At 43.9% G+C, this 56,799-nt stretch carries 57 protein-coding genes (2 of these 57 running past the window's edge); 27 read left to right on the forward strand and 30 right to left on the reverse strand.

What is annotated here, in order from left to right; translation table 11 throughout:
- Positions 1-11, reverse strand: the start of a protein-coding gene (locus M5J74_RS29665) for a lipase family protein (protein WP_250017509.1). 874 nt of this gene lie to the left of the window's left edge; 11 of the gene's 885 nt are visible here — the first part of the coding sequence; its start codon is at positions 9-11; its stop codon lies off the left edge, out of view.
- 330 nt (positions 12-341) lie between these two features.
- Between M5J74_RS29665 and M5J74_RS29670 the strand changes: the two genes are divergently transcribed.
- Together M5J74_RS29670 and M5J74_RS29675 are read left to right on the forward strand one after the other, a co-directional pair.
- The gene (locus M5J74_RS29670) at positions 342-593 is read left to right on the forward strand and encodes a hypothetical protein (protein WP_250017510.1); all 252 of its coding nucleotides are present in this window, start codon (positions 342-344) and stop codon (positions 591-593) included.
- A 166-nt stretch (positions 594-759) separates the two neighbouring features.
- Positions 760-1,263: an ATP-binding protein gene (locus tag M5J74_RS29675; protein ID WP_256498805.1), complete on the forward strand. Its 504-nt coding sequence runs from the start codon at positions 760-762 to the stop codon at positions 1,261-1,263.
- An 81-nt stretch (positions 1,264-1,344) separates the two neighbouring features.
- Here the strand turns inward: M5J74_RS29675 and M5J74_RS29680 are convergent, their stop codons facing one another.
- A complete protein-coding gene (locus M5J74_RS29680; RefSeq protein WP_250017512.1) occupies positions 1,345-1,566 on the reverse strand; it encodes a ribbon-helix-helix protein, CopG family in 222 nt (73 codons plus the stop codon).
- A 14-nt stretch (positions 1,567-1,580) separates the two neighbouring features.
- Positions 1,581-2,003, reverse strand: coding sequence for a putative toxin-antitoxin system toxin component, PIN family (locus tag M5J74_RS29685; RefSeq protein ID WP_250017513.1), 423 nt, complete (start codon positions 2,001-2,003; stop codon positions 1,581-1,583).
- Between the two features lie 141 nt (positions 2,004-2,144).
- Between M5J74_RS29685 and M5J74_RS29690 the strand changes: the two genes are divergently transcribed.
- Positions 2,145-4,379 carry an ATP-dependent RecD-like DNA helicase gene (locus tag M5J74_RS29690; RefSeq protein WP_250017663.1) on the forward strand — a complete coding sequence of 745 codons (2,235 nt, stop codon included), beginning with the start codon at positions 2,145-2,147 and terminating at the stop codon, positions 4,377-4,379.
- 162 nt (positions 4,380-4,541) lie between these two features.
- Here M5J74_RS29690 and M5J74_RS29695 read toward each other — a convergent pair whose 3' ends face one another.
- Positions 4,542-5,159: a class I SAM-dependent methyltransferase gene (locus M5J74_RS29695; protein ID WP_250017514.1), complete on the reverse strand. Its 618-nt coding sequence runs from the start codon at positions 5,157-5,159 to the stop codon at positions 4,542-4,544.
- 150 nt (positions 5,160-5,309) lie between these two features.
- Positions 5,310-5,951: a class I SAM-dependent methyltransferase gene (locus M5J74_RS29700; RefSeq protein WP_250017515.1), complete on the reverse strand. Its 642-nt coding sequence runs from the start codon at positions 5,949-5,951 to the stop codon at positions 5,310-5,312.
- 314 nt (positions 5,952-6,265) lie between these two features.
- On the opposite strand from M5J74_RS29700, the gene M5J74_RS29705 reads away from it, so the two are divergent.
- The 3 genes from M5J74_RS29705 to M5J74_RS29715 all read left to right on the forward strand — a co-directional run bounded on the left by M5J74_RS29705 (position 6,266) and on the right by M5J74_RS29715 (position 8,071).
- The gene (locus tag M5J74_RS29705; RefSeq protein WP_250017516.1) at positions 6,266-6,511 is read left to right on the forward strand and encodes a hypothetical protein; all 246 of its coding nucleotides are present in this window, start codon (positions 6,266-6,268) and stop codon (positions 6,509-6,511) included.
- 1 nt (position 6,512) lies between these two features.
- Positions 6,513-6,734 (forward strand): PIN domain-containing protein, encoded by a 222-nt coding sequence (locus M5J74_RS29710; protein WP_250017517.1) that lies wholly within the window; start codon positions 6,513-6,515, stop codon positions 6,732-6,734.
- 125 nt (positions 6,735-6,859) lie between these two features.
- Complete coding sequence (locus tag M5J74_RS29715; RefSeq protein WP_250017518.1) at positions 6,860-8,071, forward strand: GIY-YIG nuclease family protein; 1,212 nt, start codon at positions 6,860-6,862, stop codon at positions 8,069-8,071.
- Positions 8,072-8,177: 106 nt separating this feature from the next.
- Here M5J74_RS29715 and M5J74_RS29720 read toward each other — a convergent pair whose 3' ends face one another.
- Positions 8,178-8,663, reverse strand: a complete 486-nt coding sequence (locus M5J74_RS29720) for a hypothetical protein (RefSeq protein ID WP_250017520.1) — start codon at positions 8,661-8,663, stop codon at positions 8,178-8,180.
- A complete protein-coding gene (locus M5J74_RS29725) occupies positions 8,615-9,682 on the reverse strand; it encodes a hypothetical protein (RefSeq protein WP_250017521.1) in 1,068 nt (355 codons plus the stop codon). Before M5J74_RS29725 ends, M5J74_RS29720 begins: the two co-directional genes overlap by 49 nt.
- On the opposite strand from M5J74_RS29725, the gene M5J74_RS33740 reads away from it, so the two are divergent.
- Positions 9,670-10,056: a hypothetical protein gene (locus M5J74_RS33740; protein ID WP_371934119.1), complete on the forward strand. Its 387-nt coding sequence runs from the start codon at positions 9,670-9,672 to the stop codon at positions 10,054-10,056. The genes M5J74_RS29725 and M5J74_RS33740 overlap by 13 nt on opposite strands.
- A gap of 111 nt (positions 10,057-10,167) precedes the next feature.
- Here the strand turns inward: M5J74_RS33740 and M5J74_RS29735 are convergent, their stop codons facing one another.
- The 3 genes from M5J74_RS29735 to M5J74_RS29745 form a co-directional block, all read right to left on the reverse strand.
- On the reverse strand, positions 10,168-10,800 hold the full coding sequence (locus M5J74_RS29735; RefSeq protein WP_250017523.1) for an NAD(P)-dependent oxidoreductase: 633 nt from the start codon (positions 10,798-10,800) through the stop codon (positions 10,168-10,170).
- Positions 10,801-10,940: 140 nt separating this feature from the next.
- Entirely contained in the window at positions 10,941-11,264 is a 324-nt protein-coding gene (locus M5J74_RS29740) for a hypothetical protein (RefSeq protein WP_250017524.1), read from the reverse strand.
- A 126-nt stretch (positions 11,265-11,390) separates the two neighbouring features.
- The gene (locus tag M5J74_RS29745; protein ID WP_250017526.1) at positions 11,391-11,738 is read right to left on the reverse strand and encodes a hypothetical protein; all 348 of its coding nucleotides are present in this window, start codon (positions 11,736-11,738) and stop codon (positions 11,391-11,393) included.
- 198 nt (positions 11,739-11,936) lie between these two features.
- Here M5J74_RS29745 and M5J74_RS29750 point away from each other — a divergent pair, with 198 nt between their 5' ends.
- Positions 11,937-12,569: a glutathione S-transferase family protein gene (locus tag M5J74_RS29750; protein WP_250017528.1), complete on the forward strand. Its 633-nt coding sequence runs from the start codon at positions 11,937-11,939 to the stop codon at positions 12,567-12,569.
- A 47-nt stretch (positions 12,570-12,616) separates the two neighbouring features.
- On the opposite strand, the gene M5J74_RS29755 is transcribed toward M5J74_RS29750, so the two are convergent.
- Positions 12,617-13,414, reverse strand: a complete 798-nt coding sequence (locus tag M5J74_RS29755; protein ID WP_250017530.1) for a PD-(D/E)XK nuclease family protein — start codon at positions 13,412-13,414, stop codon at positions 12,617-12,619.
- A 402-nt stretch (positions 13,415-13,816) separates the two neighbouring features.
- On the opposite strand from M5J74_RS29755, the gene M5J74_RS29760 reads away from it, so the two are divergent.
- Both M5J74_RS29760 and M5J74_RS29765 read left to right on the forward strand, forming a co-directional pair.
- The gene (locus M5J74_RS29760) at positions 13,817-14,140 is read left to right on the forward strand and encodes a nuclear transport factor 2 family protein (RefSeq protein WP_250017532.1); all 324 of its coding nucleotides are present in this window, start codon (positions 13,817-13,819) and stop codon (positions 14,138-14,140) included.
- A gap of 188 nt (positions 14,141-14,328) precedes the next feature.
- Positions 14,329-14,763, forward strand: coding sequence for a GFA family protein (locus M5J74_RS29765; protein ID WP_250017534.1), 435 nt, complete (start codon positions 14,329-14,331; stop codon positions 14,761-14,763).
- 110 nt (positions 14,764-14,873) lie between these two features.
- Here M5J74_RS29765 and M5J74_RS29770 read toward each other — a convergent pair whose 3' ends face one another.
- A complete protein-coding gene (locus tag M5J74_RS29770) occupies positions 14,874-16,130 on the reverse strand; it encodes an RNA polymerase sigma factor (RefSeq protein WP_250017536.1) in 1,257 nt (418 codons plus the stop codon).
- 183 nt (positions 16,131-16,313) lie between these two features.
- Here M5J74_RS29770 and M5J74_RS29775 point away from each other — a divergent pair, with 183 nt between their 5' ends.
- From M5J74_RS29775 to M5J74_RS29795, 5 genes are all read left to right on the forward strand, one after another.
- Positions 16,314-16,670, forward strand: a complete 357-nt coding sequence (locus M5J74_RS29775; RefSeq protein ID WP_250017537.1) for a YciI family protein — start codon at positions 16,314-16,316, stop codon at positions 16,668-16,670.
- 94 nt (positions 16,671-16,764) lie between these two features.
- Positions 16,765-17,619, forward strand: a complete 855-nt coding sequence (locus M5J74_RS29780) for a nuclear transport factor 2 family protein (protein WP_250017539.1) — start codon at positions 16,765-16,767, stop codon at positions 17,617-17,619.
- A gap of 125 nt (positions 17,620-17,744) precedes the next feature.
- Positions 17,745-18,155, forward strand: coding sequence for a VOC family protein (locus M5J74_RS29785; RefSeq protein WP_250017541.1), 411 nt, complete (start codon positions 17,745-17,747; stop codon positions 18,153-18,155).
- 193 nt (positions 18,156-18,348) lie between these two features.
- Positions 18,349-18,864, forward strand: coding sequence for a DUF1579 domain-containing protein (locus tag M5J74_RS29790; RefSeq protein WP_250017665.1), 516 nt, complete (start codon positions 18,349-18,351; stop codon positions 18,862-18,864).
- A gap of 97 nt (positions 18,865-18,961) precedes the next feature.
- Positions 18,962-19,093, forward strand: a complete 132-nt coding sequence (locus tag M5J74_RS29795) for a hypothetical protein (RefSeq protein ID WP_250017543.1) — start codon at positions 18,962-18,964, stop codon at positions 19,091-19,093.
- A gap of 147 nt (positions 19,094-19,240) precedes the next feature.
- On the opposite strand, the gene M5J74_RS29800 is transcribed toward M5J74_RS29795, so the two are convergent.
- From M5J74_RS29800 to M5J74_RS29830, 7 genes are all read right to left on the reverse strand, one after another.
- Positions 19,241-19,792, reverse strand: a complete 552-nt coding sequence (locus M5J74_RS29800) for a DUF192 domain-containing protein (RefSeq protein WP_250017545.1) — start codon at positions 19,790-19,792, stop codon at positions 19,241-19,243.
- Positions 19,793-19,885: 93 nt separating this feature from the next.
- Positions 19,886-21,556 carry an ATP-binding protein gene (locus M5J74_RS29805; RefSeq protein WP_250017546.1) on the reverse strand — a complete coding sequence of 557 codons (1,671 nt, stop codon included), beginning with the start codon at positions 21,554-21,556 and terminating at the stop codon, positions 19,886-19,888.
- A gap of 283 nt (positions 21,557-21,839) precedes the next feature.
- Entirely contained in the window at positions 21,840-22,316 is a 477-nt protein-coding gene (locus M5J74_RS29810; protein ID WP_250017548.1) for a hypothetical protein, read from the reverse strand.
- A 456-nt stretch (positions 22,317-22,772) separates the two neighbouring features.
- Positions 22,773-23,402: a siphovirus Gp157 family protein gene (locus tag M5J74_RS29815; RefSeq protein ID WP_250017549.1), complete on the reverse strand. Its 630-nt coding sequence runs from the start codon at positions 23,400-23,402 to the stop codon at positions 22,773-22,775.
- A gap of 90 nt (positions 23,403-23,492) precedes the next feature.
- Positions 23,493-23,669, reverse strand: coding sequence for a hypothetical protein (locus M5J74_RS29820; protein ID WP_250017550.1), 177 nt, complete (start codon positions 23,667-23,669; stop codon positions 23,493-23,495).
- Between the two features lie 656 nt (positions 23,670-24,325).
- Positions 24,326-25,177, reverse strand: coding sequence for a hypothetical protein (locus M5J74_RS29825; RefSeq protein ID WP_250017551.1), 852 nt, complete (start codon positions 25,175-25,177; stop codon positions 24,326-24,328).
- Between the two features lie 84 nt (positions 25,178-25,261).
- Positions 25,262-28,819 carry a DUF3987 domain-containing protein gene (locus M5J74_RS29830; RefSeq protein WP_250017552.1) on the reverse strand — a complete coding sequence of 1,186 codons (3,558 nt, stop codon included), beginning with the start codon at positions 28,817-28,819 and terminating at the stop codon, positions 25,262-25,264.
- Positions 28,820-29,725: 906 nt separating this feature from the next.
- On the opposite strand from M5J74_RS29830, the gene M5J74_RS33745 reads away from it, so the two are divergent.
- The 4 genes from M5J74_RS33745 (at position 29,726) to M5J74_RS29845 (ending at position 33,223) form a co-directional block, all read left to right on the forward strand.
- Entirely contained in the window at positions 29,726-29,992 is a 267-nt protein-coding gene (locus M5J74_RS33745) for a helix-turn-helix domain-containing protein (RefSeq protein WP_371934114.1), read from the forward strand.
- Between the two features lie 1,058 nt (positions 29,993-31,050).
- The gene (locus M5J74_RS29835) at positions 31,051-31,866 is read left to right on the forward strand and encodes a chromosome partitioning protein ParA (RefSeq protein WP_250017553.1); all 816 of its coding nucleotides are present in this window, start codon (positions 31,051-31,053) and stop codon (positions 31,864-31,866) included.
- Positions 31,867-32,619, forward strand: coding sequence for a hypothetical protein (locus M5J74_RS29840; RefSeq protein ID WP_250017554.1), 753 nt, complete (start codon positions 31,867-31,869; stop codon positions 32,617-32,619).
- Positions 32,620-32,632: 13 nt separating this feature from the next.
- Positions 32,633-33,223 (forward strand): DUF6753 family protein, encoded by a 591-nt coding sequence (locus M5J74_RS29845; protein WP_250017555.1) that lies wholly within the window; start codon positions 32,633-32,635, stop codon positions 33,221-33,223.
- 262 nt (positions 33,224-33,485) lie between these two features.
- Here M5J74_RS29845 and M5J74_RS29850 read toward each other — a convergent pair whose 3' ends face one another.
- Together M5J74_RS29850 and M5J74_RS29855 are read right to left on the reverse strand one after the other, a co-directional pair.
- Complete coding sequence (locus M5J74_RS29850; protein WP_250017556.1) at positions 33,486-34,220, reverse strand: response regulator; 735 nt, start codon at positions 34,218-34,220, stop codon at positions 33,486-33,488.
- Between the two features lie 99 nt (positions 34,221-34,319).
- Positions 34,320-34,472, reverse strand: coding sequence for a hypothetical protein (locus M5J74_RS29855; protein ID WP_250017558.1), 153 nt, complete (start codon positions 34,470-34,472; stop codon positions 34,320-34,322).
- A gap of 624 nt (positions 34,473-35,096) precedes the next feature.
- Here M5J74_RS29855 and M5J74_RS29860 point away from each other — a divergent pair.
- Entirely contained in the window at positions 35,097-36,311 is a 1,215-nt protein-coding gene (locus tag M5J74_RS29860; protein WP_250017560.1) for a sensor histidine kinase KdpD, read from the forward strand.
- Between the two features lie 63 nt (positions 36,312-36,374).
- Positions 36,375-36,623 carry a hypothetical protein gene (locus tag M5J74_RS29865; RefSeq protein ID WP_250017562.1) on the forward strand — a complete coding sequence of 83 codons (249 nt, stop codon included), beginning with the start codon at positions 36,375-36,377 and terminating at the stop codon, positions 36,621-36,623.
- A 71-nt stretch (positions 36,624-36,694) separates the two neighbouring features.
- On the opposite strand, the gene M5J74_RS29870 is transcribed toward M5J74_RS29865, so the two are convergent.
- Together M5J74_RS29870 and M5J74_RS29875 are read right to left on the reverse strand one after the other, a co-directional pair.
- On the reverse strand, positions 36,695-37,348 hold the full coding sequence (locus M5J74_RS29870) for a hypothetical protein (protein ID WP_250017564.1): 654 nt from the start codon (positions 37,346-37,348) through the stop codon (positions 36,695-36,697).
- 7 nt (positions 37,349-37,355) lie between these two features.
- Positions 37,356-43,889 carry a hypothetical protein gene (locus M5J74_RS29875; protein WP_250017566.1) on the reverse strand — a complete coding sequence of 2,178 codons (6,534 nt, stop codon included), beginning with the start codon at positions 43,887-43,889 and terminating at the stop codon, positions 37,356-37,358.
- A gap of 30 nt (positions 43,890-43,919) precedes the next feature.
- Here M5J74_RS29875 and M5J74_RS29880 point away from each other — a divergent pair, with 30 nt between their 5' ends.
- Complete coding sequence (locus M5J74_RS29880; protein ID WP_250017568.1) at positions 43,920-44,495, forward strand: hypothetical protein; 576 nt, start codon at positions 43,920-43,922, stop codon at positions 44,493-44,495.
- A gap of 230 nt (positions 44,496-44,725) precedes the next feature.
- Here the strand turns inward: M5J74_RS29880 and M5J74_RS29885 are convergent, their stop codons facing one another.
- The 3 genes from M5J74_RS29885 to M5J74_RS29895 form a co-directional block, all read right to left on the reverse strand.
- Positions 44,726-46,267, reverse strand: a complete 1,542-nt coding sequence (locus tag M5J74_RS29885) for a relaxase/mobilization nuclease domain-containing protein (protein WP_250017570.1) — start codon at positions 46,265-46,267, stop codon at positions 44,726-44,728.
- Positions 46,268-46,655: 388 nt separating this feature from the next.
- Positions 46,656-46,889: an MmgE/PrpD family protein gene (locus M5J74_RS29890; protein ID WP_250017572.1), complete on the reverse strand. Its 234-nt coding sequence runs from the start codon at positions 46,887-46,889 to the stop codon at positions 46,656-46,658.
- 220 nt (positions 46,890-47,109) lie between these two features.
- The gene (locus M5J74_RS29895; protein WP_250017574.1) at positions 47,110-47,508 is read right to left on the reverse strand and encodes a hypothetical protein; all 399 of its coding nucleotides are present in this window, start codon (positions 47,506-47,508) and stop codon (positions 47,110-47,112) included.
- Between the two features lie 1,209 nt (positions 47,509-48,717).
- On the opposite strand from M5J74_RS29895, the gene M5J74_RS29900 reads away from it, so the two are divergent.
- Together M5J74_RS29900 and M5J74_RS29905 are read left to right on the forward strand one after the other, a co-directional pair.
- On the forward strand, positions 48,718-49,269 hold the full coding sequence (locus tag M5J74_RS29900; RefSeq protein ID WP_250017575.1) for a hypothetical protein: 552 nt from the start codon (positions 48,718-48,720) through the stop codon (positions 49,267-49,269).
- A gap of 66 nt (positions 49,270-49,335) precedes the next feature.
- Positions 49,336-50,631 (forward strand): hypothetical protein, encoded by a 1,296-nt coding sequence (locus tag M5J74_RS29905; RefSeq protein ID WP_250017577.1) that lies wholly within the window; start codon positions 49,336-49,338, stop codon positions 50,629-50,631.
- 123 nt (positions 50,632-50,754) lie between these two features.
- Here M5J74_RS29905 and M5J74_RS29910 read toward each other — a convergent pair whose 3' ends face one another.
- The gene (locus M5J74_RS29910; RefSeq protein ID WP_250017579.1) at positions 50,755-51,177 is read right to left on the reverse strand and encodes a hypothetical protein; all 423 of its coding nucleotides are present in this window, start codon (positions 51,175-51,177) and stop codon (positions 50,755-50,757) included.
- A gap of 259 nt (positions 51,178-51,436) precedes the next feature.
- Between M5J74_RS29910 and M5J74_RS29915 the strand changes: the two genes are divergently transcribed.
- Complete coding sequence (locus M5J74_RS29915; RefSeq protein ID WP_250017581.1) at positions 51,437-52,063, forward strand: type IV toxin-antitoxin system AbiEi family antitoxin domain-containing protein; 627 nt, start codon at positions 51,437-51,439, stop codon at positions 52,061-52,063.
- Between the two features lie 257 nt (positions 52,064-52,320).
- On the opposite strand, the gene M5J74_RS29920 is transcribed toward M5J74_RS29915, so the two are convergent.
- The 3 genes from M5J74_RS29920 to M5J74_RS29930 form a co-directional block, all read right to left on the reverse strand.
- Positions 52,321-52,923, reverse strand: a complete 603-nt coding sequence (locus M5J74_RS29920) for an RES family NAD+ phosphorylase (RefSeq protein WP_250017583.1) — start codon at positions 52,921-52,923, stop codon at positions 52,321-52,323.
- 3 nt (positions 52,924-52,926) lie between these two features.
- A complete protein-coding gene (locus tag M5J74_RS29925) occupies positions 52,927-53,634 on the reverse strand; it encodes a hypothetical protein (protein ID WP_250017584.1) in 708 nt (235 codons plus the stop codon).
- Between the two features lie 358 nt (positions 53,635-53,992).
- Positions 53,993-54,346, reverse strand: coding sequence for a hypothetical protein (locus M5J74_RS29930; protein WP_250017586.1), 354 nt, complete (start codon positions 54,344-54,346; stop codon positions 53,993-53,995).
- 565 nt (positions 54,347-54,911) lie between these two features.
- On the opposite strand from M5J74_RS29930, the gene M5J74_RS29935 reads away from it, so the two are divergent.
- Together M5J74_RS29935 and M5J74_RS29940 are read left to right on the forward strand one after the other, a co-directional pair.
- Positions 54,912-55,997: an IS630 family transposase gene (locus M5J74_RS29935; protein ID WP_250017588.1), complete on the forward strand. Its 1,086-nt coding sequence runs from the start codon at positions 54,912-54,914 to the stop codon at positions 55,995-55,997.
- An 18-nt stretch (positions 55,998-56,015) separates the two neighbouring features.
- On the forward strand, positions 56,016-56,799 hold the 5' portion of the coding sequence (locus M5J74_RS29940) for a transposase (RefSeq protein WP_250017590.1). The gene runs 125 nt beyond the window's last position; 784 of the gene's 909 nt are visible here — the first part of the coding sequence; its start codon is at positions 56,016-56,018; the stop codon falls past the right edge of the window.

The following is a 56,799-nucleotide window of genomic DNA, read 5'->3' on the forward strand; positions in this document are numbered from 1 at the left end:
TGCTTTGCCATAATATCTCTTTAAATCTGCAATTTTTAATTAATTTTAATGAACTTCAGCGCTTTAGCACTCCATTGAAAATGTTATGGCTGCACTTTGGCAGTCTAACTCCAAAAATTTAGGAATTATACCGAATTGGTATGGTCTACACGCTTATTGTTGATGCATCCCGCAGATAGCGATCGCGCCTCCCCAGAGCCGACGGGCGAGCGCTCACCCGTTGTCTCAAATTATTGTTGATTCTAATAGTTCTAGTTCCCCCATCTTGCCTTGAGGAGCGGAACGAAGATACTTTTTAGCTAACATATGAGTAACAACGCAGCAGCTACGATTTAAGTTCAATGCCATCGAAAAGAGTTTTTGTCAGAAAGTATACGGTACGCGCTCACGAACGCACGATCCACACACGCTTCTATAAATTCATCTGTCAGCAATGCGACCAGCCCACAGAACGGGAAACTTATGGTCCCAGACCAATGTATTGTGATAGTTGTCGCCCCTCAGCTTCTCGGAGCGTAGAAGACCCAAAACACAGGAAAAAGAAACCCAGACCCGTGCTAGTCAAGAGAGCCAAAGCAGCAGCTTCAAGTTGACTCAACAGTTAACAATCAGGTGAGAGAGAAACTTTGCGCTCCGAGCGCCGCAGCTCTCATTCTGAAGAATAAGATTTAGTTATTAATTTTCCCCCCAAAAGCTACAAATCCGAGGTTTTACATAAACAAAAGCCATTAACCAACCGACAAAGGGCATTGAGATTAGATGGATGAAATGCAAGGAACACTAATATTCTTTTGTGGAAAGATGGGGTCTGGTAAATCGACTAAAGCAATGGAACTTGCCCATGAATCTGATGTAATACTATTGTCTGAAGATGAATGGTTGTCAGCTCTTTATCCTGAAGAAATTCAAGTGTTTGATGATTATCTAAAATATTCAGCGCGTCTCAAGCCCTTATTAAAGAAGCACGTCCAAAATCTCTTAAATTCTGGGATTACGGTAGTCATGGATTTTCCAGGTAATACGCCAACTCAACGAGCTTGGTTCAAAGAGATATTTTCCGACTCGGACATCCCGCACAAATTATATTACCTTGAAGCCAGTGATGAACTTTGTTTAAAGCAGCTCGAACGGCGGAGAAAGATCGATCCAAGTCGCGCCGATTTTGATACTGAAATGGTGTTTCACGAAGTCAATAGTTATTTTCAACCTCCTACCGAATCAGAGGGTTTCGAGCTACAAATAGTAAGAAGAGAAAACACATAATGCAACGTTAACAATTTCTGATAAAAACCAACGAGATCGCTGACAAACACTAACAAATTAATGTCGCCCCATCTATCGAGGTCACTCGGATAGCTCAGAATCCAGCCGCTCGAGCAAAGCAAGACCAGCCTTTATATTTCCCTTAGCCGCCATAGCGCGAAATCGAGTTTCTGCATCAAATTCGGCTAAAGCAATAGTTGACAGTTCCTCAATTAGCTTGTTAACGCTGATATTTCTTCTTTTTGCCAATTCTTTTAATCTTTCATGCTTATCATCAGGTAAGCGAATTGTTAAAGTAGCCATGATGTTTCTCCTAATTAAAGATTTATAATCTCACTTGGTTTTTTGATTAAAACTTCAGGAAAAATAAGTTCTGTTTGCCTAAAGTCTTTAGTATTGTTAGTAGCAACAAACTGAGCATTTCCAGCTACAGCTAGTTCGATTAAATGGTTATCTGCTTCGTCTTTCAAATTGGGTCGCCATAAATAGTAAATGCGCGTCCACTCGCAAACACTCATAAATGCAGATGTGAGGACTTGTATTTCTTCTGCTGTTAAAGGACATAAATGCAAGATTTCCTCTCTACCGATGACTTGTTCGTACTCGCAAAATAAAGCATTGCCCATTAATGGCTGATACTTGCCCTGCAAACATTGTCTGAGTAATTCTCTGCTTGCCCCATTCGAGCTAATCAACGCACTAATAAATACGCTCGTATCAACTACAATTCTGACTGTCATCCTGATATGATAGCACATATGCTATCATTTACGGTTGAGGTGAAGTGCTTCTCCAACGAAATATAGTAAATTTGTACCATATAAAAGAGTTCGAGATCGACTACATTAACTGTGCAACGCATCAAAAATCTGGTGCTACCAATGCCTACTTCGCCTGAAACATCTTCAGTTGCTACCTCACCACTCCAACATGAATTCCTCACAGGTGTTGTGGAGCGGTTGACATATCACTCAGAGGAATCGGGCTACACGGTGGCGCGGCTCAAGACATCGCAATCCCGCGACCTGGTGACGATTGTGGGCAGCTTTGCTAACATTCAGGCAGGACAAACATTACAGTTAACTGGATTATGGCGGGAGCATCCCCAGTACGGCGCACAGTTTCAAGTTACGTATTATAAGGAAACGAAACCTGCAACCATAACAGGAATTGAGAAATATCTAGGCAGCGGGTTAATTAAGGGTGTGGGACCAGTTACAGCAAAGCGCATTGTCGCCCACTTCGGTCTGGAGACGCTGGATATAATTGAGAATCACATCGAGCGACTGAGTGAAGTCCCAGGCATCGCCAAAAAGCGCATCAAGATGATTCAGTCTGCCTGGGAAACCCAGAAAGCTATTAAGGAAGTGATGCTTTTCCTTCAGTCGCACGGTGTCTCTACCACTTTTGCTGTCAAGATTTACAAACAGTACAATGATGCAGCGATCGCGAAAGTCACCAGCAACCCCTACCAACTGGCAACAGATATATATGGTATCGGCTTTGTTACAGCTGATGCGATCGCCCGTAACCTGGGCATTGCTCCCGACTCCGAGTATAGATATCGGGCGGGGATCGTTCACGTATTGGGAGAAGCGGCAGAAGATGGACATTGTTTTTTGCCCCAGGCTGAGCTAGTAGAGCAGACAGTGAAGCGGTTGAGTATTAAAGATCATCAGCCTAATCAAGGAGCGATCGCTCAACTGTTAATGCAAATGGGCGTGGAAGATGTGCTGATAATGCAGGGGCATCGAGAGCATGAGTTTGTCTACTACCAGCCATCCTTTTATTACAGCGAGCAGAATTTAGCATCCCAACTCCAACAGCTTTTAGCCCGTCCTGTCACAGTTGACTTGCCTCGCGTGAGGAATTGGATCGAGCGATTTACACAAGCCAAGAGAATTCAACTTTCACCGCAACAGCAACAAGCGGTAGAGATGGCGGCGAGTCAAAGAGTATTAATACTTACTGGTGGTCCTGGCACGGGGAAGACTTTTTGCACCCGCACTATTGTTGCGCTGTGGAAAGCAATGGGTAAGTCTATAGTCCTAGCATCCCCCACTGGGAGAGCTGCCCAGCGATTGAGTGAGATGACTGGGCAAGAAGCAAAAACTATCCATCGGCTGCTAGAATTCGATCCCCGAACTATGAAGTTCAAGCGGGATGCGGACAATCCTATAGAAGCACGGGCGATTGTAGTAGATGAAGCCTCGATGCTGGACTTATTTCTAGCTCATTCCCTGCTCAAAGCCATTCCACCGGATGCTCAACTGCTCCTGGTGGGTGACATTGACCAGCTGCCATCAGTCGGACCAGGGAACGTGTTGCGGGATTTGATCGCATCATTGCAAATCCCAGTCGTGCGGCTGACGCAAGTATTTCGACAAGCGGCACAAAGCTATATTGTCAGCAATGCCCACCGGATTAATTCTGGTCAGTACCCATTACTAGAGTCAGTTTCTTTGACTCCCAACTCCGATTGTTTGTGGTTGGGAGCGCCAGAACCACAATATGGAGTGCAGGGGATTCAAGAGTTAGTCAACGATATAATTCCAACGCTAGGGTTCGACAGGGCAAGGGATGTACAAGTGTTGTGTCCCATGACCAGGGGAGAAGTGGGGACGCGCCACCTTAATAACGTTTTGCAAGCTCTGATTAACCCGCCGTCCGCTAGCAAGGCTGAGATTAAGTCAGGCTCTATTGTATTGCGAGTAGGCGATCGCGTGATTCAGCAAGTCAACGATTACGACCGCGAAGTGTTTAATGGCGACTTGGGAACCATTGCGGCGATTGACCTGGAAGAACAGGAAGTAACGGTGCAATATCAGGAGCGGCTAGTCACATACGACTATGCAGACTTGAATGAAATTACACTGGCGTTTGCCACAACCATACATAAAAGCCAGGGCAGCGAGTACCCAGTGGTGATTCTGCCCCTGTATATGCAGCATTACATGATGCTCTCGCGTAACTTAATTTATACAGGGCTGACCCGTGCCAAGCAGTTAGCTATCCTAGTGGGTCCATCTAAAGCCATTGGTTTGGCAGTGAAGCAGGTGAAGGATGCCCAGCGATATACTTTGCTGGCGCAGCGGTTAGCCAGTGTGGTTCAGTAGTCTTTCGGTCAACGGTCGCGCTCACCGGACGCAGACAACCTTTGCATCTCAACCAATCACTTGATACGCTCCGGTGCAGCGCGGTGTTAGCCTGCGCCCAACTATACCTAGAATGCTGTGGGGGCGTGGTGCATTTTCATGCACTGTCTTCTGTTGTCATCTCTATTGAACATTTCTTCCTTGCACGTACACCGTCGAAACAGGCTTCATCATCTTCCGCTCCACTTTGATATCTTTAAATCCAGCCATTTTCAGATCGCGTGCAAACCGTTCTCCCGCTTCAATCGCATCATCTTCTGTAGCACCAGGGAGCCTGGGTTGGTGAACGAGGGCAATGATTCCTCCCGCGTGCAACTGCTCTCTTAGCCGTCTCAGCACGTCAGTTTTGTTATCCCAGAACTGAACGTTATTAACAGCCAGAATCTTGTCAAATGGGTCGTCGAACGAGGGCAATTGCGATACCGAAGTGAGAACCAATCGCACTCTTCCAGCCGAAATGGTGCGTTGATTTCTTTTTGAAGCTTGCCTGAACATCACTTCAGAACGATCGATACCCCAAATCACACCGTCAGTCACAATTTCACTCATCTTTTGGATGGTTACTCCAGGTCCGAAACCGATTTCCAGGACGCGATCGGAGGGCTGTAGGTTCAGCAGGGAAATTGCCCACTCATTGCGTTCAAGATTGGATGACCTATGCGCCATGATGAAGCCAACGATATTCCCCCAGAATCCTGTGGGGCGGGCGAATTGTGCTACAACTCTCTCTACAAGGCTCATAAGATACCTCCCTAATCGTCTTGTCGCCAGAATACAGACACACAAGGCAAAGCGGTCAACGACCAAGCTCCCTAGACGCAGAAACCTATGCAACTTAATTAACTATATTGGCATTTTCCGGCGCAGCGATTTGTTGGGCGGTGTATTTGTTTACGGCTTCCTTGCAAAAATATAAGCGCGGCGGGTCTGAACTTCTATCTCAGGATACGGATCTCTCTCTACTGCTTCCTCTAACTCAAAGCCTGCCATTTGAAGATCAACTTTCATCTGTGCCGTCTCAAAAAAGTGAAAGTCTAAAAAGACTCTCTTATCGAACCATTCTTCGAGGTGATGTGTTTGCTGTCCGATGTGAAATGTCAGTAAGAGTAATCCTTTTGAGCGCAATACTCGATTCATCTCTCGTAAAGCGTCAACTACTAACAAACGAGGAACATGAATAATTGAGTAGAAGGCGGCGATCCCGCCGAAAGATTTGTCAGCAAAATCATCTAAGGACAGCATATCGCCTTGTTGAAAAGTGATGTTTGGATTTAACTTTTGCGCCTGTTCGACCATTCCCGACGACAAATCAATGCCGCACACCTCTAAATCGCGACTATGTAGATATTTTGCAATGTGTCCAGAACCACACCCTAAGTCACAAATTGTTCCGATGCCGTCTACCTTCTCGATAAACCAATCCAACATCTGGCGGTCAAACGGCTTGCTGTCTAGCTCATCATAAAACCGCTTGGCGTATTCTTCCGCCACACGGTCATAACTATTTTGCAACTCTGTTTGCGCTGGTTCCATTTGTTCCAAGTTTGTTTACAATACACGAGTTCAAGCGACTAAGCAGGCTAACAACTTATTAGACAGAGCTTTGCTGTCCATTCACTTTATGCAGCAAGATGAACAGATTGCTCGCTGTCTATCCAGCTAAAATTGGGAAATGAACAGCAGAATGACTGTATATTAACCCCACTGCGGGTACATAGACAGCAAGCTTCTATATATCTTCCGAATTCGCTTCATTATCAAGTAATCGCCTACATTACACCGTATCCACAGCGGTTACAGAATGTGAGAGAATGTGACCACACAGTGACCACTTCTTAGGGATTGGAATGAAAAGCGTAGGCATACGCGAGTTTAGGGACAAAGCTTCACACTATCTCGCCAGTCAGGAAGCGATCGCGGTGAAACGTCACGGCAAGATCGTCGGATTTTATCTTCCGGTTAGGGAATCAGAAGAAGGGGAAGTTCAAGCAGCATTGATGCGACTTTCTCGAACAGTGGAAACTGCATTATCCCAAAGTGGCTGGGATAAAGAAAAACTCAGTCAGGCTTTAGATTTGTCTCATCCCGAATAGTATGCGCTTAGTTGTTGATGTGAATATTCTGGTGTCTGAGCTAATCCGCAAGCGGGGACGAGATTTAATCGTTCATCCAGAGCTAGAACTCTACATAGCACAGATGGCTTGGGAGGAGACTTGTCACGAGTTGGGTAAGCGGGTGGAGAGGATGGTACAAAAGGGAGTATTTTCCCAGGAAGTCGGGCAAAATCTATTAATTGAGGCGATCGCGCCTAGCTGAAATCAAAGTAGGCGTAGTGCCTCATGAAGTCTACGCCTTATACGAAACCGTAGCAAGACTTCTACCTGTAGTTCTGCCGTTCAAATGTATAATTAAATACATGAATGGAGAGAGAAAGAACATTGGTGCAGAATGTAGAAACAAATCAATTGAGATTAATAGAACACTCGATCGACTTACACATAGATCGATTACCCTATGTCGAGTTTCTAAAGAAAGAACGGCTGCCAGAATCAGCAGGTATCTATTTTGTTATGGATGGAGATAGGAAAATATGGTACGTTGGCAAAGCACAAAACTTAAAAGCAAGGTGGAAAGGACATCATAGAGCCGAACAACTTCAAAAAATCCACAAGAAAAATCCTCTAAAAATCTTCTGGCATAGCTGCGATCGCGATGAAACTATTCTTTCCCAGCTAGAAACATTCTTTATTAAAAAATATTACCCTGTTCTGAATCAAACTAAGGTAGAGATAAAAAGAATTACTCCGGCTGAAATCGAATTAAGAAATGTTTTAGCTAAAATTAGTAAATACGTAATTTTAATTGGTTACGAAGAATTCAGTCGAGAATTTGAACTACCTACCGTATTTCTAAAATATGACTGGACTTATAGAAATCCAGCTAGAACTTTGAGGAGTATATTTGATGCAGTTAATCAAAGAGGTAATCTCCGATGGAGTTATTATCGGAGAGTAAAAACTACACCAACATGGAAAACCAAGTGTAATGGAGTAGCTATAGTAGTTTGTTCTGATGCAGGTACAAACAAGTTCATTCAACAAAGAGAAGAGGCAACTTTAGCTGGAGTGAAGTTAATAAATATCTCAGCTAATGACTTTCAAAAATATATAACTGAAACAGACTGGTCGCAGTCATATCATCCTGCTATACAAAGGTACACCAAAGACCCCATACCCTTATTGTGGTCAAAAGATTTAGAGATTAATCAACCGGATGTAGAAGCGTTGAAGGAACTGAACAAGCGAAGAACAGCAAGTAGAGAATATAGATCGAGGGGTAGAAGGGTTAAAGTTGTCTGCAATGCTATAGGTTGGAATGTTGAGTGTGTAATACAAGCATATCAGGAAGCAATTGATTGGTTTGGAGGTTACGAAGCTTTAGGATTGCGACAAGCTTACAGCTATTCATTTTCAATTAAAGGCTGGAGAGCGCCCAGAGTTAGTGTCAGGATACCAGAAGTTAATGATGGCACTACAACTTATAGAGCCATATCTGCGCCAATAAGTGCTTCTACTAAAGAAGAGTTGCTCCAGCGTTTTGAGAAGATAAAACAACTTAGCTCCTTGCATCAAAAAGCAAAACTAGAAATATAAATATCCCTGGAATCTTACGCCAATTAAGCACTTTTTAGTAAGGGAGGATGTCGCCTGAGTCATTAACTTCATCGCCACGTCAGTTCTAACTCTGGTTAACAATTATTTATGCTGTGGCATGGCGATAGAACGCTTGCATTTGAGCAAACCATTGCTGGCGTGATTCATCCCAGGTATAAAACATATGCCCACCTGGATAATGTTTCAACGTGAGATTTTGGCGAATTTCAGAATTGAGTTTCATCTGACTGGCAAGATGGTTGGAGGCAAAATAAGGCGTAACCAAGTCAAATATCCCATGCGAGATCGACACCTGCATATATGGATTGAGCGTCATTCCCACCCGTAGGTCATCCACCGATCCTTGAAACCCTTGTTTCCAATCACCTTTGAAATCAAATTGCCAAGCTTTGAGCGTTTCTAAATTCAGCAAGCGGTAGGTTAAATCAGTTTCCACGCCTAAAGTCTGCCGCAAATGACTGTTAATTGCTCCTGTAAATAGTCGATCTAACCCATTTAGTGTGGGGTCTGTGCCTTCGTAGGTCATGCGATCGGGAAACGGATCGATCGCAGTAATTGAAGCATCGTACAACCCGACGATCCGCTGGCGATCGCGCAGCAGTTCCCTAGCAAAGACTTCGATTCTAATTCGTCCCCCAGTCGCTCGACAACCGATAGCGGTAGTCCAATTAATCCAGCCAACTGCTGATAGATTGCCTGACGCTCACTTTCAGGAAATGCCTCTCCCATTGCTAGCATTGGAATTAAGCTTTGACGAGCAAATTGTTCGGCGGCAGCCATATGAGCTGGTAAATCTCCTCTTTGCCCTGCCCATTGAGCGCGATCGTGATGCGCGGCGGCGGCGGCGAGCGAGGGTAATACCGTTGCCCAAGTCGTCAGGTTGTAATCGTTTGCTTCTAGCAAGCTAAACTCTAAAGCCGGAGAGATCAAAATCGCTCCAGAAAGACCAACGCCAAATTCTTGTTGCAGCTGGCGGGCTAACTTAGCGACGCGAAAACCGCCATAACTCTCGCCTGCAATGAAGATAGGAGACAGCCAGCGGTGGTGGTGCGACAGAAACCGCACGATAAACTCACCGATCGCCTTCAAGTCTCGCTCGACTCCCCAAAATTGAGTCTCTTTGGCTGAGTCTGGCTCGTTGGAATTAGATGAATTAGATTTCTCGCTCTTGTCTGGAGTTTCTTTCTCCTGTGGCAAAACGCGGCTGAAACCCGTACCAATGGGATCGATAAAGACTAAATCTGTAAAGCTTAACCAACTTTCAGTATTTTCTACCACGCGCACGGGTGGCTTGGGCAAACTCCCGCGATCGCCAAAGTGGAGGCGTTTGGGGCCTAATGCCCCCATGTGCAAATAAGCAGAAGCAGCTCCAGGTCCACCATTAAAGACAAAAGTTAGCGGTCGTGGCGCGGCTGTATCAGTCTTGACGAGATACGCCACATGAAACATTTGCGCGATCGGCTTTTCTCGCTCGAATAAGGTTTGCCATTCTGCCAAGGCAGTGTAGCTTATCTGTTGCGATGGCAGCGATAGTGTCTGCTCGGTCTGACTGGATTGACGATTTACTGGTAGGTTAGATGTGTCGGACATATGTGGGGCGATCGCACTGCACACATCACATGGTAGGCGATTGCGCGATCGCGAGCGAAAGATTTATCGGCTGGAGAACGATCGTGTTGGCTCAATTACCGAATCCCATTACTAGTCCTGTTTGGTGGCAATCGATCGATTGGATTGCCGACTCAATCGGATTTCAGGACAGATGCAGCCAAAAATCTGGAGACATATTTATCATGCATCTAAGCGGCATCGGCTCGTGTGTAGTCATTGGTAATCCGCAGACAATTTTATCCAAGTATCAACTTGCTTTAGTAGAAGATAAACCCGTGCAAATACAACGTCGTGGGTTTACGCTTGCTCCTCAAGGTGGGGTCAGTATGGTATTGAGTGCAAAATCTATCTAGAGTCACGGATAAGCATTAATGGTATCCCGCAGGCGCTCCAGAGCGTAAATTATCTCCTATTCCTTCAAGTGCCGTAACGTACTGAGCAAACAACTCTAGCTTATCTTCATTTTAGTTAGAAATGAGCGGCGTTTGGTGTAGATAGCGATTGTCGGTGAGTTGCTGTAGAACGAAAGTAGCCACATCTGCCCGCGAGATTTTGCCCGCAGTTACACCCGTTAAATCCGTCAAAACCCGATAACTTCCCTTCGCAGGTTCATTTGTCAGGAATCCTGGGCGAACAATAATCCAATCCAAATTGCTGGAGCGAATTTCAGCCTCTTGGCGGTCTTTGTCGTCATAGATTCGCTTCAGCACTAGCGGCAAAATCAACTTGTCGTAGAGAAATCCACCATGTCCTTTACTGTCTCCTGCGCCAATTCCTGTAATACAAACTAAACGCTTGACATTGTAATGCTGCATTGCCTCAAGCAGATTTTTTGTGCCTATGGAAAACAGTGTCACAGGTGCGAGACTAATTTTTTTAGTTCCTAATGAACTAATGACTGCCTGCTGTTGCTGCATAGCGGTTAAGAGTGAATCTGCATCCAGCACATCACCCTTGACGGCTCGCAGAGCATTATGCTGCATTTGCAACTTATCGGGATTGCGAACCAGTGCTGTCACCTCATGCCCTTGTGTCAACGCTTGTTCGACAATTCGCTCTCCCGTCGGTCCGGTTGCACCAATTACCAAAACTTTCATTTCAATTTCCTCCCGATGTAGACGCTGCTGTCAATGGCTAATTTCCATTTCTTCTAGCATATTGCGAGCATCGCATCTGTACCGCATTTTGACGCACAATAAATGGATCGAACAGCCGCACCGCTTGCTGCAATAACTGTTCATGCTCCACTCAAGTTAAAAAATCTCGCTGTCAGCTCTTTAATAGCCGGGGCTAATGCCTGTACGAATGGTGAAAATATTGTCACCACACCAGCAGTTATAATGATTGTCCTCGTAATCCCAAGGTTATCTTTTGTGAAGCTAAAAAATCTTTCGTCCCAACGCTTAATCTCTGCCTCCAGTTTCTTTTCAGATTCTTCTATTCTTTTTTCCAATCGGTCAAGTCTCTCCTGAGTCTGAGCGTTACCTTGAGCAATTTGTTGAGTAATTTGTCCTAACTGATAGGCAATATCTGTTAATGTTGGTTGACTCGATTCACTCATAATTAATCCGAATTCATCCTCATATTATATCAGTCCCTATGAGAGATTTCATAATTTCTTCAGTTATTTAATAGCAACAAAATATTGTTAGTATTGCTATTCCAATAACCAATTACAATCTAATTTCTAATGGGGTTTCCATCCCTCCTGCAATGCTTTTGCTAAGCAATTCGTGGCGTGATATTGGTCTTGAAAATCCTGGTGTTTCTGTTTCAAAACCTGGGCATATTCCAACACGGCTTGGATAGCTGCTTCCATATTGTCAGGATATGCATTGAGAGTATCCCGCAGGCGGTCGTCTTGTAAATTAACTCCAATACCTTCAAGTGCTGTAACGTACTGGGCAAACAACTCTAGCTGAGATTCATCTAAATCTACATCGGGCATTAATTCATCCCGAATTTCTGCTGCTCGTGACTTGGGGTGGTAGAGTTCCCGAACGGTACGGTCGATCTCGTGGATTCGGTAGGACATAGGCGTGAGGCGAACGCTTGTACTGATAAATAATTTACCAGATTAATTGCGGGTTTAAAAGTTGTAGATGCTACAGCTTTTGCTGCTTTCGTTTTCAAGTAGCGGGCGATCGAAATGTCAATGTATCTAATGACAGGGGCAAATTGCAGTGTTCGAGTATTTCATTATGTATGAACGCATAACTGAGAAAACCACTTAATGATTGTTGTCCATCACTTAAATAACTCCCGTTCGCAGCGCATACTCTGGTTGTTGGAGGAACTCGGACTAAATTACGAAATCAAACGCTACGAGCGCGACCCCAAAACCATGCAAGCACCAGCATCGCTACGAGAAGTGCATCCCTTAGGCAAGTCTCCAGTTATTACCGATGACGCGCTGACGCTCTCCGAGTCTGGTGCGATTATCGAGTACCTAGTCGAACGCTATGGTGAGGGAAAGCTAGCTCCCGCAACTGGTACGGCGGAGCGACTGCGATACAAGTATTGGCTGCATTACGCAGAAGGCTCGGCAATGCCATTATTAGTAATGAAGTTGATCTTTGACAATTTTGGGCTAGGGGACAGTAGCGCGGCGAGCGAATTCATTGCACCCCAGATTAAGCTTCACTTTGACTACATAGAAAGCGAACTGGGGAAAAATACGTGGTTTGTGAGCGAGGAATTCACCGCCGCCGATATCCAAATGAGCTTTCCCGTGGAGGCAGTAGCGGCGCAAGTAGGCTTGGATGCGAGTCGTCCGAGACTACTGAGCTTTCTCGATCGCATTCATGCACGTCCAGCCTATCAACGGGCGCTAGAACGCGGCGGCGCGTATGAGCTTTTAAGCTGATTAACTGCGATCGTTTTTAGTTTTATGAACCACTAGCGAGCAAGCTTCTAAAGAGCCAGCACTAGTTGTAGCTGAGACTGATGGCTCCTAACATCATCAGGCAGTGGCTCGGGACAATCCTGCACGGCTGAGCAATAGCGCGAATAGGTGCAGCGTTCGCACTGCTCTCCTGGCTTCGGTTGCCATTCGCAGTCCGTCCGCAGTTGCCAAGCTAACTCTCCAATGACATCCTCCACTCGTTGCTTGTGGTTAGGGCTAGCATGGAAACTGACTTTCTCCCCCGTTCGCAGGTAAATCAAACTCAATTTCCGCAAGCTTTGACGATACCGCTGCTCTAGAGCCAAGTAATAAAGACCGATTTGCAAGTCGATTTCATCTTCTTTTGGTAGCTTGACTTCCTTGGTGGATTTGTAGTCTATCAGCTCTAATCCGTCGTCCAGGTAGTCAAGGCGGTCGTAGCGTCCTGCGATTGCAAACTCAAGATTCGCCACCTGTAAGCTTGCCTGAATTTTCCCCTCTACCGCTAGGGGTTGATGAATTGCTACTTCAGAGGCGATGAAGTTTTGGTAGTAGGTTTCTAAAATCTGCTTGCCCTCCTCAGCCTGGGAAGGACTCAAGCTATCGGTGTGCTGCCCCCAGCAATCTAGCAACCAATCAATCTTAGGTAATGGTTCTTGGTAGTGCCAGTCACCGTAGACCTGAGCTAGGGCTTGGTGAAGTGCTGTCCCCAGTACTGCCGAACCAAAGAAAGCATTTGTCTTCAACCCCAACTCATATCTAAACTGATATGCTTGAGGACAGCGATGGTAGGTTTGTAGCTTGGTGGCAGAGATTTGATAAGCCATGAGCTGGAAGTATGAAAAGCAGCTTTTGGGTCATCTTACATTGTTTTCTGCTGCCATTGAAATTATCAGACAGCAAAACCCAAGGCTAAAGGGTTAAGCCGTGCCGAGTTTTGGAGATATTTTAGCAGTAGCGATCGTGGTGAGCGATCGCCATCATCAGCAGATGAAGGTCGAGCGGCGATCGATTACCAGGTTTGATTAATCAATGTTGAATGTGAGTTATTTGACTCAAGGCACGGTATAAAGCTCGTAGCAGAATAAATAGTTCGGCGGCACTGGCATTTTTTTTGCTGTTCCATCTACTATGGAGCAGAAACTGCCAGACTCATCGAACCAATCGCTAAGCTTGAGCGTTTGGTGGCTCTGCCGATTCCTTCGGGTGTCATGTGAAAGGAGAAAACCATGAACGAACAAGCCTACAGGCAATTGGTGCAACAGGCGTATCACAGTGTCAAAGCGGGCGACGTTCAATCGCTGTTGAATTCGCTGGCTGAAGATGTTCATTGGCAACTGCCCGAAATGGAAAACGTGCCGTTTGCCGGAACGTGGCGCGGACGGGAACAAGTCGGACAATTCTTCAGCACAGTTGCCCAAACACAAGATGTTATTGAATATGAGCCGGAGGACTCGATCGCGCAAGGTGACAAAGTCGTTGTTTTGGGACGTTTCTCGCAGCGCGTCAAATCTACGGGCAGAATTTCCGCCTCAGCTTGGGCGCACGTTTGAACCGTCAAAGGTGGCAAAGTCACCCATTTTCAGGAATACGTAGACACCGCCGCCGTAAGCAAAGCACACCGCCGTGCAGATCGGTTAACAGATCCTACGGGATAGACCGAATAGAGCGCACCCACGACGGCGTTGCCGCCGAACACGAGCGTATGTAGGGTTAATAAATAATTGCAGGAGAGCAGAAAATGCCTAATTCAAGTATTGCAAAAGGTAGCTGTTTATGCAGAGCAGTAAGTCTTTCCACAAATAGCATGAATCATCACATCGCAGCGTGTCATTGTAGTATGTGTCGTAAATGGGGTGGAGGAGCTTTGTTAGCAGTTGAGTGTGGCAGCGATGTCAGCTTTCAGGGTGAAGAAAATATCGGAATTTATCAATCTTCAGAATGGGCGGAACGTGGATTCTGTAAACAGTGTGGTAGTCATCTGTTTTACAGATTGAAACAAAATAAACAATACTACATACCAGCAGGAATTTTTGATAATGATGAAGGTCTTGTTTTCGAGCATCAAGTTTTTATCGACGAAAAACCAGCTTATTACTCCTTTGCCAATGCAACTAAGAACATGACGGGGGCGGAGTTATTTGCACAGTTTACGTCTCCGTCATCTCAGTCATGACATTGGGACAAAAAAGCAGTCATGAATCTACGCCATCGCTCGTCAGTATTTCATTACAGGTTTTCGATCGTTGTTGCTAGCACGTATGCGTGGCGAGCATTTGCTGACTATTAGGGCTGAACTTCGCGCCGCCGACGCTCCAGAAATCGGCGTTCGCTGTCATTAGTCACCAGTGCCAATGCCCGCGTGTAGCTCAAAGCAGCTGACTCTAAGGCTCCCACACGTCGCAGCAGATCGGCACGGGTGGCGTGGAACAGGTGATAGTCGTCGAGTTGGGTGGCAAGCGCATCGACCAGTTCGAGCGCTGCTGAAGCTCCTTCTACCATTGCGATCGCCACTGCCCGATTCAGCGACACGATCGGTGAAGGCTGCAAGCGTTCCAAGAGATCGTAGAGTCGAACGATCTGTGCCCAGTCTGTTTCTTCGGCTCGCGGCGCTTGACAGTGGAGTGCCGCGATCGCCGCTTGCAGTGCAAAGACACCCGTGCCGCCGCGCAATGCCTCTTCCACCAGTGGCAACGCCTGGGCAATCTGTTGTTGGTTCCAACGCTGACGGTTCTGATCTTCGAGCAGTACCAAATCGCCTGCCTCGTCCAACCGAGCATCGCGCCGCGAGTCGTGCAGTAGCATCAGCGCCACCAGTGCCGTAACTTCTGAAGGTGGTTGCGGTAGCATCAACGTCCGCACCAGTTGCCCTAACCGAATCGCTTCCGTGCAGAGGTCAGCCCTCACCATCGCCTCGCCTTTGGTCGCCGCATAGCCTTCGTTAAAAATAAGATAAATCGTCGTCAGCACCGCATCTACCCGTGGGGATAGATCGCCGATCTCTGGCACCTTGTAGGGAATCCCTGCATCCCGAATCTTGCGCTTGGCACGCACGAGCCGTTGCGCCATTGTCGCCGTGGGTACGAGAAACGCCCGCGCAATCTCATCTGTCTCCAGTCCGCCCAACATTCGCAGCGTTAGAGCCACTTGAGCTTCTATCGCCAGTGCTGGGTGGCAACACGTAAAGATGAGGCGGAGGCGATCGTCTGGAATTTCATCACTGTCATAGCTTGGCTCCTCACTACTTGGAATTAACCCAGAGGCGGCGTACCATTCCAGTTTTTCCGTCAGCCGCGTCCGGCGGCGGAGGCGAGCGATTGCTTTATATCGAGCTGTTTTGATAATCCAGGCACGAGGGAGATCGGGAATACCGCTAGAATACCACTGATTCACGGCAGCCACAAAAGCCTCTTGCGCTGCTTCTTCGGCTATGTCGAAATCACCAACTAGTCGGATCAGGATGGCAACAATTCGCCCCCACTCAGCCCGATAAATGGAGGCGATCGCTTGAGTTACATCTGCTGACTTTGCGTTTGGAGTCATATCCGATCCAAAAAATTTTTGCGCTAGGTGTCGATTTGCGCGATCGCCGTTCGACTAACTAACAAAGGGAAAAACGCAGGGAGATCGCGATTCGGATCTGATGATAAAAAATTTTTGCGCTAGGTGTCGATTTGAGCGATCGCCGTTCGACTAACTAACAAAGGGAAAACCGGAGACAATCTCATGAAGTACGTGCTGCTGATTTACTTAAAAGAAGATGCCCTGAGCGAAACCGAGCGGGAGCAATGTTATATAGAATCGGCACAACTGGCGCAGCAACTCAACTCGAACGGGCAGTATCTTGCCACTGCCCCACTCCACCCTGTCGCGACAGCCACCAGCGTCCGAGTCCGCGACGGCAAACCACTGATAACCGACGGACCCTTCGCCGAAACCCGCGAACAATTGGGAGGATTTTTCCTGATCGATGCCCAAGATCTCGACGAAGCGATCGCGATTGCCAGTCAAATCCCAGGTGCGCGAGTCGGCACTGTCGAAATCCGTCCCGTAATCGAAGTTGCAGGTTTGCCACAGAGTTAGTCTCTGCTAGATTCAGCTCGCCTAATGCTAATAATTCCGCTTTAACTGTCCGGAACCTTGACCCCACAAACTGAAAACTCAAGGAGATACTTCGATGCGATTTATGTTGCTGATGATTCCCAAAGGCTACGAGAGTGCAGCTCCAGGAGCTATGCCCGATCCCAAAGCGGTGGAAACCATGATGAAGTACAACGAGTCGCTGCAACAAGCTGGCTTACTGATTGCACTTGAAGGGCTTCATCCACCCTCAATGGGGGCGCGAATTACATTCAATCAGGGAAATCCAAAAGTGACCCAAGGGATTTCCTCAGATGTGGAAGAAGTGCTGGGTGGCTACTGGATAATTCAAGCAAACTCGAAACAGGAAGCGATTGAATGGGCTTCTCGCTGTCCTGCTTCAGACAACGAGACGATCGAAATCCGTCAAGTGCAGGAATTTGATGATTTCCCTGCGGATATTCAGCAAGTCGTAGACCAGTTCCCAGAAATGCCACATTCTTATCCCACAACAGCAGAAAATACCCAGACAACCAATGAAGCTCAAATTCGCCAACTGATTGCCGACCAACAACGTGCCATTTGCACAAAAGACGTGGATTGGATTATGTCTCGCTATGCCAATGAGGTGATTCTCTTTGATGTCAAACCGCCATTCCAAACAAAAGGTAAAGACGCGGTGCGTCAATTGTGGCAAGACTGTTTGCCTTACTTTCCAGACGCTTTCGAGATGGAAACGCGAGATCTCACCATTGCTGTCAACGACGATCTGGCGGTTGCCCACTGGCTATTTCGCTTTCAAGGGGAGCAAAACCATCCCGCCATGCAAACGTGGATGCGCGCCACTGCTGTTTGCCAGAAAGAGCGGGGCAACTGGCAGATTTTACACGAACACATCTCGGTGCCATTTCATCCAGAGACTTCTCAAGCAGCCTTCACCCTCAACCCATAGAAATTTTATCGAGGCAAGTTTGTCATCCCAATTGAACGCTGCCAAGCGATCGATCTAAACTCGCCCAGAAAAGTAACGACAGTTCATCGAACGGATTCGAGCTGGACTAACAAAAGGAGTACACCGTGAAAATCAATTCCTACCTCATGTTTAACGGCAATTGCGAAGCAGCTTTCAAGTTCTACGAGCAATGTCTCGGCGGCAAGATTACCATGATGATGACTCACGGGGAAGCACCCTCGGCAGAGCATATCTCCCCTGAATGGCACGACAAAATTATGCACGCTTGCCTCGAAGTCGGCGATCGCCTCCTCATGGGGTCTGATAGTCCGTCTGGGGATTCTGAAACACCTCAAGGCTTCTACGTGCAGATTAGCGTCGCCGAACCAGCCGAGGCAGAACGTATTTTTTCCGCTCTGGCAAAAAATGGCAAGGTGAAGATGCCGTTGGAACAAACCTTTTGGTCTGCCCGCTTTGGTATGTTGACTGACCAGTTTGGCACGCCGTGGATGGTCAACTGCGAGCAGGCGACTTGAGCATTAGTCCTCGCCGATTGAAATGCGACACCTTTAAGCCAGCTTCAACGTGCTTCGTATCTCTTTCTTAAGCAAAGAGCTTGTCGAGCAGCAGAGCGAAGATAATAGTATTCATGTACTACTCGCAGGCTTTGAATTTCCATCATTTGGCGCGATCGCATTCCCGAAAAATTCATCAACAGGAGCTAAAACAATGGAGACAACCACAACACAACAGGACTCAACCATGAATACCGCACCACAACAGGAACATCAGTGGCTGCAAAAACTCGTTGGTGAGTGGACGTATGAGATTGAAGTCAAGATGGGAGCGGATCGACCTGCCGAAAGAGCGACGGGAACTGAGAGCGTGCGATCGCTGGGCGGACTCTGGATTTTGGCTGAAGCACAGGGCGAGATGCCTGGCTGCGGTCGCGCTACCACTCTGATGACGCTTGGCTACGACCCGCAGCAGCAGCGGTACGTGGGGACGTGGATCGGGTCGATGATGACCTATCTTTGGTTGTACGAGGGCGAACTGGACTTGACGGAAACGGTGCTAACGCTCAACTCTGACGGACCGGCGATGACTGGCGAGGGGAAGATGGCAAAGTACAAGGACGCGATCGAGTTCAAAAGCGACGATCGCCGAGTCATGACCTCGCATGTGTTGGGTGATGACGGGCAATGGCATCACTTCATGACCGCAAACTATTGGCGGAAACAATAGCAGAAAGCCAAACGCGAACCGAGACTAGCAACGGTACGATAGAAGCATTGTACTTGCTCCCCACGCCGTTGCTGATACCGATCTCGATCAAGTGGCGATGAGTACCCTGAAGGCGATTGGCATCCAGGTGCAGATTTGGACGAGGCCACAGGAAGTTGCCCAAGCGATTCCGTTTGAGCAACGTGCAGCCTACGACCCAGAGTCCGATCGATCCGTTGGCAGTCGCTAATACCGCCAGATAAGTCGTAAGTCAAACGCTCTACTGCTAGGCAATAGCACTTGTATTGTCGAAGCTGATATAGCTCGTACCTTGGCGAAAACATTGGCATTTACCTGAGTGGGGTGTATGATGCTGCGATCGCACACCTACTAGTTTTCACAACAAAATTTGTTCAGTCAACTCAACGTCCAGTTTTCTACCTGGTTGTATACCAAGTCTATTAGCACTGCCTGCTGGTAACTCTAGGACGTAATTGACTGGTTGAACAGAATCGTAAATCGGGCAACTTTTCCATCGCGGACAGGGAGGAGCGTTTTTCACTAAGGACGCAACTGTACCATTCCGAATGAAGATGATATCCAGTGGCACTAACACATCTTTCATCCACAGTTTGACTGGTTTGGGTTGATTCACCACAAAAAGCATACCGCGATCTAGCGGTAGAAAGGAGCGAGATCTCAGACCAGCCGCCACTTGTTCCGGCGTTCGCGCTACTTCGAGTTCGATCTTCTGCGCTGGCATCGCCAACTTAGCTTCGATGGGTAGTTGTTGTGCTGGCGGGGGAATCAAGGCAAGGGCAACGGGAACGACAGCGACGAGAATACCTGCGACAGGTCCAATGCAGTTGAGAATTTTCAGGTAAATTTCATCGGCGCTGCATTTGCCTACCTGACTAGGACATTGGCTAACAACATAGTTTTCTTTCATGAGTTTGAAGATTAGGAAGCAAATAACGATTGCTGTTGTAGCATCGCCAGTACCCACAACGATGCATGGAGAATGAGTGCTGAGGAATGGGTTCTATCTAAAGATTTCAACATTGCCATTGGCATAAATACTGTCATCAATGGGAGAAGAAGGAAGTCCTTGGATATCTGCTTTGTTACGCATGGACTCCACTCTGTCTGCTTCCCTAATCGCCAATGGATTCATCTGCTTGCGCTCGTTCAACAGTGCTTCAACTGTAAGCTCCAGTTGAGGTTGACATTTCTCATCAATTTCGCCTGTGGCTAGCATTTCGTAGAAAGTCGTGGCTGCTGCTCTTTCTACAATTGTCTGGATCTCTGCACCCACACATCTATTTGTTGCTTTGAGCAGTCGTCGCCACTCGGCTTCAGTAAAGGGATCGCCACCATTGCGGAAGCGGCAATCGAATCGGGCAGCGTGCAGCTTGAAAATAGCATGGCGTTCGCCGTTGTTGGGCAAGTCTACTTTGTAGATATAGTCAAATCTGCCAGCACGAGTCAGTTCTGGGGGCAACCATTCCATGCGATTGACGCTGGCAATGACTACCACATCACTTGTACGCTCTTGCATCCAAGTCAACAGCTGACCTGCCAGCCGTCTCGATAGGTCGTCGTCTCCAGCAAATCCCTTATCTAGGTCGTCAAAATAGATGACGATTTGGTTGAGGCGATCGGCAAGCTTGAGCAACTTTTGCAACTTAACTTCGGCGCGATCGCCCTCACTTCTAAAATTTCCCCAATCAACCAGGACTAGCGGTACTCCCATAATTTGAGCGCAGACCTTTGCGGCGTGAGATTTACCAGTTCCTGGAGGTCCGACAAACATGATACCTTTCGGCACTCTCAAGTTATACTGTTTAGCTGCTGGCGATAGCAAAACCTTAAATTTTTGGAATGCTTCTTGCATCAGTTCCAACCCTCCAAGCTTTACTTTTGGAGGTGGCACGAACTCTATATTATAAAGTTTGTTCAATAAATCTATTTTATATTCAAGTAGTTGCTTAGTTGCTTGTTTGACAATTTTTTCTCCAGCACTTGCAGTCAACTCTAAGTTGAATTCTTTGCTGAAAGATGATAAACCACGTATTATGTCCGATGCGTACAATCCTAGTCCCGCTCTAGCAATTTCTGACCAGTCTTGATTTTCTAAACTGACTGGAAGTATTTGGCTGTGTTTGAGTACGCTGACAATCTCGCTTATTTCAGGTAACTCATGAGAAATTGTGGGAATTTCTCCTACCATGTCTTTAGAAAGGCTAGCAGAGTCTCCCAGCAATATTAGCGTTCTTCTCGCTTTATTGTTATAAAGCTTTAGGTTTAACAGAGATGATTTTAGCCATTCTGACATCAATAAAAAATCTGTGTGTTTCGTTACATTTTCCGATTGCAGCCAAGGATAAATATTTTCAACAATCAATACTGCATTCTCTAACTGAGTTTTCCAAAAATAAAAAATCTCTAAATATTTTTCTTGTTTTTGCCCAGTAATACTAGGCTGATAACCATTAAAATCCTGAATAGCTAGATTTCCCTCAATGGAAATACTAACTTTCTTAACTGTACTTTCTCCCAAGTTCCACAAATAGCAGTTTTTACCTAGTTTGTGACAAATTTGAGCAGCACTCAGGAAAAAGCGCAGCCGTTCCTGAAATGGTGATTCGCAAGCAACAAGTGGGCTATTATTGAGGATATGCTCTTCAAGAGCGTGGAATACGTTTGACTGCATGTAAGGAAATGTTAGTTATTGTAAGATTATTGAAATAGTAAATTATGTGGCGCAATACAGACATCTAACAAGTCTCTGATTTTTCTGCTGCGTTTGTATCAGAAGAATGCTATAGAAAAAATCAACGTTTAATCAATAAAATAGATTTCAGTATAAAATTTTATTTGTAACCATTGCAAATATAAACATATCTCAGCAAAAAACTGTTGGTGGAGATAGAAAAAATATAAGTAGAGGTATTCCTACTTATATTTGGTAATTGAGCGTCAGCATTTTCATAACTTTAAAGAACTCTATTAATATTAAGGATTGTCTCGCAGTTATCTTTAAAAGCGAGCGCGTAATTATAAATTAGTTTAGGTGCACCAAAAATACCCCATAAACCGTTGATTATAATTTCAAATAAAATCCTGACAATATCAGCAATTAGGTTGGTTCTATAGATTTTAATTTCAGCTCGTGCATACGCATATAACTCACGATCTTCTGTCCTTCTGCGAACTGCTCTTTCTTCTTGTTCTTGGTAGTAGCGATCGCGAACTTTGTTACCCCAAGGTGCCATACCACACAAGAATTCAAACATCCAAGACCAGGGATAACCCCAACCCCAGTATATTGCTAAACAGCAAGCGAGAACGTAGAGCGCTAAACCGCTTGCAGTGCGTGAAGTTAGCACCCAAAGAATGTACAAATTGTCTAGGAGTAGCAAACGGCGCATTCTTCTTAGCTCTTGACGCTCTTCTGGTGCTACCCATGACATAAAAATTTTAGCTCCTTTTTAGGATATTTATAGTTTTTTTACCTAAGATTAGCGAGTGCTATTAGATGGTGAGTGATTTCTACAGTATCGCTTGACAATTCAAATAATTCTTGAATTCTTTATGAAGCTAACAACAAACTTGATTAAAATTTAGTGAATTTTAGGTGTTAATTTTTATAAGTTAAAAGCAATATTACTGTCAATTTAAATCAAGATTTTTTTAAGTCAACTTGATAAGATTGTGCGGTCGAATCGTCTTATTTTTAGATAATCTACCTGTAGAAGGAAGCTTGAAAGTAGCGAACGAACGGCTTAAAGAAAGCTGCCCGTACAAGAATTTTCATTCACCTCCACTGGAAATCCTCTCCTGCTTCTTTAGGTGAGTAATACCTTCTTTGCTATCTACGGTTGTGGGAAGTCATACTTCCCACGGCTACGAGAAGAAATCCTAGATCTCTAACTTTGAGAGTGTTTGGCTTTAGCACGAGAGGATTGAAACTTAAACCGCACTTGTTTCCCAATTTGAATCTCAGCAAAGCTGCTAATATCTCTCCCAGATTTATGAGCATCAAGAATAGCTTGAAGGTCTAGCCTAGATTTTAATTCTTGCACTCGAAATTCATCTGGAAGCTGGGAGTCATCGGCGGCTACTTTAGGTATAACTTTAGGATTGTTATCTCTAATTTCAATTTCTCTTTCTTTGCCAATATTACGTTTTGGAATTAATCCTCGCTCGTGCAAACACAACAATCCCTGCTTGATGCCTGCTAACTGAGCTTCCTTTCTGGCAATGAATTGCTCGTGCAGTTCTATAACTGCATCCAGACGTTTTTTAGCAGCATCAATTTCAATTTTTAGATAATCTACTATCCAAGCAATGTTATCAATCTTGGATGCAGTTGCTTCTTGGACTTGCCACAGTTGTTTGACAAGGTTTTCGACATTTTCAGCTCCTGATTCTGAAGCATCTTCAATCTGATTCCACAATAAAGCAGCTTCTAGGGATAGCTCTCGCAGCGATCGCTCGGTAATATCTTTTGTTTTTGTGTCTACCTGGTCTGTATTAATTGTTTTATCTTGTTTCATAAGATTTCCAAGTTGGTATTATCGCTCTGCCTGTTTCGGTATGCATTGATATTTGTAGGGAATTTGCAAGAGTGCTGGTCAAACAATTTTTTAGTATTGGCTGTAGGCAAGGTGATAGTAATCGTGCCGTTCTAGCGCCTGTTTTGCTTCTATTTCCAAGCTTGCTGTTTCTTCGATAGATGTAGTTTGTGTTTCTTGTTTTACTTGGGAATCAGTTACTGTCTGAGTTTTGAGTGTTTCCTCAGAATTGAATGGCTGCGTTGTCATAGCTGCACTGTGCGAAAATTAACATCAGTGCAACGGGTGCGAAGCACTTGTACGTTGTTTGCAAAGTATTGGTAGTAGTTAATGTTAATCTTGAGGTTAAGCCAAGATTTGTAGTGCAATTTGTCGGTTGAAATTATTGAGAGCGATCGCGCAATTTAAGGCTGTCTCAGCCTAAATATAATATGCCTTACAGTTCTAGAATGCTTGGAGAAAGAAAAGCTTGCACAACTTGAAGCTGAGCTTCAGCGGAAGAAAGCAAATTTTAAATTTAACGCTCGCCCAGCTTGCCCTATGAGTCAACGAGTGAATTTACTGCTAAAGTAGCAGCATTTGTGGATCGAGGATTGTAGTGACTGTAAAAACGCATTTTATCCTAGCACTGATCGTAAGTGAGGCTTCATACAGCGTAACCTAAGCGTAAGTACTACGGGCGTACTACTCAAAAGCATCCAGCAAGCGCTCGCGCCAAACATAAAACCGAGCTTCGAGCGCGAGTAACTTAACTGGACTATACTTTGTGTAAAATGGAAAATACCAGAGATAGCGGCAAGCAAAGCTGGTTGAGTGCCACCAAACTAAAGCTGACGCTTAAGGGTAGCCCAGATGATGCAAGTGCTCGATCGAGAGCATTGCTTTCTAGTAAGAACACGAGTCCTTCATGCCTTATTCCGCTCGATCCCATAAATTTCTTCCATAGTGGTTAGTGCTTGTTTTTGCCTGGAAGTAAACGAAGGGCGACGACACAAAACCTCGACTTGGGCTTCATCAATTGGATCTAATTGACATTCCATCAACCGCTTGAGTCGCCTGTAAATGTCCCTAATCTCCATCTGGCTCTGCTCGGAATCAATTGGTTTCATATTTTCTTGTCGCAATTCCAAAGTTCCATCGTACACTGCCGCCTTTACAGTAAAGCGGTTTTCTACCTCAATGGCAATCGCCCAGCAGCCATTATATTTTTGTTCTACTCCCACTAGACGTTGTAAGAAAAAAACTTCACCTTCAAGGCAGTAGTCAGAAGCTAAGAGCCGAGGCTTTTGTTTGAGTTGCTCGACAATACTTCTAACTACGCTTGCTGTAGGAGCTGCATCACCCGAAACCTCCAACACCTTCTCCCAGACAATTGGTTGAGTTGTAGATGGCAATTTAGCCAACTCCCTACACAATCGTTCCGATCTGGGCAACAAATGTCTCCCATTGGGAGACATTTCCTCCATTTGTCTCCCATTGGGAGACAAATTTTCAATTACCCCAGCTGCTTGAATTAATCGATAGGCATGAGCGCGATTATATCCAAATCTATCTTTGGCGTATTCTTCAAAAGTTTTGTGAGTCGAGCGGTACAGACGGCGATCGCGTAACAGTTTAAGTGCAGACCAGCCCTCACTCAAGGCTCGATCGACTCTAGTTTCTAACCGATGTCGTTCCCGCTCTTCGTCAGGAGACAATTCCTCGAAAATCTCAACCGCAGCTACTGGGGTTTGGGTCTCATCTTCTATTTTTGGCACGGCTGGCAATTCCTTTGAAAACGAAAAGCTGAATGATTCGGACTACACCTTGATTCCTAGCAATGTAGGAAGCAGCAATCAAGTCTATGACTCTCCACAGTAGGCAATCGCTTCTACTGCATCAGGATAAGCATAAACATGAGTCCCATCTGGCGTAGTAAACAGCCAAGCTTCTCCTGGCACTTCGATTGAACTGATTTTCTCCAGCCTACAGCCAGAAATACTCTCCCAACCTAACTTTAAAATGCTTTCTGCCACGCTTGCTATGCGACGAATGGTGAACTGCAATCGCTCTAATGTCCGCTGCCTCAACTTTTCGGGAACCCAAGTTAATTGACTCAGGTGGCTCGGAGACTGGCACAAATGCTCGCTTAACAGTCTCGTTAGCCCTTGCCGTTGTTGAGCGGTCATTTCCTTAGCAGCCTTTATCAAAGTATTGGTGTTTTCCTTCACTCGACTCGCAATCTCAGTCCAAGTAGAACATAACAGTATTTGCTCTGCCAGCTCCCGTGCGGTTGGTGACTGTTGCTGTGTTTGTCCAGTTGGTGTAATTGGTGATGAATTGGTGGTGTCACCAACTGAGTCAAAGTTAGTCACAGTAATAGTTTCGGCTACCCAATTGGTGACTTGGTGGTCTAAGGGTGAGGCGATCGCTTCAGTTGACGGCTGAGAAAAAGTAGCCTCTGTTGTTGTGCCACCAATTTCACCAATTGAAGCTTGTAAGTTGCTATTGCTGGAGGTTTGGGCTATTGGTGATGCCGCCAATTCTCCACCAAATCCCACCAAATCTCCTGGCAGATCGTCTGTTGGTGGATTGGGAATGTAAACCATTTCGCTGCCCTCGCCTTCGATTCGTCCGTGACCGGAGGCTGCTAAAGCTTTGAAGATGCAAGTGCGAATTTTTTCCACTGCCCAGCCTTTGAGAGCATTAATCCGGCTTTTGAGAAACGAAGCACTGACACCCTTGCCGCACTTTTTCAAAACCTTCTCGGCTTGAGTTTGAACTTTGAGGAAAATGCCTTCTGGTTGGCGAGTAGGGGCGTTATGGGCATGGATCAGTTTGTGCTGGTCGAGGTAGAACGAGGCAATTTCAATTGCATGTTGCATTGTCCGACCGTCGATCGCCAGATGGGGCTTTTCGCCACGCAGCACGGCATTGACAACGTGCAACCACAAGGCGATTCGAGCCGTATAGGATTCAATCTTGGCGTAAACTAGCGACAGACCAAAATGTTTTTCTTCCATCTCAGCATTTACCAAAGTATGATTCCATCCCTGAAACAAGACTTTTGCTTCATGGGAAAGAAAGTAATCGGTTTGGGGAAGTTGTTCTAACTGGGCGTATAACCAAGACAACTTTTCCTTTAACTCGTTGGCAGCGGGATTTGGGGTTGATAAAAGATCGAGAAATCTAGCTGGGGCATCCACAATCGAGCAGTAGAGAAACCGAGACGAGTAACCGCTAGCAATAAAATTAACTTCGTCAGCTCCCATCAAGCGTGCTAGCGTGTCCCATTGGTAAGTCCCCGTTTTGCTCAAAGCAACGCGCTTCAAGAATAGCCGTGCGTCGTGTCGGTCGAAGTTACCGCCAGAGCCATTCCAAAACGATAGTTCCAGTTGCAAGTCATCGCCCTTACCGCTCTTGTACTGGTTCAAGCGTTGGTAGTCGGCTACTAGCTCGTCCATGTATTCCAACAGACCGCGTGGATTTTCATCGTGAATGCGAATTTTGGTGGAAGTGGTGACGTTGTTGAGCAACCGCCGCTGTCGCACTGGGACTTTGGCATCGCTGTCTTTGGTAGCCTCGTAGTCCTCCATAGAGCGATCGTGAATTTCTTTAGCTGTTGCTTCCATCTCTTCTAGCGGCTGGAGGATCGTCTGCTGGGGAGGGGTTTTGGCTTGACCGCTGTGGGCGATGTTGGCTGTCCAGAAAATACAAGGTTGGACGTAACCACCTTGGGGATTGACAATAATTCTGGCTGCCGTACCGATGCGCGAGGCACTAGAAGGAAGTACCGTATTAAATAGATACTCTGGTGCAGTGGGCATGGCTGCTGCTTTTGCCATCAGTGGGTCGGATAATGTCTTGTCTAAGTACAGCCGGATATCCAATCGTTTGCGGCAGCTCTTGAGTATTCCTTGAAAGGATTCAACCGCTTCGATGACTTCCTCTGCTAGTTCTCCCTCAGCGCGAATTATCCTAGCGAGCCGATCGATCTCATTGTAAGTACGACCAGTGATACTAGCTAGCTCCATCAAAGCAGTGGCAGTAACAGATTCGCTGTCGTAGCGGTTGAGAATTTCTCGAATGCGATCGCATAGAGACACCGTAGCGATGGGTGGTTTGCGATCGCCTTTGCCATTGTTGCTGTAGCCAAAGCCACGACCAGCGGCGTAATTGTTATTTTTCTCAGTAGATTCCTGCTGTGGTTTGACGTGATGCTTCCAGTACCACCCCCTAATACAAGCTTCCACACCTTCTGGCGTACAGCTAGGAGTGGGATTGTCTTTCACTGCCGAGCGCCAAACTGTTTCTACTTCCCTAGACGGCAGGGGTGGAGAACAACGATTGGCATAATTTTCCAGCAGTAGCCTGGGGTCGCCGTCAAAACTTTGACCGCTCGATCGGAGGTAATTGGCAGTACCAATTAAGTCACGGGCTAATTTGGCTCCATTGCTGTTGCGTCCTCCTTCACTGACTCCAGACTCAAGCAAGCAGCGGGACTCCTTGGAAAGACAAACTTCCAGAGGCACTGATTCAGGGACAGGAACCTGAATGTCCTCGTAGCGTTTGTATCTTGGTGCAACGGTGATAGAAGTGTTTGGGTTCTGTTGCGCTAGTGATAGTAATACCTTTTGCTCAACAGCATTCACTGGTTGCTGCTGTTGATGCAGTTTGAGCAGTTCGTGGCGTACTTGCTCATAAGAGTATTTTTTGCAGGAGTCCTGGACAATTTCTGTTCGCACTGGCTCTCGTCCCGGCTTGACGTGCCACCCTCCAGCTAGTCGGAATACCCGTGAAGGGTTCTTATTGCTGGAGTCAGCTGCCATCACTTCAATGAGCAACAACTGCAACTCCCGCCACTGCTCTACAGTAATTGGCTCCTCAAACACCCAGTAAGGCTGGGCTGATTTGTCACCGCTGTAGACAGTGAATGTTGGCTCCAGAAATCCGACTGTTTCCCAATACAGCATTTGTTCTTCTACTGGGCGGTCGTCCCATTCGCAGAAAATGGCAACGCACTGTTGAATCTCCTTGTCTTCGTGACCGCCACCAGTGCCGTTGACAACGACATACACGCCGCGTCCAGAGCGTTGGTAAGTTTCTATTTCTTTCCATTGCAGTTGGTTAAGTTTTCTTCCCTTGTCATTGAGCTTGCGTGGGTCGTCGGAGTGGTAGAAGAAGCGCAGGTTGACGTTCCCGCCAGGTTGATAGTTTAAGTACCTCAGTTGCCGTTCTGCTTGTTGCCGATTGAGCTGGGGAAATGGATAGAGCGAGCTTGAACCGGAAGCGACCATTAAATTTCCTCCTCTACCACTTTCACTAGACTGTTGATGAATTGGGGCGCGACAAATGACAGTAGCCGTGGGGTCAATCTGGCTTCCATAACTATTGGTTGCCAAGTACTGAACCAGATGCATGCGTCAAAAAAGTTTTTACTGCGATCGCTCTTGACCAGATTTTTTAAAGTATCGAACTGTAGGATCATCCAGCGGCTACGGGTTCGTTCTCTTTGCTGCCGTTGGTTCGGTATCGGGGAGGTGTTAATTCTCAGCCTCCCATTAATATTGTGTTCGTCGATCATCTCGATTCTCTGGTTTGGTAGCCGAGACAAGCAGAGCACTATCACACTCTACTTGTCTCGGCTGTAAGCAAGTTAATTACGAAAGCTTTCTCTCACAGACAAGGCAAGTGCTAGTGCTTGTCTCGGCTTGAAAATTCTAGAAAGCTAATTTGACTAACTTTGAAAAAGTATTTGGAGTTCTGCGTAATTCATGCTTGGGCTTTTCAAGCTGAACGAGCAAGTATTAGTTGAAAGGCGGATTGGCAAGGAACTATTCAAAAGATGGGGAGTTGATTGATGCCAATCTGCTATTTTGCACCAAAAATTCACTGCTGTCTTCGCCTTAAAAGAGGCAATCGCTTTAATCAAACTCTTTCCAAAATCTAGACAGAAATACCACACCCATGCTGGAACCTCTGCGAAGCATTTATAGGTGCTAGTCCACCCCTGTCCAGAAAAGTAGTTTAGCTGTCTTTGGACAACATGATTGACAACAGGCACGCTAAAGCGGCACAATACTAGAATAAGCACTGCGTCTTGACCTCCCTTGGTAAAGTGTACGGTCGGGACTACCGGTGGTGGTTGGTAAGCGTCTGCTGGTTCCAGACATTACCCCAAGCTACCGGAAATATTTTCCTGGTGTTAATCGTAAATTATTTAGTCGGAAGCGTCAATCATTTCCGGCAAATTTTTCAGAGTTTATGTTTCTGATGCTATATTAGCGGTAGTGATGTTCGCTTAAGGTATTATCATAGTGCTGATCGTGAAGCAGAAGGGATTGCCAGCTCAGAATCATAAGACATCTTGGCTATTCTTGTTCAGGCAGCATTATAGTCTTAGCCAAAGAGATGTTGCTAACGCTTTGGACATAACTGAAAGAACCCTTCGTCACTGGGAAAACAACCCTGAAAGTGAACCTAAGTTGAATCGTTTCCAATGGCAGGCATTACGTAAGCTCTGCTGTTGCTCAACGCAAGAGGATTTAGAAGCATTAATTGAGAAGTTAAATAAAAGTTTGGGGTATTCCTAGAAGCAAGCAGGATTATAGTTATTGAAGATGCTTTATGGGATTTGACTGCAAAGGCGAATCTTGAAAAGAGATTTTGCAGAAATTCACTGAACGGATAATCTTGCATTGCCAGGAATTTTGGATGTTAATTCGAGTCGTAACAATCGACTACTCCAACAAGTATTGGATGAATTGCTCGAACAAGAATACCTCCTACAAGCTGAAATTGTTAGTAAGCCAGGGCAAAGGCAAGATGCTGTCAAAATTGTTCCAAACCCTGAAAAGATTCGCAGGAACCTTCCAAATTAGACAAGTGAATTATAAAGATAATTCCTTAGTCAGCTAGGGGTAAATAATTACTTTAAGCAAATAACTTTATTATTTCATGCGGTTTTAAACTCAGCAAATCTACTTATCAAAACTAAGTATGAATATCTAAATCATACAAAACATTGTCGTAGAAAATAAATAAGATAAAATTCTGAGAGAATTTAAGAAATTGATCTGTTTTTATTAAAATATCTTTGGAAGTAAGATGAGCCAAGTGCAGAAATGTTGGTAACTAACACTTACAACTAGTTTTCAATAAAGGGTTTATGAGCGTTAACCGCTCACAGCTATTGTTAATACAGCCTTAACCTGTCAATTGCTTTTAATTCAGTTTATGTTTAACTATTATCTTTATACTCGATTTTACTTGCTTTAAGATTTTTAGGATTCATTTATAGTATGACAGCTTATATTTATTTAGTTGTTAAAAATTAGCTAACAATTTTTATATCTGAGCGAGTTTAAATAGAAGTTGTATTTAAATCTTCTGAAGATAGAGGAGCTATTAAATCTCTTAGTTTTATTAGTGGATCGAAGCCTTTGGTAACTGAACATATTTGCTTTAATTTCTTTGCAACTGCCTTTCAGTTAGAGATACACATATTTACATTTTTTACCACCTAAGCTCAGACATAAGCAGCTAGTCAAAACAGCACCTAGTATCAAAAAAGAAATGCGTCGAAATTGAGATCCGCACAATTGGAAGAAGAGTAAATAAGTACAGCTTTATTGTATTCAGTTAAATATCTATGACTAAAAGAAGAGAAAGTACAGCCATGTTTACAGAACACATATCTAACGAAGCTAGTAATGAGTCTAATACAAAAAATACAAACCCAGAATTGCAAAGAGCAAACCAAAAGCGTTTAGTCATAGTAACAGGTGACAAAGGAGGTGTAGGAAAGAGTACGTTTTCTAGAGGATTATTACAGGTATACGTTAATAAAAAAATTAATCTTTTAGCCTACGATGCTGATAAACGCAATCCTCAGTTAGAACGGCACTACGGAAAAGATGTTGTGAGATGCCTTGATATATTCAATCGGGGCGAGGCAGATATTTTATTAGTAAACTTGGACGAGCAGCAGCCGCCTATTGCTTTATTAGATTTACCTGCCCAGTCTGGTAGCTTCTTTGAAACATTTGAGCGAGAGTTAAACATATTTGATTCTCTAAAAGACTGTGGCTATCAAATAACTATGGTTTCCGTAATTAGCCGAGTTAAAGATTCTGTAAGTATTCTAAAACTACTCTATGAATATTGTGGCGATCGCGTTGATTACTTAGTGGTCAAAAACTTATTTTACGGAGCAGAAGACAAGTTTGAACGCTATGACGAATCAAAACTGAGGAAGCAAATGAAAGATAAAGTCACATGTCAAGAAATAGTTATGCCCGATCTGTTTTATAAAACCTATGATTTTCTTGACGAACACAGTTTGCCATTTTCAGGAGTTTACGAACACGCAAAAGCAAATTTAGCAATCAGGTTGCGGGTCAAATCGTGGTTGGCTGAGTTTGAAAAGAATGCTTTAAAAGCTGCTGCAATGCTTGGGTTAGAATAAATGTTAAGAAAAAGATTATTAGTAACTGCTGGCGATGCTAGAGTAGGCAAATCAACGGTAGCACGATTGCTATTGGATCTACTGTTGGAAAAGCAAATCTCTATAAGGGCATATTATAACGGCAATCGTAACAAATTAGTAGCGTATCAAAAAATAGAGAATTTAGGCATTGAAGAATTACAGCTATCGAGAGGCGGTGCAGATAATCTTCTAATAGATCTGGAATCGCTACCAGATTTAGCTGTGGTTTTGACAGACTTACCAGGACAATATTTATCTGCCTTTAAGTTCTTTGTAGAAGAATTTCTACTGTTTGATACCTTAGCATCGCTGGGTTATAGAATGACAGTAATTCATCCCATATCTCATCGGCGCGACTGCGTGGAATACTTGCAAGAACTATGCAATTTTTGTGGAAATAACGTCGATTATATTGCGATTAAAAACCATTATTTCGATACGCATTTTCCCTACTACGATGCAAGTGAAACTCGTAGCTCGATCGAGGCTTTAGGTGGTGTGGAGGTAAACCTAACCAATTTATCGCTCTTTGTCTACCAGCAATGCGAGGATTGCGGGCTACCGTACTCTCAAATCATCAGCGATTTAAAGGTTAATACTTTTTATCGCCATCTTCTATTTAATTGGATGGAAAGCTTTTTCCATCAGTTCGATCTCGACCCGAAGGCAAGCAATTATTTAGGTCTGAATTGGAAAAATTATAGCTCTACTGCTAGCGAAACTAGTTTTTAAAGGAGATTTATAGATGAACGTTGCTACGATAGATCAAGTGTTATCGGAGTTCTCAACTGAAGAAAAAGAGAAAATTACTCAACTGATTTTGCAATCGGGCATTAATCCTCGCGATCCTTTGATCGTGACGATGGCAACTCTAGCAAAAATAGATAGTCGCATCGACAAAATTCCAGAATCTTTGGGAACAATAGTTAGCATTTGGACGGAAACTCTTGACACTAAATTATCGCAGATCTTTCGTAGCGCAGTAGTGCAGCAGAAAAAAGCACTCCTAGAAACTGTTAAGGAGCTGCTAAATAAATCTTCTCCGACTCATTTTGCTAGTTTGCCCATGCTGCACTCACTATATTTGGTTGCAATCTTAGGAGGTGTCTTGGCTTTAGGAACTGTTATCGGTGCATTTGTTTCCGCTAATACAATTGTTAAATTTGTTACTCCTAGTAACTTAAGCTCTCAAGATAAGGCTTTGCTACAATGGGCGAGATCGGCAGATGGAAGGCAAGCTAAAGACCTTCAAAAGATTAATGCAGATGCAATAACTTTCTGCAAAAAGCAAGTGAAAGAGCTGAAAGGAAAGTGCGTGATATCCATCCGAAATTGATAATAATTATTCTAGTATGAATAGAGAGATAGGTGCGGATGAGCTACGATCGCGCTACCAGCACCAAATTCTCCTACTATGCGTCCTGAATGTCAATTGCGATACTTATCATAACTTCTAAAGCATTGTATCCCATTAGTAGCGGAATACACGCGATCGCTGTTTCCAAATCTTACTGCTCAAGTTTTTGTTTATGGAGACAATTGCAACAGATAGCATTGCCTGCTTATTACTGTCGAGAGTTAGAATTTGATGTTCCTTGCTATTCTTTATTGTATTTTCGTCTAATTCTAGCTATGGTTTCCGTATCAACCAAACCTCGTTCTATAGCCACGCGCATGGCTTGCGTCCGACTATTAACATTGAGTTTCTGAAATATCTTGTGCGTATGAGTGCGTACCGTTCCAGGAGATATACATAGATTAGTAGCAATTTCTTCATTGGACATACCCGCACAGATCAGTTGTAGTACTTCGAGTTCTTTTGCCGTCAGCCGATCCGGACGTAGCATGTATTGGTAAAAATTTTGTTCGCTAAATTGAACGACTTCTTTTCTGTTCGACCTAAATTCTTCTACTATTGGCTTGCTAATCTTAGAATCTACCCACGATTCTCCCCTGTAAGTTGTGTATACTGCTTCCAACAACTTTTCGTCTTCTGCTAGTTTTGAACAGTAAGAGTCAGCGCCATTACCAAAAGCAGATTTGACAATCTCTTTTTGAGTTTCGCCCGATAAAATGATAACCTTAATGTTACTGTATTTATACTTAATTTCCTCAGTAAGTTCTAAACCATTCTTGTCTGGTAGATTAATGTCGATAATCACAATATCGGGTTGGTATAAGTCAACTAGATTTAGTCCCTCTGCTGCTGTTGCGGCTTCTCCACAGACCTGAAGGTCGGTTTTGGTAGATAGCAATGTGCTAATTCCAAACCTTGTAATCTTATGATCTTCTACCAGCACTATTTTTATTGTTTGCGTTGCTATGCTCGTCATACGTACTTAACCACTCTTGCTTCATAACAGTTATAACAAGCATCTATCTAAAGGTATAAATCTTTTACCCTAGCTATAATAAAATTACTGAAGTCCTAATCATTTCTTTATATAGATTTTTGCAGCAGTCGCCCCAAATCGCAGATCGAGCGATCGTCTATCTCTTTCATGGCTAGCGACTACTAGCAACCAATCGGAGAAACTACTGACATTCAGCGTTGCTAAATTTTTCAGCGATCGCACTGCTGACATACTACTGAGCGAGCAAATACGATCTTTATGGATGTGAATGATGCGCCTATTGCATTAAGTAGCGCACTTGGAGGAGTGAGGTCGGATGTCAGGTATAAAATTGCTAGAAGTAGATCGATTGAAGAAATTACAAATTGACAAACTTGCAGATGAACTGTGGGTATTGAAGAAGTTGATAGAATAACTCACCTCTTGATAGTAGTTCGTCAATTTTAATTTGATAAATAGTAATTTTCCAAAAGCAGTTTTTGGTAGGTTTTTCGCGGCTTAGTCATCAATCAATTCTTTTTTGACAGATCGCTAGGTGCGATCGAGAAAAAAATCAGGAGCCAGGAGTCGCGCAGGACAAAATAGCTCTGGGAATTTTTGATGTCAGAGTTTACGAACCGCAGCCAAATCAATCAGCTTGGCGGGAAATTTACGATCGAGAAGTTCCAATCCTCGACCTTTTTTCTCAGCTTGCCATGTAGTAGATTGCTGTCATGCTGCAACAGCTGGACGTAAGCGTTGCGAGTAGGTATCGCAAATAATTTATTGAGCGAGTAACAGCTGGATTGACGTGCATGGTACAAAGCACTGTGACTAGCCGATGAGCTAAACCTCGATAGTTAAAAGCGACCTGCGTTGGCTGAGCGAGCATCAGGAGTTTGCTTGCTCTTAGCGCATCTGAGCGGCTCGATTGGCAGTATTTCCTTTATATTTATCTCTGGTCGATTTCAAAAAGTAGTAAGTATGGAAAATATAGCTTTGTTTAGGGGTGAAGATAGTAGCAATGAGTTGGCTGATATTCTCTCAAAAGATTATAACTTTGTAGAATTTAATACTGTATACAAATTTTTATATCTTTGCCGTCATAGCTTTACTGGTTTATTGGTCATAGATTTCAGCTTTGAGGAAGATATTTGTTTTGCAATTGATACTGTAAGAAAGCTATTTACAGAACGTATACCTATTTTACTAGTATGTCATCCACAAGACTTAGAAGTTATCAATTCCACCGGGAGCGATATCGATAGCTTTATTTTATATCCACTGAATCGAGGCGAGCTAAAATCAAGAATCGATTTATTGTTTCGATTCAATCATTTTGTGCAAGATAAGCTGCAAGACATTCGTCACCGTGATGAATTCTTTGGTAGGATCGGTCACGATATGTCTAACCCTTTAGTAGCCGTTAATCGAGTCCTCAAACACTTGAATCAAGGTTTATACGGTTGTTCGTTGGCAGATATTTCTTCCGTAGTTGAGAGTGTAATTGAAAATAATAATGCCTTGTTAAAATTTGTAAGTTCTCTGTCTTCACAGGCATACTTATCTGCATTAGAATGCGATTATCAAAAAGTTGAATTAGTTGATATAAAAGAAGTTATGACTGCGGTTGCCAAGCAAACGCAGCCGCTAGCACAAACAAAGGATTTAGAACTGAAAATAGAATTTGCCTCAAAGTTTATTAGCGGCACTAGGATTTGGGCAGAGCCAACCTTGATTTGGCGGATGGCTTTTAACCTCGTACATAACGCAATTAAATATACTAATAGAGGCTGCATTCTTCTATCGCTTTACAACTTAGAACGAGATTTGGTATTGCACGTAGAAGATACGGGTGTGGGGATAAGTGAAGAACAGCTGCGGTTTTTGATCGAACCAGTTGTATCAATCGGCAGACAAGGCTTGAGAATGGGGTTGCGAGCGATCGACTCGATCGCTCAAGTGCATCAAGCTAACTTACAAGTGGCTTGTGCTTTGGGTGGAGGTACGATATTTTTCATCCCGTTTAGGCAAAATTCTGATTGCAGCTACGGTATCGAGAAATACTTGATGCAGGAGCATTCCTACTGAGGGATTCCCCTGCACGTCCTACCTAGTGTAATATAATACTAGTTCAATTGGTTCTTGCAACCCATGTCAGCCAAAGATTCTGCTAGTAAGCTCGAATTCTTCTTATCCAAATTAGAAGATTTTGTCTGTTGGCTGCTGTTTGGGATATTGCTAGTTGTCGCCGTACACGCGCTCTTGCTGTCGCAGATTGCTGCATTATATTACATTGCTACTGCCGTACTAGTTTGTCCTCGCACTCCTTTATCAACTAACGTGAGGGTGGCTTCAGTTGTTTTAGCTTTTATCGTTGGTATAGCATTCAGATTAATTTGACTTAATCTGGTGATATTGCCGATAGCATTACATTATTTAGAAATTTATTATTGATTCGGGAATTCAAAGCGTCAATCTCCCATTTCTGGCTGCGATTTTTTTGACTCTAAAGCTCTTTTTTGTGCTTCAGCTATTGTCAAAGCTCTAAATTTTTCTACTTCTTCTGCTCGAACGTCCGCTGAGCTACTAGCAAGGATATGAGTTGTCGTTGCTGCCGATCGGCTGTTGTCGGGTGTTACTACTTGTTTTTGTTTATCTTTGGAAACAAACCGACGGAAGGCTAAACGAAGAAAATCTGCAAACGGTTCTTGTTGTTCTAGTGTAGTACTAGTGGGTCGATCGCTTGCCGAACGCTCTTGTAGCACTGTTGCAGTATCGCTATTACTGTCATCCGTGTCAGTTTTGTCTTTGTCAACTGCTACTCCAAGTATTCGACCGTCTAGCCGTTCGTTGAGCCGTTCCTTGACAGACAAGCTCTCTCGTTCTGCTAACTTTATTTCCAGCATTTCTACTTTGGCACTAATATTTTGGATATGGATTACTAGGTCTGCGATCGCATTTTCTTGAGTGCGGCGATCGATATTCTCAATGCTTTCATAGTTTGGCGGGACATCTGATGCTATTTTAGAAATAATTAATGCCACTTGTTCGTAGGGCAGATTTAGACGAGAACAGAGAGTGGTAAAAGCTAGCTCGGAATTAAAAGCAGGAGTAGTTTTGCTCATGGTACTTTTATGGCTCTAAGAGATGTTTTTCAACGTTTTTGAGTGCAGAATCAATTTGTAGGTTTGCTACTTTGAAATAATTTATAACTTCTTGCGTTAATTGCTGTTGGTGAATTATACCTTGTTGAATATCGAGAATTTTATTGCCATTTTTATCTAATATTGATAAATTTTGTTTTTGGCTGTCAAGCAGTACGTCGTATTGTTTGCCAGTCACTTGCAGGGAGTTATTTGGCAGGCAAGTACCAAGAGTTTTGGCAATTTTTTCAGCACGATAAGCTAATTCGTTTGCCATGTAAAGCGTTGCTAAGTCATCTTGCATTGTCGAGCGAGCCTTGTCACTCAACCTTCCAGTTGCTTCCCATTCTACTTTTACTGCCTCAATGCGTTGGATGTATGGAGGAGACTTGTCGAGAATTGCAGCTGCCTTCAGCCAATTATCAATACTTCTTCTGTCGGTGATGACGGCAAGATTTTCGCTGCCAGACTCGTTCCAACTTAATACGCTCTGCATTCGGGCTAGGCTCGGTTCGGAAGATAGGAGCGCGTTGGAGTCAGGAGCAGCGGTAGCTGGCGTGGAAAGGGTAGTTTCGCAAGTTTGCGTGTATCCTCTCATCAGAGCGCGTAGAAAAGGAGATCGATCGCCTCGACCTTCCCAATAGCTGTCGTGCGTGGCAGTGACGTAGTGGGTGCAATTTTCCAACCACTGCACTCCGCCGCGTGAGGCGATCGCTTGATAAAGTTTGGGGTGTTGTTCGAGTTTGGCTTGAATAATTTCAGCCATCAGTTCGATCCGTTCTTCGCCCAGTGGTAGTCCTGTTTTGTAGTGTTGGTATGCTTGTTCGGCAGAGGCAAAAGGAACGCCAGCTGGTTTGTCTTGGCTGTAGGTTTCAGGTCCGTAAGTACCAGCTTTCACTTCTGGATTATCTCGGAAGGAAACAGGGTAATCACCTTGAATGCGTCCTTTGGCTTTCGATTTGACTGTGGGATTTGTCAGAGCTGCCCCTAAAGGGTCTTGGCTGCCAGAGCTAATGTTGATGCCAGGAGTTACCTGCGATCGCAGTGTTGGTGGAGCATTTGCTCGCTCCGTTTGCTGTAACGCTGGAAATGGGACGATTTTGCCGTCAATGTAATCGCCCAGGGGTTCCATAAATAGACCGTAGATTTTCCCCTTACTAGCTTGATTTTGAGTGAGTTCCTTGACTGAATGTTTTTCCCAAGCTGCCCAGGCTTGCTGGTAGGTTGGATCGGCGATCGCTTCGGTTGAAATTTCGTACTGCTTGCCAACGCGGAATGCAACCTGCCGTCCATCTTTACCTACAGCAATAGCAATATCCCCTTCTTTAATGCCGTATGCTTTTTCATAGTCAATACTTCTAGTGGTATGCACTCTCCCATATCCCCGCATGGCATCGATAGTCGTATTAACGGGTAGGGTTTTGGGTTCATCGTAGGTGTGAAGGTCATACACCATCGGTACTGGTTTTCCAGAGACGATCGGATGTTCTGGTATTCGGGACTGGGTAGCGCGGGCGGTCATTTGGTTGCCATAGGCAATAATCTCTTGAATGCCAAGCTGGGTATTCTGTTCTGCTGTTGGCTGTCCTGTAGAAGCAGCAATCCGCTCTCGCCGTGTATCAGTAAGGCTAGCATCTGTGGCTTGAGTGTTACTGTCGGATGATATGTCAGTAGGCTGTTGAGGTGCTGCTGGCGTGGTGACTGCGACGGCGTTTTCCCATTGTCCGAGCAATTCTTTAGGTCTTGTTGGCAGGCGATCGAGAATTTGCTGATATTCGCTTTTCGCTGAAGTATTAGCTTGAAGGATCGAAGTGTCACACTGACTGAGGTTTTCATTCAATTCATTTAGTTTTTGCTCGTACTGCTCGTAGCCTTCTACAGTGCTAACGTCAATTGCTTCTCCTAATTTAGATATAATTTCTTGCTGAATAAATTGAGCGTTCGACTCATTTTTATCGATAACAAATGCAATACAATTATTTTCAATAAAAGATTTGCTTTTTATACCTTGGGAAGACAACCAACTACTAACTGCAATACTGTCTTGAGCAGGTATGACTAATCCATAAGCTTCCGATCGAATAATGGCATTGGCATTACTACTTGAGTAACTCTGGTGAGGATTATAAAACAAGATAGATTGCTCTGTAATAGGAATATCTACTACATGCGGCGTTGCATCTGCTACTTTGCCAAATTTAGTGTTAAGGTTTTCCAGGATTTCTGGACGAATGGTGCTACCAGAGAGCATGAATACTGCCAAGCCTTTATTGGTTTCTCTTTTAGCTTCTGCTGGTGGAATTTGAGAGTATTCAATACCTACTTTAGTCAACCAATTACTAACTGTGTCAACTTTACGACTGTCAACAGCTAAACCTACTAAACCAAGCATTATATCTTCTTGACTTTGGAAGAGTATTGTAGGGCGCTCTGTAATGATATTGTGGATTTGGCTATGAATTTGCTGCCGATCTTTTTGGCTGAAGTTTTGCTGAATGTCGATTGCGGTATTTAATGAGCTTTCTTTTACCCATATTTCTGGATACTGGACGGTAGCAACGTCTACTGTGACGATACAGCTAGTAAAATTACTTTGGATCTTACACGGTAGCGTACTGCTGCTACCATTAAACAGCCCGCCTGTTTTTAGGGCATTGAGAGCAGCTATAGATTCTTTAGTATTGTTTAGTACGCCAACTGTTCTATTGTCAATTGCAAAGAAAACTTTTTCTTTATATCCCCTGGAGGAAGCAGAGAGCGTTCTAAATTCTCGATCGTCATAACTGATTCTTTTAAACTCATCATTAATTTTATTAATTTTCAGTAAATTACCAGTTGGTGTTTCGGCAATTAAATAAGCACCCGCACCTTCAGTAACTATAGATTTAAATTTAAGCCTTAGCTGGGTACTACCATTTTTATCGAGTTTAATCCATCCTTTTGCTTCAGCTTCTTGAGCTGATTCTGCATCGATACTACCAAATCTTTTTCCCTCAAGATAAATATCTATTTCGTTATTTTTTGGGACTTTACCGCTGACTATCTGGAGTTTTACCCTTTCTCCATTAAAGATCGTATCTGCATATTGAAATTTTTTAATCTCGTTAATTTTGAAACTAATTTCTGGCTTACCTGGAATTTGAACGATGGCTGTTGCTGTAGCGGCTTTTTCGCGAGCAACCCTGACAGCAGCGGTCGTACCTAGAGGTAGCCTTGGCGATTGAGCTTGTAGTATGCCAAGAGTAATATATTCGCCACGCTCGGACTGAATTTTTATAACTCTTTCGCTATTTTCTAGATCGAACTTTGCTTGATAAGTTTTGCTAGCATTCTCAGACTTTAGAGCTTCGCTTTCTGCTTTTAAACTAACGAGCGTAAAATCTTTAAACTGTAATTCCTTTAATCTTTCAATTAACTCATTTTTAAAAGTGGTGAAAACAAAGTTAGATACTTTATTAGTGCTATTTTGTACTTTATCTTCGCTATTATTAGTACTTGTCTCGCCTTGCTGCTTGGTGGTCGATATTTCCCAGGAAGCAGCAGCCATTGTCATTCGTTCTGCTTCTGGAACTCTAGAGTAAAAGTTTTCAGCTACTTCTGATGCTTTTTGAAACAGGATTTTAGCTTGTCCTTCCGAGATTTCTGGTCTGAGACCAAAAGCAATAGATGTAAAGACTGCGCCTATCTTTAGGTTCAAGTTTTCGCTCTCTTGACTCAGAGTTCCTAGTCGGCGGAAATAGGCTTGACTGTTTTCGTTGAGTTCGCCATTAATTTGAGCTAAAACCATAAATTGATGCGGTCTGTCAGGACTGCGCTTATGTTTGGGAATTTCCTCAATTTTAAATTTTATTTCTTGGGCTTGCCATATACTAGGATGGTTATACCTAATTAAATTGGTAACTTCAATTTGTTTGCCACTTTGACCGTTGATGACTAGGTATGGACCCTGCTCAATTTCTCTGCGCTTTTTGATTTGAGTTGCCTTACTGAATAGCTCGTCAAATTCTTTTTTAGCTAGAGTAACTTGTAATTTATCTTGATGGCTGAATTCAACTTGGTCAAATAGCTTACTAAATTGAGAAATTGGGCGAGATTCGAGCTTAGCTTGTTCAAAGGATTCATTAGTTTTACTAATAATGATTTCTACGGGAGAATAGCCATTAGCCTGTATTCCTCTATCTATGTATGCGTTTTTATTTTTCTTATCTCTGATATAGTTCACTTCTCGGTAAAGATAGCGACTATTTTCAGCGATCGCTTCCATATCTGGTTTCTTAGCACTTTTGAATAAGTCAACAGCAATTTGATTTTGAAATGCTGCTGCTTGAATCATTTTTTGATACATCTGGCTGTTAACGGAAAAAGCTCTTTCGATAATTTCATTATTCCTATTTCTAACGGATGCAAGCTCTACAAATTCTTGCATATATTGAATGTAATCTTGTTTAGCTTGCCGCGTTCGCTCGTGAGGATCTTTTTCGCGCTGCTTTTGTTCTTCCTGAATAATAGTAGGAAGAATTTTTTTATAGTGCTTGGCAACTGCGTCGAGATATGCCGATTTTTCTTCAGCAGTGCTGTAATTTTTGAGGATAATAATCTCTGACTCTAGTGCTTCAATTGCAGTGAGGTGATTGTTGATTGCACCAACACTGATTCCATCGCTCATATGGATGGCAATTTCTTCAAATTCTGGCTGCGCTCCATCTGCCCCGTAGAAAGATTGTTTTTTCAGCTTAGGGGTAGGAGCGTAGGCATTTTCTATCTGGTTTCTGTATTCTGCTTCTTCTGCAAGGTAGGGGTAGCATTTTGCTAAGGTAAATCCAATGCAGTCGCCGTCGTAGTCGCGACCTTGCCGTTCTTGTTCTGATTCTAAAACAAGCGATTCAATGTTGAAACCTAGTTTATTTAATTTATCAATTTCTTTGTTAAAACTAATAGCAAGCTTTGTTTTTTCTGAAAGATCTAAAGTATTAATATTGGTATTGAGATAAGTTTGAATTTCATTACTGTTAAATGTAGTATCTTGTTCTCTTACCTGGGCGACTGCATCTTTAACTTGCAAGAGAATGCGGTTGTAGATTTGAGTGAAGGTTTCATCACTAACTGCGATCGCTCCTTCTAAGGGATTCCTATCTGGTCCCAATATATCTTCTACAATTCTATTAGTAGAAACGCACAAGCCATTGGAATTGAGGAATGGCGAGCGAAAGTTCAGAACTTTTTCTTCTGGGTTATACCAAGGTATGCAGATCTCACCGTTCTTTAACTCTTTAGAAGGAATTACCATTGCTCGTTCAAAGAGTAAACTCTTACCAGTGGCAATGTCTCTCCATTCATTTTGTACGAACCTAGCTAGTTCTTGCTGGACTTTTTCTGTTTCTAAAATTTGACAATGACTCATCAGATCGGCTTTGATGAGTCGGTACATAATTAAATCTTCTCTAGAATCGGTTTCTTCTAAATTTCCCTCATTATCTATTTCATATTTTTCTAATTGTTGGCTGTATTGTTCTATAAACTCTGGCAGTTTATTTGATTTTATAGCTTGTTTAACCTCCTTCTCCAACTGAGTTTTCTGTTCTTGATTAAAGTCCTTACGTTTTTCATATTTTTCACAGTATAGAGCTGCTAGTTTTCGCGGGTCGTCTTGGGCTTCTTTGAGCCTTTTGGCTTGAGCTTCTAATTCTTCAGCAAAATCTTTGATCCCGACAGGGAATGAGGCTAATAGCTGCGAAATTGCAGTCTTCCCTCGTTGGGATTGTGATTTTTCGCCTAGCCAAATCTTTTGTTTATACAACCCAGGCTCTATTTGTGATTTTAGGGGAGCGCCAGGTCTGTCCTTGTCCGTTCCCTTGAAGGAGGATAGAGGTAAGATGAGATCGATTTTTGGTTGGTTGTTTGGATCTAGATATTTTAGATCGTCTAGGTTGTTAGGCTTTAGAGTGCCTTTGCCAAATCTAAACTGGGTGTCATCGCCATCTTGAGATGTCCAGCCAAAGCGGTGTTGGATGACGCGGTAAGCTGCTTTCGTATCGATTTCTCTATGGGTGAGGCGGTTGTAGACCTCGGTGGATATCTGTCCGTAGCAGTCACCTGTAAGCCTGCGAGCTTGCTTATTATTGATAACACCGCTGTTTTCACCTGTGGCATCATCAACAATTAGAATGCTAAGTTCTTGGGCGATCGCATTTTCACAAGAGCCAAGGAAAATCGATCCGTAAGCACCCCTGTCTTTGCGGTCGGGGCATAGTCGATCTATAACTTCCAAACATTCTTTGGGTCCGTAGAGTAATCTAGACTTAGATGAAAGGAGCAGTACGTGACCGTCTGGATGGTTTTTGAGTTCCGTGGCTGTTGAAGTTTCGTCCATGTGACCAAACGAAAATTCAGTATTGGGAAAGAAATACTCTAGTAACGTATTGTTTAATTCTTCTTTTAGTAAAGATTCAGTATTGTTGAGATCGTTGTCAATGTGAATCCATTGGTTTAGTTTAGTATTGAAATGCTTAGCAGTAATTGTCATAGTTGGACATTTCAACAAAGAGAGTTAATAATGGTGCAGTATTCACGCTTAAATCGTTTTTTAAATCAAAATAAAAAGGAGATAAATTCTGACGGTAATTTGAAAGCAGATTGTGTTGAAAGTATGCGTGCTGATGGTATGTCAGAAGCAGCTATTACAAATTTTGCTGCAAGGTTAAAAGCCCAGTACGAGAGACTGAAGCAGCTTGACGAAATCGACCCCGAACAATGGGTTATTTACACTGCTTATGATGTTATCTTCACAGAAGAAGAGAGGCAGCAGTTTAATCCTGATGGTTCTTTGCGCCAGGAGTACCAGCAAGATATGCGGCAGCGCGGTTACAGTGAAGATTGGCTGGAAGAGAAAGAGCGTCTGAAAAAAATTGAGGTCGAGGATTTCGAGCAATTGTCGATGCAATACGCCCAGGTAGGAATTAATTACCCAGAACAACAGGTGATCGCTCGTGCAAGCAATCTTGCTCGACTTCAGAATCCAGCTCAAATGTATAGGGTTCGACAAGACATTCGTAATGCTGAAAAGATATCCGAACTTTCTATCGGTTTGGAAAGCGACGATTACGAACAACAGCACTGGCAGCAGATTTAACATTCCTTTAGCGATCGCTTTAAATGAGATCAAAGCGATCTTAAGGGATTTATTATCTCTACTGGATCTAATAAAATTCTGATTTTATCTCAGATATATGTTGATTTTTCATGAGGTAACGTAACGCTAAAATTATAAATTTGAGTTCGAGTATGGCTGAACAAATTATTAAAACGAATAGGATTTGGTTCCCAAACGCATTTATTGACAGGATTCCTAGAGGATTTAATTTAACAACTGTAGTCAACATCTTTTTTTGTTGCCTTCAGTTGTTGTTGCAGTTGTTGAATAGCTGGAACAATTTTATCTAGTATTGTTGCATCTTGCTGGGTCAGTTGCGTCGCTTCTATTTCTTGCCATTGCCCGTTGGTGTATGCAGTTTTTAAGAGTTGTTCTCCATTGGAGTTGCGAGTCAGAGTAAGTATATTATTATCGAGCTGGGCTGAGTATCTGTTACCACTGAAGAAAGTCGTGTTAAGCGTCAGAAGGTATGCTGTCACTATAGTAGAGTAACGGGAATATGACGGTGTAGGAGCGATACAAGGCGTGGGGTGGCAGGTATCGTTGGAGCTACTACCTTCATCGGATTGGGCGATCGCATCTAGATGAGATCTAGGAATTTCTGTTTCTTTCTTAGTTTTTGTTGTTTGTTGTCTCCTGTTGTCACTAAACTGAGTTTCATGCATCTGATGAGAAATTTCTACTAAATCTGCTTCTGCAATTTGTGCTGAGACGATAGGTACTGTGACTTGACTGGGGCTATCTTCAACAGCGTCATAACGATCGCCCTTGCCACCATTGCCGCTGGCAATCTCAGTCGAGGTAAGGGATATTGTTAGTTCCCCTGCTTCGACATTTTGCTTTTTGACATTGCTTCTTCTCCTCTTCTTACCCTCAGTGGCTGTTAATTGGGGATGTCGAGCTGCAACAATAGCTGGCATATCTTCGATTGGATCGAAAAATAAGCCGCGTTGGATCAATTTGGGAAAGGTGTAATTGCTGCCAATAGAATACCCAGCAATCTGCCAACCATCTTTGGAGTAGCTAAATCCACTCATAAATCTGTCACCAGAAAACTTAGGTAACACTGTAATATCGTGTTCCCGTTCCAGACGTTGAATAAATTGACTGACAGTGGGCGAAGTTGCAACCAGATCGTCGATGATTTGGGCAAACTGTTGCGTTAGTGACTTCTGATTTGAAGTGTGGTGCTTCTGTCTGATGCTAGGAGCGCGGCGGGTAGTATAACCAGTTTCGATGCCATGCTGCTTTTTCACAGCTGCTGCTACTTGAGAATTACTACATGAAAGAATTTCTAGCCCATACTCTTGCTCCAGCTTGCGGATGGCAACTTGAGACTTCCACCAATCCCAAGAATCGTTGACTGTTGTGCCATCCATCCTCACCCTACTCGCGACTATATGAATGTGGGCGTTGTTTGCGTCGTCGTGGCGAACGACGAGCCACTGACACTCATGAGTTCCTTCTCCCACAAATCCCATTGCTTGTAGGTATCGCTTGCTAATTTCTGCATATTGCTTGTCTTCTAGGCGTTCGCGGTATCCGTCTCTATCTGGCAGCGAGAGAATGATGTGAATACAGGTGCGCTGTACATTTGGATTGAGGTCGCAAGTGACTCTCAATTGGGCTGCTAGTTGTGCTGGTGTTGTCCCCATCATGTTAGTAGCAATAGTGACAGGATTTTTCTTTTCGTTCAGAACGTATGCCAACGTCCCCCAGAAGCTTGCGTGCTTGTAGTTCTTGCCTATCACTACAATTATGAGTTTTGTTGAATTAGAGTTGCATTTTATACAATACTATTTTTACTAGCAGAGTGGAGAAAAAATAAATCAGGAAAATTTTCTGGTTCGAGGATTAGTGCTAGCCATCAGAAAGCATTGGATACTCAGACAAACGCAGGTAATTGGAAACGTGTCTTGATGTACGTGGACTAGTTGTTGCAGGCGATCAATATCTTGCGATCGCTATCCAGTTCTGCGATCGCAATTGTGGGCAATAGCTACCAGCTCTTTCGCCTACTGCTTATTATAAAAAAGGTGATTTATTCGGGATTTTACTAAACAACTTCCCTCAGAAGTTGTCTGTTATAATTTACCAATCTGGATTAAGTTTTAAGTTGTTTCAGCACTATTTTACTGCTTATTTGAGTGGAGTGCTGTTTGTTTTTTCTACTTCACTAACAATCTGAATCTTTCCATCTTGCAGCCGATATTCAAAGCAGCGCCCATCAGGTAGTTCCATAATAGTAATACCATTTCTTTCGTAGAATATTGAGCGATTGCTAGCCTTGTGTTCGGCAATTTCCTTTTGTAAGCCTGCTTGTGCTAAGCGTTCTAGTTTTTTGCCCCATTCAGAAAATTCGCTATTGTTCATAGTTTTATCTTTTTATCTATTTTGCTATTTTGACAAATTAGAACCGAACTAGGAAGCGTGCTGTAAGGCTTTCAAGCATCGTAAAATTTTGAATCAGAAACGTTACTACACTTTTTAGAGAAAGCTGTTCGCTAGTATACTGTAAGTATATCTCTTTATATGGCTGGTTGTGAGGGAGATTTTGAAATTTATCGAATTGGGAAAATTTCCTTGAGATTCGTCATGCTACCTCTTCTTTGTTATTAGTAGCAGTTTCTGCAGTTTCTATATTATTCCGCATCTTCCCTAACCTATAAGCTTCCATTCCAGCTACTTGAATGTGGTTTTCCATAGCGTCTAGCAGGGGCATAATTTCTGCAATTGGCACCGTGCGATCGCTATACAGCTTGCATGTATTGCGAATGGTAAATATAAGTTCCCTGGCTTTGCCCAAATTTTGGTAGACAAGGATTTGGTTGATGGTGGGGGGAGTAGGGAGTTCCCTACGTAAGGCAGATATTTCTATATATTCGGCAACGGTAGTATTAGACTTGTTTGCTTTCTTTTTTACCTCGGCATAGTCATCATCACTGAACCTTGCTGTGACTCGATTGTTTTTTTTCTGCTTTTCTATCTTCATTTTAAGAGTTATTTTTTATACTTAACTTATTCTATTTATAGCATCTTCAAACATAGCTGGCGCAAAGGCAGCAGTATAAGAATACTGGATGGACTTGAATCTGAGATTAATACCGTGGCTGTAGCAAGTGTCGTTCGACGGCGATCGCTCTCAAAAAAACTGATTATAAAAGCTACAAAGATATACTGAGGAGCGTAATTTGTGTACTGGAATTTTAGTGCATACACTATTCATACTGTTGCTAGACAGTTGCTGCCACAAAGCTCGGAGTAAAGCTCAGAGTATTGATGAAGGCAATGCAATCGAAAATATTAGTACGCGATCGTAGTCTTGTTGCCTGTGTAATTACTTTATGAAGTGTGTATCAACGGCGGGAAAGTGACATAGTACGATGCTTAAGAATAGTTGAGATGCGATCGCTTTTGTAATGCAACGTAATACAAAAATAATACAAAAATCGCCCTCATTATTGTCAACAATAGAGATTATTGAGAATAGCTGAGGAGAAGTGAGATGCTCTAAACATAGCTGGCGGAAGCGTGTAGGGCTGTTACCGAGAGCGGCGGACTGCGGTAAAGGGCGAGAAGCTCAAAAGTAAGTGGTGAAAGGATTTAGGGGACTTTGACGAGGCACTTGCAATTCACCTAATTGACCTGACTCCAATTGGGGTAATTACGAGTGTAATTGGGGTAATTACGAGTGTAATTGAGGTAATCGAGGGAAGGAGAGAGCGTTGGGAGAGAAAGGGCGATGGGGTAATAGTGAGGATGATTGGGGTAATTACGAGTAAATTAGGGTAAATACTGAGGATAATTGTCCTACATAGGGATAAAGTAGTTTTATATACATAACATTTACTGAGAATCTAGAGTAAATCGATAGAAATAGCGGTGTTGACAGGGTAGCACCAGTTAGGAGACTAACAATTAGGTAAGCGGTTGCAGGCTCGATCTTTTGTCAATTATTTTTAGTTGCTGAAGAAATCAAGCAGGTGTTGCGGGCTGCTCGGATGGGTGACGATGCGTTTCTCGGCATCTGAGACGATGCTCTTCGAGTCCGTTTCTTATCGCACCCGAAGACAATTAATGGCATTCCCGCCAACTTCCTTTCCAGCAGGACGTAGCTTTATATGACAGTGTGTCGCATAGGAATAATTCAAACAATTGGTTTTGGGTGTTTGGTAAGTAGGTTTGTTGAAGGTTGCCAGTTATGACAAGGAAAGCATTACCATCGGATTCAATTGAGTTAGTGCGAATCATGCGTAAGCGCGATAGTGCCGATGGAATAGTAATTAGCTATTTGCAAAATCGTCGCCGAGGGCAGACGGAGTTAGCGTGCGACGCATTGCGGGCGTATTATTTACCCCTAGCACTCTTGGATGCAGGGGTGTCAGGTGAAGAGTTACGGGATGCAGCTATTGACGCGATCGCACAGCTAGAGGCGCAGATAATGAAGCTCAAGCAAATATGTAGGTTGGAAGGGATGGCGCAAGTAGTGCTGGTACAGCCAATGGTAGAAGAGTTGATTGCAGAATCCAGAGCAGAGACTGCAGTGGGGAAGAAGGAGCCTGGAACTGAAGGTTGTACACCTGGAGTTACTACAACCCAGGAGGATCTTGAAGAGGAAGTGCTAGGGGAGGAAGAGGAACGAGACTTTGAACTTACTGATAATGAGATAGATGAGGTAGATGAGGTAGATGAAGCGCAAGAGGAGCTGCCTCAAGATGAATCGTGGGATGCCATGTTTCAACTGAGATTATAGTGATGCGGTTTTTCGCTACATATTTGTATCTATCAAAAATGACAATAAACGAATAATAGGTTCTGAATGACAAAAGTAAAAACTAAAATCGTACCTGATATAGTAGTAACGCTCGATTTAGGTGCCAGTAGGACGAAGGCGATCGCCCAGCAGTTAGGGAGTGCTGTACCTGTAGTGACGAGCATGGACCCAGAGTTAGCAGATATTTCCTCCGAGTCAGTTAAAGATTTAAAGAACGAGGGCATTCCCGAAAATAGTTGTTGGGTGGAAGTGCCTGGGGTGGATCATTTTGCCGTGGGTTACTTGGCAAGGGCTAGATTTGGCGGCATTTCCCAGTTGCGGGATCTCAAGTATGAATTGGCAGTGCCTAAGATCGCGGGTGTTCTATGGGTTTTGCAGCAAAAGCTAGGCTTGGCAGGGCGTTTTAGCGTCTCGCTGTTATTGCTCTTACCGCCAGGAGAAGTCAGCCAACACGATAAGGCGTTGTTGCTATCGAAGCTAGCAGCATCTTTAGCCAAGTTTGATACGCCGAGCGGTCAATTGCGCGTGAAGATTCTAGATTTTGAGTTGATGCCAGAAGGTGGGGGTGTTTTTGGCTATCGAATTGGACACTTAGGTGCAGATTACAAGCAAAAGACGATTGCCTTAGTCATGCTGGGCTACAGAAATGCTAGTTGCTTCATCTGCGATCGCGGCAACCTCAGATCTGGCACGAGTAGCGATCTGGGTATGTTTTGGATGGTGAACAACTTCGTCGGTCGCGCCAAGGGCGGGTTGTCTAGAAACGATCCAAAAGTCTTGCAGGCTTTAGTTGCTGCTGGAGCCGATGGCAATCTAGAGGTACTGCAAGGGTTGTCGAGAAAGCGTTCTGCCAACGATATCCGTTTAGATGGAAAAGCATTTGCTGCCGCTGCTAGGATTTCTCGCGACGAATACGCGCGGGCAGTCGTGCGTTGGATTAAGTCTCTTGCCCCAACCGAACTGGATGAGGCGATCCTGACTGGCGGTACTGCTGAATATGTAGCGCCAGAACTAGACGCTTATTTTGCTAAAGAAGGCATAACAGTAATTTGGAATGGCGGTGTTATGGTGTCGCCAGATTTACTTGCTGGGGAGTCCCCCAGCAGATACGCAGATGCATGGTCCGTACACGCCAAGAGTTTTGAACGGTTTAGTGCTAAGTATAAAGTCCCTAATTTTAGCAATCTTACTCCACCTGTAGCTGATAATAAAGCTAGCAATGTGGCTGTCAATAATTCTCCTGAAAGAGATGTTTCTGACGGGAATGGCAATTCTGCAAAAAAGCAAACTACGAAGTATGTTAGACCTAAAGATTTTATAGAAATGCCCGACCGACTATAACAGCCTCTACGCATTCTAAAGAGTGGTAGCTTTCTGCTTGATAACAGTAGCGTTCATAATATGAAAAAACATCAGCCTTTTTAGGGCTGATTTCTATAAATTCGGAGAAACTTTTTTGGTTTATTAAGCAATTTCTTCCGTAGCAGCTTCAGCAGCAAAAATACTGTCACCCCCAGTTACGGGTTGTTCGACAAGTTCGAGTTTCCGGTATGTAGCTTGCCGTTTTAGCCATTGTTCGCGGCGCTGCCAGCTACGTTGATTGTACTCGATCAACTTTTCTAGGGAATAGTCAAACTTGTCTTTAGCAAACGCAAGTAACTGTTCCATCGTGTACTTGCGCTCTTCGGCTTTACCAAAGCTAGTTTCAAAGTGTTGTTTGAACGTTTCCCAGTCAAAGGCTTCCCCTAGCTGCCGTTGGGCAACTTTACCGTACAGTTCGCGGATGGAATAGAAGACTGCATTATACTTACGTGAGTCGTAAGCTTCAATCCGGTACTCGCCCATAGCAGCATCGTTAATTAGAGATAGTTTCCTAGTGTTAGCCATAGTTGTATCCTCTACAAGTAGCAAGAGTGATTTTTTTCGTACAGGCGCAGCCTTTTTTGGCGCTGTTAACCTGCACGAATAGTTAAGCTTTTCTGTTTGTCTAGGCGCAGCCTTTTCACCAACTAGAAAAAAGAGAACGCCTCTATCCAGATGTTGAAAGCAAGTGTAGGGGTGGAACCTCAAGTTTTGTTTGTCAAAAGCATTTTTGTTTTAAAAGCTAGGTAAAATAATGTAAATACCGAGGATTTCAACTAAAGCTATGAGCAAAACTAAGTTAGAGCAAGCTTTGGAGCTGGTACAGAGCCGAGGTGTCGTCGCACCCAAAGACTTTGAGGAGCGAAACATTCCCGTCAGCTATCTCCAGCGCCTAGAACAGCAAGGAATACTGATGCGCTCCAATCGGGGCGTGTATACATCTATGGAGTACTCCGTCACGGAGAAACACAGCCTGGTTGAAGTCTGCAAGCGAGTACCAAATGGAGTGATTTGTCTGCTTTCGGCACTACAGTTCCACCAATTGACAACCCAGTGGTCGTGGCAAGTTTGGTTGGCAATCCAGAACAAAGCACATCGCCCCAAAATTGATTATCCACCCGTACAGCTAGTTTATATGTCTGGGGAGGCATTCACTGCGGGCGTTGAGTCACATGAATTTGAGGGAGTGACGGTACGAGTGACGAGCGCGGCGAAAACAGTGGTGGATTGTTTCAAATTCCGCCACAAGGTAGGGCAAGACGTGGCGATGGAAGCACTGCGGGACTATCTGCAACAACGACGTTATTTGAATGAAAAATGGGGTCCACGCAGCGAACTGCACCACTATGCCAAAATTTGCCGAGTTGAAAACGTGATGAAACCTTACCTGAAAGCATTCTCATTTTGCTAGAGGCATCCCAACCAATGAAGAACCAAGCAGCCACAGTCAAGCAGCGCTTGTTAAACTTCAACCGCTCTCATCTGTGGAACATCCAGTAAATTAGAACATTGCTCAATGCTTCTGTTTGTTTGGCGGCATTGCTCTGCCTCTCAGACCACTTTGTTAGTAGCAGCGATGTGTCTTCCAATACGCTAAAGTAAATAGATTATCAATCCCAAATCCGTCCTAGCCGGACGGCTTATGGTTTCTTGGATACAAAACCGGAATTAGTCGAGCAGAGTGAATTGGTAGTAGTCAATAATTTGCCCAATTTCTTCAATTACGCTTAAGCCGTTCAATTGACCGATATCTGCAACAGCTAGTTCTACTGAAGCATTCTCAAACAGAGCATAACAAACTCTTTGCGGATCGTGTCTAGAGATGTAGCAAATCCCATCTGGCTGGCTCGGATGCAGACACAAAGCACGACTCCACCGTTGGCTCAGGTGGCGATCGCGTCCAGTACATATTTCGGCATCAGCTCCAATATGTGCTAGCCCATTTCCTGTTAAGTCAACAAACCGTAGCGGTCTGTTGCTGGTAATACTTGCAAGATTGCGCGTAGACAACGATCTTTCACTAATATCTCTAGATCCCGTTGACCAACCCAATGTCTCGATAAAGGCACCGTAGAGATCGCCAGCACAGTACAAAACACCATACTCTTTTTTAGGATCGTCGAATCTGTTGATTGCATCCTTGGCAAAGTGGATAGCTCCATATTTGCTTTTATGGATGCGAAACCAAGGTCCACTAAAGTTAGCCAGTAGCAGTTGGCGATCGTTCAGGTCATCAGGCGGATTTGGATGGGCTGCGACATTTTGACTCAAAGTTTAAGCCGCTCCTTGCTCTCCAGAGGCGCGTGCCGCTACCAAAACATCCTCTATTTTTCCCTGCCGCAACATCTCTAGGGGACTTGCTCCATCCAGCCAGATGTTGGGATTGAGCATAAATGCAGCTTGCATCCAAGGCTCTGACTCGTCAAGTGCGGCAAGCACCGACTCTAGCCCAGAAAGAACACCATTTTCAGTAAATTGCCATTTGGGGAAAAGGTAGCCGCGCTTGCTGGTAGTTAGGGCAATCAGCTTACCTTTACGGCAACGCTTATGGATAGCTTGACGACTGATGCTAAGCAATTCTTCAACTTGGGATATGGTCAACGAACCTCCTTCTGCATTCAGCAACCGCTCTCTAGCAGCAATGCCGCGTAACCTAGCCCTTTCTAAAGGGTCTGCCGCATCAATCGCTCGATGGGCTTCTGTCTCTTGCATGAGATTGACTAACATCTGGGTGCCAGAGGTGGGGTTTTCAGGCAGTCGCTCGACGGGGTATTGCTCGATGGCTTGCAAAACAGTATCGAGGACGAGATCCACCAAAGCCGCCTTTTTTGGTTGACTGCTAAGGTAGCGGAGCTGAGAAACGTGCTTTTGGAGAGAGGTTTCCTGCTGTTCCAGATCTTGTGGAGTTTTCTGTCCTGCTCGATCGGTAGCCAGAGCAGATCTTCTTTTTGCCCTGCCAGTTTTATGTTTTTTAGTAAACATGAGATTTTTCTTGACTTTAAATTTAGAATAGTTTATTTTCGTCAACTTCGTCAACTAGAAAGAGAAGGCGGGTTGAGAATGAGACAGCGATCGCGCTAAGAAAGCATGGCATCAGTTCTCCGTCTGATGCCGTATTGCTAGGGGATTGTGACGTTGCAACTTTTTTGCCGCTTGGTATAAACAATAACCCTCCGAGTTAGGCATTAGTATCAAGTAGCAAGCAGTTTTTCTAGGTCAATCAACCGCACCACATCGCGCTTGTGCAACTTGTAGTGCTTGAGTGAGGCAGGAACTTCAATCGGCAAGTCTGCCACCCTTACGACACTGTTGCCATGCAACTTGTATAGCTTGAGTGAGGCTATGTCAATTTCAAACTTTTCCGACAAAGACTGGCGTGCTGGGGCAGTAGCCGCAGCCGTGGAACTGGGGGAGTAGTGGCGATCGCCCTTGCAGTTGATGTCGCTGTTGATGTAGAGTCAGAAATCCAGGGGTCTTCCACCATATTTGGGTCTAGCTGAGGCAGCAATCTTGGTGCGATCGCGATCTTCTGGGAATCAGACTGCACGAGCTGTTGTTGTATGCTGGGAGCAGTTGATAGCTGGAAAATCGACTCAAACAACTCCGTCACTCTAGCGGTAAAGTCAATTGCCATGAAAATAGCAAAGGCAACGATGGTGAGTTCGATTGCGATAGTGAGGAAATTTTGTAACATTAGATTCTCCTAAATGAGCTGGCGGTTGGTGTAGCGACCCGCTAGGGATATGTGTGGGTGAGAGCTGGGCATGTGGCGGTTCCCTTCTAGCTCTCCCTTCAGTTCGGTGCAGCCGTTTTTTAGGAGAAAGCTGCGATCGTCAGTAGTAAAAAAATTAATTCTTCTAGAGCAAATAGAAGAATTAGTGTTGGTTTAGGTTTAAAAGAGATCGATAGATCGAGAGAATTCTCGAACAACTTTCAAGTGTTCTAGAGTACGGAGTTGCCGTTGTAGCGACTGATGAATCTCCTTTTGAATTTCAATCCTTTTTTCAAATAATTGAGTTAATGTTTGGAAATCGTATTGGTTCATAGTACCTCCAATAGGTATCGCTCACTACCGTTAGTGCAAAGCACTTTCTAACGAAAGGAGGCATAATCAAAGGGGCAGATTTATCGAACTCTCAATAGGAGCAACACGAGCTACTGAGATTAGACTTGTTGCTCAATAAGCTAAACTGAAAACAAGACAAAAGCCCTAGCTTACCATTTGGTTATTAATACGCTACAGTTGAGCGGAAAAGTATTTGAATGTAATTCTGATGTCTGGAAAAGTCAAGCTCGATATTATCGAATCAGCCGCAACGCTCAAAACTCTTTTAAAGCAGCAAAAAACTGCAACTGGGAAAGAAAGAGTACAAGCACTGTATTTGCTAAAAACTAAACAAGTAGAAACAGTGCAACATTTAGCAGAGGTATTAGGACGTAATCGAGTCACAGTACAAAGATGGCTAAGCCGATACCGTCAGGGGGGATTAAATCATCTGTTAGAAGTAGGTAAAAGTACAGGAAGAACACCATTAATTCCAGAGTTGGCGGTAGAACGATTGAAACAAGAATTACTGGAACCAGAAGGATTTTCTAGTTATGAGGAAGTCAGGCTATGGCTAGCAGCAGAGTTAGGGATACAAGTGAAGTATGATGTGGTACATAATTTAGTTCATGACAAACTAAAAGCTGATTTAAAAGTAGCTAGACCAAAAAGTAGCGAGCAAGAGCCAGGGACAGTAGAAAACTTCAAAAAAGAACTGTCACAAAAATTATTGAGTCTGATAGAAGAGGCAGAACAGCAGTCAAAAAAGTTTAAAGAAGTCCGCTACTGGTGCGAAGATGAAACTAGGTTAGGATTGAAAAGTATTCAGAGAAGAAAGTTGACATCCAGAGGAGTCAAACCTATAGGAAGCCTTCAGTTTAGGCGAGAGAAATACTATGTGTATGGTGTTGTAGAACCCGAAAGCGGAGAGAATTTTTTCCGCGAACTTTCTCACTTAGATACAGAATGTTTTCAGGAATTCCTGAATGATTTTTCTAGAGGTTATCCAGAAGATTTACATATTATTCAGTTAGACAACGGCTCATTTCATACTACTCCCAAACTTAAAGTTCCTGAAAATATAATTCTTCTGTTTCAGCCAGCTCACTGTCCAGAACTTAATCCGATAGAAAGACTTTGGGAACACCTCAAAGGTTTTTTGGGTTGGGAACTTTTTAATAATCTCGATGCTCTCAAAACCAAAGTCAGACGACTACTCAACTCGTTTAGCGAAAAAACTATTAAAAGTTTGACTGGATGGAAATATATTCTCAACTCTTTAGAAGTTGCAAACATTTAACCAAGTAGTACTGTTCCCATGCTGGATATCGAACGAGCGCTCAACAACGACAGACTGCTACGCTCTTTGAGCGGACTGAACCGCCAAGCCTTTGATGAGCTGCTACCAGCCTTTGAGCGTGCATACCTTGCCGCACAAAATCACCAAACCTTAGCAGGTCGTCCTCGACAACGGGCAGCGGGCGGGGGGCAAAAAGGGCAATTGGGTGAAAGTCAATCCAAGTTGTTCTTGATCTTGGTGTACTTCAAGTGCTACCCCACTTTTGATGTCTTGGGCTTTTTGTTTGACCTGGACTATAGCCGTGCTAACCGTTGGGTACATCGATTACAACCGATGCTGGAAGTAGCATTAGGCGAGAAGCTAGCACTACCAGAGCGCAAAATTGATAGCGTCGAGGCGTTCATCGAACGCTTTCCTTCAGTGAAGACAGTAATGATTGACGGCACTGAGCGTCCGATTGCCCGTCCCCAGGACAAAGAGAGCCAGAAGGACAACTACTCTGGTAAAAAGCGACGGCATACTCGCAAGCATTTAGGAGCAACAGATGAAAAAAAGCGTGTTCTGATTCTAACTCCAGCAAGAGAAGGCAAAGTGCACGATAAGCGCTTGCTCGATCAAACGCAGATAGCTCAAACGATCCCTGATGAAATTCCGATTGCGTTGGATTTGGGCTTTCAGGGATTGCAAAACGAGGTGGTTCAGGTTCGCATTCCCCACAAAAAGCCACGGGGCGGCAGCTTAACGGACGACCAGAAGCGAGAAAATCGGCAACTGAGTCAAGAAAGGGTGGTGTGTGAAAATG

It is taken from the genome of Chroococcidiopsis sp. CCNUC1, assembly GCF_023546805.1.
GTDB lineage: Bacteria > Cyanobacteriota > Cyanobacteriia > Cyanobacteriales > Chroococcidiopsidaceae > Chroococcidiopsis > Chroococcidiopsis thermalis.

What these genes read in the sequence shown, in the direction of transcription:
- M5J74_RS29870 (WP_250017564.1), bottom strand. Translation starts at nt 37,348, where the DNA reads ATGAGCAAAACTACTCCTGCTTTTAATTCCGAGCTAGCTTTTACCACT.
- M5J74_RS29925 (WP_250017584.1), bottom strand. Translation starts at nt 53,634, where the DNA reads ATGTTTACTAAAAAACATAAAACTGGCAGGGCAAAAAGAAGATCTGCT.
- M5J74_RS29710 (WP_250017517.1), top strand. Translation starts at nt 6,513, where the DNA reads ATGCGCTTAGTTGTTGATGTGAATATTCTGGTGTCTGAGCTAATCCGC.
- M5J74_RS29850 (WP_250017556.1), bottom strand. Translation starts at nt 34,220, where the DNA reads ATGACGAGCATAGCAACGCAAACAATAAAAATAGTGCTGGTAGAAGAT.
- M5J74_RS29875 (WP_250017566.1), bottom strand. Translation starts at nt 43,889, where the DNA reads ATGACAATTACTGCTAAGCATTTCAATACTAAACTAAACCAATGGATT.
- M5J74_RS29735 (WP_250017523.1), bottom strand. Translation starts at nt 10,800, where the DNA reads ATGAAAGTTTTGGTAATTGGTGCAACCGGACCGACGGGAGAGCGAATT.
- M5J74_RS29845 (WP_250017555.1), top strand. Translation starts at nt 32,633, where the DNA reads ATGAACGTTGCTACGATAGATCAAGTGTTATCGGAGTTCTCAACTGAA.
- M5J74_RS29790 (WP_250017665.1), top strand. Translation starts at nt 18,349, where the DNA reads ATGGAGACAACCACAACACAACAGGACTCAACCATGAATACCGCACCA.
- M5J74_RS29675 (WP_256498805.1), top strand. Translation starts at nt 760, where the DNA reads ATGGATGAAATGCAAGGAACACTAATATTCTTTTGTGGAAAGATGGGG.
- M5J74_RS29900 (WP_250017575.1), top strand. Translation starts at nt 48,718, where the DNA reads ATGACAAGGAAAGCATTACCATCGGATTCAATTGAGTTAGTGCGAATC.
- M5J74_RS29670 (WP_250017510.1), top strand. Translation starts at nt 342, where the DNA reads ATGCCATCGAAAAGAGTTTTTGTCAGAAAGTATACGGTACGCGCTCAC.
- M5J74_RS29865 (WP_250017562.1), top strand. Translation starts at nt 36,375, where the DNA reads ATGTCAGCCAAAGATTCTGCTAGTAAGCTCGAATTCTTCTTATCCAAA.
- M5J74_RS29895 (WP_250017574.1), bottom strand. Translation starts at nt 47,508, where the DNA reads ATGAAGATAGAAAAGCAGAAAAAAAACAATCGAGTCACAGCAAGGTTC.
- M5J74_RS33740 (WP_371934119.1), top strand. Translation starts at nt 9,670, where the DNA reads ATGTGTCGGACATATGTGGGGCGATCGCACTGCACACATCACATGGTA.
- M5J74_RS29930 (WP_250017586.1), bottom strand. Translation starts at nt 54,346, where the DNA reads ATGTTACAAAATTTCCTCACTATCGCAATCGAACTCACCATCGTTGCC.
- M5J74_RS29770 (WP_250017536.1), bottom strand. Translation starts at nt 16,130, where the DNA reads ATGACTCCAAACGCAAAGTCAGCAGATGTAACTCAAGCGATCGCCTCC.
- M5J74_RS29880 (WP_250017568.1), top strand. Translation starts at nt 43,920, where the DNA reads ATGGTGCAGTATTCACGCTTAAATCGTTTTTTAAATCAAAATAAAAAG.
- M5J74_RS29840 (WP_250017554.1), top strand. Translation starts at nt 31,867, where the DNA reads ATGTTAAGAAAAAGATTATTAGTAACTGCTGGCGATGCTAGAGTAGGC.
- M5J74_RS29745 (WP_250017526.1), bottom strand. Translation starts at nt 11,738, where the DNA reads ATGTCCTACCGAATCCACGAGATCGACCGTACCGTTCGGGAACTCTAC.
- M5J74_RS29810 (WP_250017548.1), bottom strand. Translation starts at nt 22,316, where the DNA reads ATGTCATGGGTAGCACCAGAAGAGCGTCAAGAGCTAAGAAGAATGCGC.
- M5J74_RS29820 (WP_250017550.1), bottom strand. Translation starts at nt 23,669, where the DNA reads ATGACAACGCAGCCATTCAATTCTGAGGAAACACTCAAAACTCAGACA.
- M5J74_RS29760 (WP_250017532.1), top strand. Translation starts at nt 13,817, where the DNA reads ATGAACGAACAAGCCTACAGGCAATTGGTGCAACAGGCGTATCACAGT.
- M5J74_RS29815 (WP_250017549.1), bottom strand. Translation starts at nt 23,402, where the DNA reads ATGAAACAAGATAAAACAATTAATACAGACCAGGTAGACACAAAAACA.
- M5J74_RS29725 (WP_250017521.1), bottom strand. Translation starts at nt 9,682, where the DNA reads ATGTCCGACACATCTAACCTACCAGTAAATCGTCAATCCAGTCAGACC.
- M5J74_RS29835 (WP_250017553.1), top strand. Translation starts at nt 31,051, where the DNA reads ATGACTAAAAGAAGAGAAAGTACAGCCATGTTTACAGAACACATATCT.
- M5J74_RS29775 (WP_250017537.1), top strand. Translation starts at nt 16,314, where the DNA reads ATGAAGTACGTGCTGCTGATTTACTTAAAAGAAGATGCCCTGAGCGAA.
- M5J74_RS29910 (WP_250017579.1), bottom strand. Translation starts at nt 51,177, where the DNA reads ATGGCTAACACTAGGAAACTATCTCTAATTAACGATGCTGCTATGGGC.
- M5J74_RS29690 (WP_250017663.1), top strand. Translation starts at nt 2,145, where the DNA reads ATGCCTACTTCGCCTGAAACATCTTCAGTTGCTACCTCACCACTCCAA.
- M5J74_RS29705 (WP_250017516.1), top strand. Translation starts at nt 6,266, where the DNA reads ATGAAAAGCGTAGGCATACGCGAGTTTAGGGACAAAGCTTCACACTAT.
- M5J74_RS29755 (WP_250017530.1), bottom strand. Translation starts at nt 13,414, where the DNA reads ATGGCTTATCAAATCTCTGCCACCAAGCTACAAACCTACCATCGCTGT.
- M5J74_RS29740 (WP_250017524.1), bottom strand. Translation starts at nt 11,264, where the DNA reads ATGAGTGAATCGAGTCAACCAACATTAACAGATATTGCCTATCAGTTA.
- M5J74_RS29795 (WP_250017543.1), top strand. Translation starts at nt 18,962, where the DNA reads ATGAGTACCCTGAAGGCGATTGGCATCCAGGTGCAGATTTGGACGAGG.
- M5J74_RS29700 (WP_250017515.1), bottom strand. Translation starts at nt 5,951, where the DNA reads ATGGAACCAGCGCAAACAGAGTTGCAAAATAGTTATGACCGTGTGGCG.
- M5J74_RS29695 (WP_250017514.1), bottom strand. Translation starts at nt 5,159, where the DNA reads ATGAGCCTTGTAGAGAGAGTTGTAGCACAATTCGCCCGCCCCACAGGA.
- M5J74_RS29685 (WP_250017513.1), bottom strand. Translation starts at nt 2,003, where the DNA reads ATGACAGTCAGAATTGTAGTTGATACGAGCGTATTTATTAGTGCGTTG.
- M5J74_RS29855 (WP_250017558.1), bottom strand. Translation starts at nt 34,472, where the DNA reads ATGTCAGCAGTGCGATCGCTGAAAAATTTAGCAACGCTGAATGTCAGT.
- M5J74_RS29800 (WP_250017545.1), bottom strand. Translation starts at nt 19,792, where the DNA reads ATGAAAGAAAACTATGTTGTTAGCCAATGTCCTAGTCAGGTAGGCAAA.
- M5J74_RS29780 (WP_250017539.1), top strand. Translation starts at nt 16,765, where the DNA reads ATGCGATTTATGTTGCTGATGATTCCCAAAGGCTACGAGAGTGCAGCT.
- M5J74_RS29750 (WP_250017528.1), top strand. Translation starts at nt 11,937, where the DNA reads ATGATTGTTGTCCATCACTTAAATAACTCCCGTTCGCAGCGCATACTC.
- M5J74_RS29805 (WP_250017546.1), bottom strand. Translation starts at nt 21,556, where the DNA reads ATGCAGTCAAACGTATTCCACGCTCTTGAAGAGCATATCCTCAATAAT.
- M5J74_RS29905 (WP_250017577.1), top strand. Translation starts at nt 49,336, where the DNA reads ATGACAAAAGTAAAAACTAAAATCGTACCTGATATAGTAGTAACGCTC.
- M5J74_RS29890 (WP_250017572.1), bottom strand. Translation starts at nt 46,889, where the DNA reads ATGAACAATAGCGAATTTTCTGAATGGGGCAAAAAACTAGAACGCTTA.
- M5J74_RS29915 (WP_250017581.1), top strand. Translation starts at nt 51,437, where the DNA reads ATGAGCAAAACTAAGTTAGAGCAAGCTTTGGAGCTGGTACAGAGCCGA.
- M5J74_RS29680 (WP_250017512.1), bottom strand. Translation starts at nt 1,566, where the DNA reads ATGGCTACTTTAACAATTCGCTTACCTGATGATAAGCATGAAAGATTA.
- M5J74_RS29765 (WP_250017534.1), top strand. Translation starts at nt 14,329, where the DNA reads ATGCCTAATTCAAGTATTGCAAAAGGTAGCTGTTTATGCAGAGCAGTA.
- M5J74_RS29830 (WP_250017552.1), bottom strand. Translation starts at nt 28,819, where the DNA reads ATGCATCTGGTTCAGTACTTGGCAACCAATAGTTATGGAAGCCAGATT.